Source organism: Piscinibacter gummiphilus (assembly GCF_032681285.1).
Lineage (GTDB): Bacteria > Pseudomonadota > Gammaproteobacteria > Burkholderiales > Burkholderiaceae_C > Rhizobacter > Rhizobacter gummiphilus_A.
The window spans coordinates 111,543-169,213 of the sequence record NZ_CP136337.1; the positions used below are offsets into that span (position 1 = coordinate 111,543).

Consider the following 57,671-nt stretch of genomic DNA (forward strand, 5'->3'; position numbering starts at 1 on the left):
GGAAACAGAGCTTCGGAACTCAGCTGGGTTGGCCAACGGGTCGTTTGCTCCGCCTCCGAGCGGTGCAGAGGGCATGGACGCCGAGCCAGGCGAACCGACAGAAGGTGCACGACCCGGTGAAGGAAGGGCTCCGTTTCTAACCGACGAATCGTTGCCGGCACCAATGCCACCGATGTTTGGATTGACCGCTGAGTCCGAGCGAGAAGACTCGAAGCGCTCTCTTGCCGCGCCGGCGGAGCCGAGGGTCGGTGACCCGTCCCGGAAAGTAGTGGGAGTGGTTGCAAGCGATCCGATCTTGGATGCCCAGAAGGCTTGGAGGGCCTGGGGGTTGTCCCTGTAGTTCGCAGCTTCGGCCTCGTTGGCCATGACCATCTCGAAGAATGCAGGGTCTTTGGAGATGTCTCGACTGATGGTCGTGCCATTGACGAGTGCCGATTGGACCTGTTGCGCCCAGCTTGAGGCCTCGGCGTACTTGCGCTCGGCGGTTTGGGAGCGCTGGGCCGTCTGGGTGAGAGCCGATGCAAGGCTCGAACCACTGCTACCGTCTTGGCTCAGGCGGTTCATGAAGGTCGTGTCGCGGCTGACTCGGTCTGAGAAGGCTCGTGCGGTCTTGAAGGAATCGGAATTGGCGCGATCCAAGATGGCTTTCTCGTCGTCGCTGAGTTTGACGCCATAACGCTTCTCGACAGCAGCACCACCACCCACACCGCCGGCGCCGGGCATGGCGCCAAACTTGAGAAGGACGCCAGCCACCTGGTCCTCGCTGTAGCCGGTTCCCTTCGTGATCCGCTTCACTTCCGAAGACAGCGACTCAGCAGCGCGGCTGAGGTCCTCACCGGCAGCGCGCGACTGCCCTGCGGCGCTAGAAGACGAGGTAGTGCTGGTGCGAACCTTATTGAAGGCTTGTGTCAGCGCGGAAGACTGAGCGCTTCCGGCAGACAACATGTCCGACGCCGCCGCAGAAGCGGTCTGATTCGCTTGCTCAACGTCGCTCTGTGTGGCCTGCGTTTGGATGATCGTGGAAGTGATGCCTTCGTTCTTGAGCAAGCTGACAGCCTTGCGGCCGACGCCGTCGGAAGTGATCCAGGCAGCTTGTGCGTTTTGGGCTTTGGAGACGAAGGGATTGGAGGTCGACGGGCTGACCATCCGTTGATCCATAGTCACGTTGCCCATACTGACGTTGCCAGAAGCAGCGGCCGCGCTTGCCGATGCAGCGGTGGACTGCATGGCAGACACGCCACCGATGAGCGTAGAACCGAAGTTCGAAAGCTTGTTGGCGAGCGACCATGCGAGATAGGGGATGGCCATGATCAAGTAAGACACAACGGCCTGACCGGAAATCGCATTCGAGTAGATAGGACCCGCCGTGGTTGCCGATAGGGTCGAGACTCCAGTTCCGAGGTCTGCAGCAGAAGCGGTCTGCATTTCGGAAAAGGACGTGGCCATGTAGTTCAAGATCGCGTAAAGAGGCGGCCACAACTGGATCGAGATGAGAACCGAAACGTAAGCCAAGAACATCGTGACGGTGTGTTTGCCGGTCGACAAGAAGAGCAGAAGGATGATGATCGGGAAGATGGCGTAGATCAGCGCTTCAGCAACGTTGCGGATGACAGGCAGAGCGTCGGCAGCAATCTTGGCGCCATTGATCCATGCTGAGTTTTGCTGGGCCACTGCATTGGCTCGGGCGGTAGCTCCCAGCATGCAGGTCGGGTCATTGATCTGTTGGCACGACATCTCGGCCGCGTCGCGTACGGCATTGATCATCGCGTTCTGCAAGATCAAAGTGGACGCAGTTGATGATGCGGTGGCGATCTGAGCTCTGGCGTAAGCGGTGTAGATCTGGTTGTCGACTCGCACACCAGCTGTAGCAGGAGAAAGAGTGGGATTGAGTGCTCGGGCAAGGGTCATGCGGAGAGCATTCACATTGGCCGGCACCCGCGTGCTCAGAATGTTGTAGGCGTCAACGCACGTGGCTGCTGTCAATCCGCCAGAGGTGGTCACTCGGGTGAACCGTGCGGGATTGGTGTTGGCGATGAGGGACCAGATGTCGTCGGTTTGAGCGAGTGCATTCGCGCTGATGCTGCCGTCCGCAACGTCGTAGGCCGTGCAGTTGGTCAGGAAGCTCATCAGGTCGGCCTTGAAGCCGGTCTCAGGAAAAGAGACAGATCTGGTCTGTTGAATGATGCGACTTCCGAACATCAGGCCCGTTTGCTGGTAGCTCAACTCGGCTGGAAGAGCAGCGGGACCAGGAATGATCTGAAAGGCCGTCTCAAAAAACTCGGTGACGGCGTTGCCAACCGTGCTCGTCAACGAGCCGAGAGATGCGATCCCGAGGGGAACGTTGTCGACGACTTGCACCGGCCCTGCGCCGGTCTTGTCGATGATTTGCACAGTCACCCGGGGAAGAAACAAGACGCAGTAGACGATCACCACGCTGCCTAGCCATTGCCAGCCTTGCAGCTTCTGTGGCGCCAAAGCGTAGGAAAAGAGGGCGGCGATGAAGCCAACGAAGAGGATCACCGCAAGCACGCCCATGTAGCCCGCGGACGCCATGACGGCCGCAATGGCATTGAAGATGCCGAACAGGCTTGCGCTGTTGTGATACGCGTAGATCTCCCACATGGCGTTCTAGCTCCCGAAATCAGTTGGTCCGGCGGTTCGAGTACGCGAGCATGTCGAGGACGTTGGGGGACATGTTGGAGCGGATGCTTCGCTCAAGGCGCTCCATGTCCGAGACGACATCGGCGACGGCGCCAAGCTTCTTGTACGCGTTCGTGGACTCGGCGGTGACCTCGTCGCGCATCCGGCGGAGGTCGGTTTGAAGGGTCGTCAGGTCTTGGAGTTGGTCAGCACCGAGACGATAGGAATTCTTCAATGCCGTCAGGGCGACCGTGCTGAACTGGAGCATGAAACCTGCGGTGTACTCGGCGGCGATAACGTCGCGATACTTGTCGATCAGCGTTTGAGGCAAGCCCGTGTTGGGAATGGTGGCCCCCACAGAGAGGATCCGGTAGATCGGCAACGTGGTGTTGTTGACCAACGCAATCTCGGGCGAGGGATTGGGCAGAGCGGTTCTCGTTGCAAGGTGGTTCGCGATGTTTGTGAGGGCGCGTTCGACCTTGGTGGTCATCGGCTCGATCGAAATGTCATCCCGCAGTGTCGGCTCGAGGCAGGTGTCGTAGTTGTTGCACACGAGGTACTGGACGTTGATGTTCGTCCCAGCCGGGTTCACGCCGTAGAGAAGATCCTTGAGTGTCTTGATGGTCGGAGCGAAGTTGGTCGGCTGCATGTTGGCGCTGGCAGGGTGATAGACGACCGTACCAACCATGTTCATGACGAGCTCACGGCTCTGGTCGTCGAGGGAGGGAACACGTTTGAGGAGTTCCCAGGTCAAATTGCCGGTGAATGGCACGAGTTCTGAGACAGCCGGATTTGGGTTGTTGCGGAACGAATCGAGCAACGACGAGAGGTTGCCTCCTGTGCACATGCGCTTGGCTTCCTCCGTGTCAGCAGCGTCACCGTTCTCGACTGCTGCGCGAGTGCACTTGCTTTCGTTGTTGAAGCCGCTGCTGTCCAGAGCCGATTGAACGAGGGCGGACGCGGTCTCGCACGAATTGATGCGAGCGTTGTTCACCATCGTCATCAGATTGGTCATCGTCTTCAGCGTGCTTCCGAAGAGAGGGCTGACCGCGTCGATGGCGAGCTGAAATGCAATGCCAGGCAACGCAGAGCGAATGCGGCGTAGCGCGTCACGGAACTCGGATGCGGCGATATGGGAGAACGATCCGCCGTAAACGTCGATGCCACCGCACGACCCCTTCGCAGATGGCCATGCGATCGACGCAAGCTGGTACGAGCGCTGGGGCACCCGCATGTACACGTTGCCGCCGGTGTACGTGTTCAACGCCTGGCTCTTGAAGGCGCCAGGCGCTGTGTAGTTGCCCATCCCACCGAGACTGTTGAACATGTTGTTCATCTCGGTGTTGAGGTCAGCTGCGCGAATCGGAGTGGTGGTGCTCAGAACGAGGGCAAAGGCAGCGATCGTGGAAACGACCTTGCGGACGAAGCGCATGAAGTTCATGTTGTGCTCCAGAGTTACTGCAGTGCCACTTTTCGAGTGACGGAAGGTGTGAGGGTCGAGGCGCCAGGGGCGGTCACCGTGGTGATCCGCTCAACGAGTTCAGATTCGGACATGACGCCGAATCCGATGGTGGTGATATTTCCGGTAAACGGCTCGGCAACGAAGGTGGCAGGCACGCTTTGAACCCCAAGGGTCTTCGAAATGCCGTTGTCGACCTTGAACTCAGCGAAGCCAGGAATGGGACCGCCATCGAGACTGATGGGCATCACCTTGATGCCGTGCTTTCGCGAGAACGCTTGGACGATGGGAGCAAACGCATGGCAATACTTGCAGTCCGACCTGAAGAAGAACATCAAGACGTGCGATTGACCAAGAGCGGCGAGCGACTCGGACCTGGTGGTGCGTCGTTCATCCTCGTAGACCTGGAGCGCTTTGACGTTAGTAGGACGTCCCTGCGAAGTGACATCGAGGTCGGGGTTGGCCCAGGCGACACGCTGAGCGACATCGGAGAAGTACGAGGCCTGTTTGACGACGAACGCTTCGAGCTCGAGATAGCGCTTCACGTTCTCCTCGGTCGGGCGGACGATGGCAACGTTTCGAGACTCTTCAAGGCGCTTTTGAAGAGCCTCGAACTCCACGATTTCGGGCCGCTTGCTCTCTGGCGCTTTGACCGGAGGCGCCGGCGGCGTTTGAGGTGGCAATGTCTCTTTGATTGGTGCCTTCGGCGGATCGAAGACCTCCGGGTCTTCGTAGAAGTGCCAGCCACGACGCGAGTCAATCCAGAACTTCTGCTTGATCGAAACGGATTCGGTGGAGTCCGAAGGAGTGGTCTGGGCAAAGAGCGATGAAGACGAGAAAGATGCGACCAGTGCGGCGAGGATGAAATAAGTGCGCATCGTGTTACTCCTTCGGAGAGGGCTTGGGTTGCTGTGAGACGCTCCGAACGTAGTCGGCTGGCTGTGTGCCGTCACGGCAGAGTCCGATTTCGATGACGGAGGTGGTGCTGCGACGCTTGTCACCTGGCCTTTTTCCCCTCACCTGCTCGAACTTCACGTTGAGCAGGCGACATCCTTCCTGAGGTAGACGCCGGACCGTTGAGACGTCGATGAGGATTGCGTCAGACGGACCGTATTTGGCAGCCACGTCTTGAGCAAGCTTGCCAACAAGGATGCCCTTCGCGCTTCCATCCGGTGTGTCGAATGCGGAAAGCATGAGAGAGATGCTGTCAGTTACAGGCGCACGGTCGGTGGCCTGGGGCCAGGCGAAGGCGTGCAGCGTGAGCAGCAGGACTGCGAGCGAGGAGCGTTTCATTCGCACTTCCCCTGTCCGTAGTAGCACTGTGCGATGCGGGAAAGGTTTCTCTGCTGAGCGGCCGCGAGGTCTGGCGGATTTGCGACGATGGATGCATAGAACTCGCTGAGGTCCATCGTTGCGAAGTTGAGTCGCTGAAGCTGGGCGACGGTGAAGCCGCTGCAGTCTGGCCCTTGGGCAGAACCCCAGCTCTTGCCGATCTGCACGCGGCCTTGCTCGTTGATGACACGTGCGAGGATCGAGTTGAAGCAGCACTTCATGGTGGTGGTGGTGATGCAACTCACGCAATGACCGAGCACGCGGACGCATGAAGAGCACCAGTCACCGATGGTGTGGCAGAGACGGGCGCCCTCCTTGAGAGAGGTCCGAACCTCATCGTCGGAGCACCCGGCAGTGCGCTGAAGGAGCAGGGACGTCAGGCCGTAAGACATGAACATGCCGAGGCCGTCGCCGGTCAACAGGGTGTACACGTAAGCAGACCCTTGGATGTAGACCGAATCCATGATTCCGGACCCGCGAGGATCACTCGAACAGCAATTGAAGGCGAGATTGTTGCGACACGTATTGGGTTCACCAGAGAAGACGGTGAGCGTGTTCGGGTCTAGGTGAGAGCCTGCCTGCCTGGCAGCTTCGAGTTGAGAAATTGCTCGCGCGAAGTCGGAGTCAGGAGTTTTGGTTGTGTCGAAGCATGCGTCACCAATGCAGGAAACATTGCGAGGGCAGTTGGTGAGGGTCGTGTTGGTACCGGCCGGGACTGGGCACGAATACTGGTCGCGATGCACCTGGCACAATCCTGTGGCTGCGCTGACCTGGGTGCATGTAGTGCCGACTTGAGTGCAACCCGATGAGGCGAGGGTTTCGCACTGGTTTGCGATGTTCGAACCAGAGCAGGACATGCTGCTCGCGTATTCCCAGCACTGACGAGTGACAGCAATGCCGTCAACCATCTTGGTAGATGGTCCGTCAACGCAGACAGGTGCGGTCTCGATGTTGCAGCGGCCGCCGGCGGTGAGGGTGGGGCATTGGTCTGCCCACGCGTCATGCTGTGTGACGGTGCTGTTCGCCTTCGTGTAGTTCAGGGTAATGGTGGGGATAGAGCCGAAGGCTGGGTTGAATTGCCAACCAACGATCGAGCGGGTGGCAACAACGTCAACGTAGAAGTATTCGAGGAACTCGGACCCTAGCGCGTAGACGTAGTACCCCGAAGGGCCGGAACGGGCATAACAGGTCCCGACATCGAGAGGAAGATTCTCGAATGTTCGAAACCCAGTCCCATCTGTAGAACCTGCCGGACAAGCGGAATAGATGTTGATGAAGGGAGTCTCTGTGGTGAACGATTCCCCAGAGCCGATGGTGCGTGTTGTAGGTGCCAGAGCGAGGCTAAGGGAGCAGTTGTCGCCGGTGCAGCTGCTCCCAGTCATGTAGACGTTGACAGGCACGTAGCCGATCCAGGGGTCAATCTCGTTGCCCGCGGTGGCAATCACGCTGGGAGGGCTCGTGGGCGGGAGGGTCATGTTCACGTCGAACTGGCTGACCTCCGTTGAGCCGCTGAGGATTCGGAAATGCTGATTTGTGTCGTTGGCTTCAGGCCTGCATTGAACTTGGAGGCCAGTGGAGCCGCTGGTGGCAGACGCGTACCAACTACGGATCTCGCAATTCGGCGTGCGCTCTATGCGCACCGAAAGCGTGTTCGAACAGGCATATGCGCCTATGCCTTCAAAGCGTGTGCACGTGCGCAACTCGTTGGTTGCGGGCGAGGGGGTGTCCGTCCGCGTGCAGCCGGGATAGAACTCAGACAGATCGCCAAGGATGGTGGCAGGTGAGGCTGCGATGTTCCGCGTGTTGACCACGTCGGGATCGCTCGGAGAAACGCCCTGGCGAGGAGTGTTTGCCGAGGTCGTAGCCGAGACGACTCCTTGGCAGCTGGGGTCGTTTTGGTTAGTGGTCTGGCAGGCCGCTAGTCTGGCTTGAGCATCTGATCGGACCGACCCACGCGAAGCCGTTTCAGGCGGGTTGTTGGTGTATCCCGGGGTGATGGTCCGGACCTCGGTATCGCTCAGATTTGGACGAACAGCTTGGTTTGCGGCGTTTCCCGCAGCGCGACCTTGAGCCGCGGCCTCCGAGCTACTTGATTGGGCGAAAGATGCCGAAGCAGCGATCGAGAGAAGGATCGCCAGAGAATGTCCTTTGAAGGATGTCATCGCGTCCTCCGGGTCTTGGAGAGCAAGGTAGCTGCGTCCTTAGCGAACGCAGGCGAGGACCGCTGGAAGAACTCCAACGCGTATTCAATGGACACGTCGCCGGAAGCCGATATGAAGTTGGCGGGCGGGACGCAGGTTCCAGTTGCGCAGGGGACAGGAAGAGCCCCCGGCTTCACCATGACGAAGGTGGGCGCCTTGGTGATGGCGAAGCGGTCGAAAGCCTGGGGGTCGATCTGGATCGAAACGTTCTTACGCTCACCGATCATGGCTTTGATGCGCCCCATGGTCTTCTTCAAAGAGCCTTCATGGAACCCACGGACGAGCAAGGTCGCGTCGGTGCGAGATGCCTGATCAACGAGCCGCTTGAGAGTTGCTTCCGGCATCGAGAAGCTGACGAATACCAACAAGGTGAGCCGGTCGTTGTACATCTGGGCCGGCTTCTTCTCCAGTTGCTCGAAGCCCTTCGCTATTTCGGCAAGATCGACGGACTTGGAAGAGCCCTTTGCGTTTGGCAGCGCGTCGACGTTCGGAGTGGAGAACTGGGCGCCAGAGATCTCGGCCTCAGTAGGCTGACGATTGACCTTTGCAGCGCGATCCATGTCACTTTGCGTGATGACAGGATCGGACTTGGCAGCGCGGTTCAACTCCGCGTCAGAGACAGTGTCCTTGACGGGTTGCGCAAGGGATGCGGCAGCAAATGAACAGGCCGCGACTGCGAATACAACTCGTTGAGGGAAGAGCTTCATGTTTACTCGTCCTCGCTCTCGCAGCAGTTTCTCTTCCTGAACAGCTTGAAGGCGAAGTCCTCGCCCCGTGCAGGGAACTCCTTACCTGAAGCCCAGAAGATCGTTGTGCGACCGAAGGGCTGGCAGCAGCGGCCATCGGGTGAGTCGGTGTAGCCGGTCTGGGGAATCGGGTATGAAAGCGAGGTCTTGTAGCCGGTCTTGTCCATCAGAGGCTCAAGATATGGAGCACACAAGCCGGCAGCCCCGTGCCCAGCCATGGCAAGGTGCTGTCGGTGCAGCTTGGCCGTGAAACGATGAAGGATCAGCTCAGCGGTTCTGACGCCGCCCATGTGATACGGGACATTCCCGTTGAACGGGTAGATGGTCCCTTGACAGCCGTCGCACCAAAAGAGCTGTGGAAGGCCGAAGCTAAGTGAGGCGGCCAGACAATCGGCCACGCAAGCAGCGATGGTGATGGGGTTCGAGAAAAGAATGGCTTCCGGGTCAAGAATCAAAGTCAACTCGTCGTCAGACCACAGCGGATCAACCTCAGTGATGTAGAGGAGGTCAAACCCGCCCTCCTCAAGGCAGCGGTCGCTGGCAAACGACTCAAGGATGGACATGACCGGGTCCTTGAAGAAGTGAGCCTGGTAAAAGGAACGGCCCACGGGATCGGCTTGGTTTTGGGTGTGCCGCCCTGCCTCTGGTGGCGACGTGCTTCCGCCCATCGTTGTGCCACCTAGCGTTGGAAAGCAGTAGGGAGAACGCACCACTTCAACGGTGCGAACGGGTTCCCAGAAGCCAATGACCAGTCCGAAGTAGGGCTCGGAGGGATAGCAGGAGCAGAACGGCGTCGGAGGGTTGTCCATGCTGTCCTCCTGCGCGCCAATGTTGCCGACAGGAGCATTGCCGATGGTGATGGGCAAGATGCAGGACCAGCAGACGTCGGTGATGGGATTTGCGAACTCGCCGAGGCAGGTCGTGGGCACAACAGCGCCGGCGAGACCCGTCCAGCTGAGTGCAATGGCGACAAGGAACCGAATGAAGGATTTCATTGAAGCACCAGCTCATCGATGCGAAGGCGTCTGCCTTCTTGAGAAACGAGGGCAGGGACTCGGGTGATGCCAAGCTTCTTCACAAGTGAGCCCTGCTGGTCGAAGTAGACGGGCCGGCCCCAGGTCTTCATCAGATCCATGTAGCTGCCGCCGACGAGGATGGGCTTAACCTTTCCTTGGTAAAGGGCGGTCAGCTCTTGAGCTTTGGCCACCTGCTTGGCATCTCGTGCATCGAAGAACAGCAGGTGCTTAGACATCGTCACCACCTCCAAGGGGTTCTTTCGAGTTCCCGCTGGGAAAAGGATCGTCCCGTTGTGGTCGGTGATGTTTCGATCGAGCACAAGGGTCGGGTCGTAGTAGAAGGTGCGGGACTGCGTAGCCTTGGAGAGGCCGGCCAGGGGCTTGGGATTGAACACGTAGTCCTTCGCCTTGGCTGTCGCTGCCTCTTGACGCTTCTTCAACTCGCCGGAAGCCTCCATACGTCGGAGGTTGCTCATGATCTCGTCGAGCAGGTTCTTCTCTGCGATGGGATAAGTGGGGCCGAGCGAGCCCAAATCCTTGGCGGTGGAAGTGAGGGTGAAAGCGAGCAGGAGACTGCACACGACGATGGTGGATGACGGTCGCATGGAATCAACCCCTACGGCAGGCGACGTTGGCGCTCAGGCGCTGAATCTGCGCTGCGTCCCGGTAGTAAGACGCGCGGATCATTTCGAGCAGCACCGGATCGCCGGACTCTTCGGCGACGGCCTTTCGAAGTTCGATGGTGCGCATGGTGCGACCACAGCGCTGCGCGAATGCAGCCATGTAGGCTTCAGCACCTGAGCGCGCAGCAGGTGAGATCACCTCGAGCATTCGAAGGTAGTCATCCAGCTCGACGTTGTCGACTTGGATTGACGAGCGCTCGGATTGGGCGATGGTGCCGGTCATGGTCAGCGACAAGAGCACGGCAACGGCGATTCGACGCATGAGATGACTCAGAAAAGGGGGTGGACCTTGGCGGCAACGTCCGAAGCAGAGACAAGCCCGCTGTTCGCATAGCGAGAGTCGAAGCTATCGGGGCTGGTGCCCTGAACGTAGAAGTGACCCGGTGGAATCAGCACAGACCCAATGGGTTGGAGCTGAAGCTTCTTGTCTTTCGTGTGCGTCTTGGCCCTCCCGACGAATGTGCCGTTGACGAACACGTCACGGTCCTTCGTCGTGACCTGGTCACCCGGTACTCCGACGATCCTCTTGAAGAACGGCTGATGAAGCAGGCCTGGATAGTCTCGTTGTGCCGCTTCTCCAGAGAACGCATACACGATGAAGTCGCCGCGGGAGAGCGACTTCGAGGTGTAGTCGACGTATGCCACCGAGTAGGGAAGGCTGTCAGTCCAGTTGAACAGGATGGGCAGCAGGGGCGCGTGGCCCACCAACAACCGCCAGCCGGCCAGCATCCAGATCACTGCGAGGAGGACGAACAGGTACCACCGACGTCGTGCATCCGAGAGGAGGAGACGCGCGCCGCTGGTAAGGGAAAAGCGACGCTTCTGATGGAGTACCGAATGGTTCATCGCTGATCCAGCTTCGAGCGAAGCGTCGGTGTGAGGTCCACCACATTGGGTGTGCGGCCGACGACGGCGGTCTTGAGCATCACCAGGCAACGGCAATCGCGGGGCAACTCCTCCAGAGCCGTCGTGAGATCTCGAGCGAAACTCGTTGCAGCCTCATGGGCGGTCTTACGGTCAGCATCTGTTTTGCTGGACGACAAGAGCTGTGCGAACTGCGCTTCTTTGGACCGATAGACCTCTGCCAGATCGACGACTCCGATCTGCTGTGAGGGCCGAGCGACGACTCGGTCATATGCAAGCAGGACACAAGCGCTGCACAGGATGGAGATGAGAGCTTGCAAGGCAATTTGGGACTTCATACGGCGTGGCCTCGCTGACGCAAGAGTTCTTCAATCGCCTCTTCGATGGAGTAGCCCGCGTTGCGAAGCTTGTCGAGCGGCGCGTTGTCGTCGATCTTGTTGCTGAAGAGCAAGTGGCAAAAGGGATCGAGGATGTTGCGTGCGACTCCCTCCCCTACAGGGGAAGAGACGTAGAACTCTGAAAACACGCCGGGCTCGGTGCGGAGGGACTGAAGCAACCGCTTCTTCGCTTCGTCCATAGAAATCTTCCCGTGGCGGTCCAACAGTTCAATGGACTCTGGCTTCTGGCGCAGGAGGAACGTCCAGTCCGAGCACTTGAGCGCCGCCTGCATCTGAGGGGAACTGAAGTAGTCATCAGCATCTTGAGTGGCCGTGCCGAGCGCACCACCGTACTTCCGGGCGCGGCGCGCTGCTTCTTCGACCACAGCAGCCTTCACCGGGTCATCGGCACCTGAGTCTCCCAACTGCTGCTTCAGCTCGTCGATGAAGAGAACCTTTTTGCGATCGCGGGTGAGGTACATCTCGCCCGTGATCTGGTACATCAAAAGGATGTTCACGACACCCTGGAGTTCTGGCTTGCGCTTCAACTCTTCGTTCTCGATGACCATGAAATCATTCGAGAAGTCGATGTTGTTGCGACCTTCGAAGAACCTCTCGTACTCGCCTCCCCTGGAGTAAGGGTTGAGCATCACGGCCAGGTCTTTGACCCGCTGGTCGTTGATCAGGCCGAGGTCTCGAATGGTGCCGTCGACAAAAGCGTCTCGCAGTGCAGTGATGGTCAGGTCGCGGCCGTACTGCTTGAACAGGCGAAGGGTCATCGCGCCCAGCGCCTTCATCTGGACTTCTTCCAGCGGAGAAGCCATCGAGCACATCTTTGCGAGCGCAGGCTTCAACATGTCGATGTCTTCGTTGATCCCACCCCGCTCCATACCGTCAGGGCCAATGGTGACTTCCGAGACAACGGAGAACGGATTGATGTTGATGCGGGAGTCCGGACGGAATTCGAGGTGGGTACCGCCAGCTTTGATGCACAACTTCTCGAATGACCGGCCGAGGTCGAGCATCCAAACACGAGCACCAATCGACCGATAGGACCAGGCCATCTCGTTCATCAGGACCGACTTGCCGGATCCGGGCGCTCCGATGATCGAGAAGTTGTAGTTGCCGAGGTCGTTGTCGTAGACGTCGAGCGTCATGATCTGGCCCCGGCGGCCGCCAAACAGCATGGTCGGCGTTTTGGTGCCTCGCCATTCGGCAATGAGCGGTGCCATGTGAATGGCATTGCCCATCGTCTTGCGCGTCACGCGGCGCATCTTCTTGAGATCACCGTGGAACTTGGGCGAGAGTGTCATCGGAAGGCTGGCCAGGAGCGCTTGACGATGCATGTACACGTCCGCGTTCAGCTCGAACCCACGAGCTCGCCAAATGGCCTTTGCTGTCTCTTGCGCAGAGGTCGCTCGCTTGGGAGAGGTGAAGATGGCCAGCTGGTGGTACATCGAGACCAGCATGCCGCCAGCGTCGATGACGTCGTGGGCAACCGTCCAGTCCTTCGCCTTCTTGCCCACGTCGGGCATGATCACTGCCATCTTGCTGCCGGCGTTCTGGGTGGCTCGAACGTGGTTGGCTTGCACGGAGGTGCGTGTCGCGTTGGTGTCCAGGATGTGAACGCCCATCGTGAGCAGGAAGGGTGCATTGAACTGGAGAGCGGGCTGCATCAGGTCTCCGATCAGGGAGCCCATCTGCCAGAGGCCGAACCGCTCAGGAAACGACTTGATCGAGAAAAAGCGAACGTCCAGGCCTTCGCCGCCACCTTCCTTCCACAGGTGGAGGCGATTCGAGTCCGCGTCCTGAATGGTGTCGTGGTCGACAATCTGGTCGCGAATTTCTCGACCGTCGTCGTAGTGAAGGTCCGGCGCATGGGTGGAGGTGATCCGGTCCGGATTGACGAAGAGGGAGCACCAGTTGATCAGGTCAGCGGCGTCGCATACACGATTGGGGAACGAGGCCGAGCGCAGCGTGGTCGAGATGCCGCTGCGCAGTTGGAGCAGCTCCTCGCGAAGGGCTGGCGTGTTCTCCCCATCGATCGTCACGCTCATGATCAGACGGAAGTCACGAATGGTGTAGTGAAAGCCCTCCGTGAGCGACTTTTGGGTGCCGTCGGTGAGATGCTTGAAGCGACGACGTGCAAGCGACCGGAACAGATTGCTGTTGCGCGCAGGCCGCCCCCACTTTTGCGAATTGACGCCTTGGTCCCCGTCCTCCATGCGCATGTTCGCGTAGGCACGAACCTGGCGACGAATGTGCGGAGAGGCAAAGAGGTGAAACTGGATGCCGGTCTTCGCCGGGCAGTTGGCATACAGCGAAATGAGCACCTCGACCATGCGGTCATCGGCACCCGACTGAGGCATCAGCTCGAGCATGAAGCCGAGAGAGTCGCCGTTGATGAAGAGATCGTCTTCAGACACGTAGGCGACGTAGGGGAGCCAGCTCGCAAACTGGTCGGCGGGAGACTCGTCCTTCTTGAACCACCCGGCGCCATCTTCGGCCGCACCGCCGACAAGGCTCTTCAGCATCTCGAGCATTTGGATTCCTTATTTCGAGAAGATGTGGACTCAGTTCTGATTCGCGGCTTGACGTGCGCGAAGTGCCTGAGCAACGCTCGCGGCATCACCGGAAGCAGCGTTCGGAGAAGAGGCCCCGGCAGCAGCTGCAGGGAGTTGGCGCTTCGGCGCCTTGACCGGCGCATAGGGCTCGCGTGCGAGACGCTGAGCGCGGTCGACGAGCCACTGACCGTTGTCGACTTGGACAAACACCAAACTCTCGCCGTTGAGGTCCCGGTCGGCGTCTTCCCAGGGCTTGATCCACAGGCGAAGGATCCGCGGCTGAGAGCGAAGCGGGGCAGCAGCCACTGACGCACCAGGCGAGGAGGGTGACGTAGCGGTCGACATTGAGACGGGGCGATACGAAGGCGCGGTGTCGACCGGAGCAGTCTGAGAGGAGGGCGTGGAGCTGCGGCGTTGCGATGGCAAGTTGTTGGCCATCGAGTTGTAGTACGTGCCAGACACCGAATCACACTTCACGCCTTCAGGGGCCTTGCACCCATAGCTGGAACTTCCGTCAAGGCCTGAAAAGCTGGTGCAGCCGGCAAGTGCGAGAGAAGAGGAGATGACGAAGACCGAGAGTCCAGAGCGAACTGGAGATGTGAAGATGGCGCTCATTGAGCAGACTCCTTCTGAGGCTGGGCTGCCACTTGTGGATTGGCAGTGGGCTTTGCGGCTGCGATACGCCGGTTGATCTCTTCGAGACGGACGAAGCCGGTAGAACGGGTCCCGTCCGCGAAGAAGACGGTGGGGGTGCCGGCCACGCCATAAGAGCGAGCAGCTTCGAGGTTTCGATCGAGCGGGGTTGGGCACTCCGAGGTAGGTGATTCAGGGCGCTGGCCAGAGACCATGAGCGTTGACCAGGCCTTTGATCGATCTGAAGAGCACCAGACTGCTGCCGGGAGGGCGCGGCCCTGGTAGGGCACAAGGAAGGTGTGGATGGTCACGTCCTTCACCTCTGCGAGCTCGTGCTCCAGACGCTGGCAGTACGGGCACGATGGATCGCTGAACACGTAGAGCACCCGCTCTCCTGTCCCACGGACGGTGGTGATTGCGTCCTTGAGCTGAAGTTGGCCAACCTGGATCGGAGCACCGGCGCTGGCCTCTTCTTTCTGCTGGATCACCGGCTTGGCAGCGCGAGTCAGCTTGGGTCCGGTGATATCGGTAAGCGTCTGGGTGTCAAGAACACGGCCAAAGATGAAGTAGCGAGGGTTGCGGGCGGAGACGAATGCGACGTTCTCCCCCATCCAGACTTCATAGATGCCAGGGATCGCGCTTTCGTTGACCGATGTGAAGGTCGTTTGGGGATGAGACTTCTTCAGCGCGGCCAAGAGCTTCGCTTCCCCGGCGTTCGCAGCCACAGCCAAATTCGAGGCAAGCAACGCAGCGGACAGTGAGGCGAGGGCAAAAAATCGTTCAATCTTCTTCATCGCGGACTGCCTTCATATAGCGATCGGCGGGGTCGCCGTACCGCTGGTTGGTTTGGGACGCGTTCGCCTTGGCGGTGTCGCCGCCGTCCAGCTGGACGCCCTTGGTGATGACGACGTCAATCTCCCGACCGGCGTCGATTTCGATCACAGGGAAGGTCTGTTCAGCGAGCTTGATGTAGTACTGCGCCAACCGATCGAGCGCACGACCGACGCCAACGCCGACACCTGCCTTGAAGTTGTCGCTGCCAGTCGCCGTTGTGATCTGACCCAGAGCCGACGTCGCAGTGGTGGTGCTGCTCGTCGAGATGCCCTGCCCAATCCCGCTCACGACACCGGCGAGTAGGGCGTTGGCAAGCATGGTCCCTTGCTTGGTGACAAGTCGGCCACGCATGCCCACCTTGCCGTCCTCACCGTAGACGCTGCCTTGGATACGGACCTCAAGGGCGGTGCCATCGTGTCGTACGCAGGAAAGACTCTCGGTGCGAAGGTATGCGCGCTCAGAGCTGATGTCGCCATAGCCGGCGGCGACGACGAAGCACTCGCGATACTCAGCACGGAAGCGGTTTGGCAGGACGGAGTTGTCTGACAGCTGAATGAGGACGGGGTGTGGGTTGGTTTGTGATTGACCACCGGTTGGTGCGTCCAAGCCGCCCAAAAGGCGCCCGCGCGTAAAGCTCACCGGCAGAAAGTTGTCGATGGTCTGCACCGTGGACGAGCCCTTTCCTTGGCCGCCGGCCGAAGGCACCGGGTCCCCTTCCTTCTTGCTAGCGAGAGTCACTCGCACAAGGCTCGGAACGGCCTGCTGCAGGGGTGCGGCTACCGGTCCTTGGTCCATGGGGCCAGGCACACCGGATGGCATTCCGGTACGCGCAGGAAGCGATCCAGGAGCGGGGGGCAACGAGCCAGGGAACGCAGGGGATGACTGCGGGGGGGCCGCTCCTTGAGCGGTCCGTTCTGGTACGGGAAGGGGTGCCGACGGGAGCGCCGGCGCCGGTTTCGGAGCGTCCGGGGAAGTAGGCGTTGACCGGATCTTCTGTTCGAGTTCGGCGAAGCGGCGCATGAGATCCGCTTCGGTTTCCTTCCGCTCGCGGTTGATGCGCTTCTGCTCTTCGCGGTCGTTCTTGTACTGCTCGAGTTCGCGTCCAGCCTTGCCGATCCAGACTTCCTTCTCGCTCAGTTGCTGGCCTGGGGCCATGAGCTCGACGTTGGTGGCTTTCAGGTCACCCGGGGCCGGGCCGGTCTGCTTCTTTGGTGAGTCCGAGGTGCCGCTGGACATCGCGAGCCAAAGAATGCAAACGCAGGCGGCACCGATGCCACCGAAGGTCAGCCACTGCTTCGAGCGTGGCGACAGGGAAGCCAACGACCCTTCAATTCGTTCACGAAGCTTCATGGCTCAGGTCCCCTGGCGAATGACGTAGACCGTCGTGGATTCACCCGGCCGGAGGTTGTGTGTCTCGATCGAGACGCCCAGAACACCGCCGGTCTCCCGATCGAATTCCTGTTCGGCGAGGACCATTGGCTGATCGCTCACGTTGGTGAGGAGGTAGCGCTCGCCGATGAGGCCACGACCTTCGAACAGGCGGACCAGAGAAAAGCGCGCTTCTGCCCAAAGCTGGATCGGGCGGTTCACCTCTTCGACTCGAATGTCGGAGGGAACTCGATCGGAAGACATCGCGACGAGCATGGCCTTGATAGAGCGGACATGGCTCGTTTGACGAGCGTCGGGCGAAGAAGGCTGCTGCGTCTTACGGGGCGATTTGTCGCGGATAACGATCGTGTCAGCCGGTGTGTCCGAGCGGCGCAGCACGAGGGTGTAGGTCGCGTGCTGGGACGACACGAAGAGATTGACCGGCTTGCCAATGCCGCCAACAGGACGAACGTAGATCTCGCCTCGGTCAGCATCGCATTCCAGTACAACCTCACCCGTGGGATTCACGGAGGGGGTCGCCGGCGCACCACTTGGGCTTGTGACGCCGGCGGCGGCCTGGCTGCCGCAGTTGCTGGAATAGATGTTGCCGAAGACGTTGGTGATTGAGGCGCCGTCGATGCGAATCCGCGTCGGCTCCTTGACCGACAGGACGGCCTCGACGGAGACGCCGTCACTGGCCTCGACGACTTGCAGCGCAAATGCGCCCTTGCTACTGAGCAGCAGCAGGGGCGTCAGCAGTGCCGGCAGCAGGCTTTTGACCGTTTTGACCAATTGGAATCTCCTTGAAGGCTTTGAGATGGACACGACCACCCAAGAACTTGAACTGGACTTGGTATGAGCGCGGTTCTGGGTCGCCGACGTTCAAGCCGTTGATGAGACGGCGCATCAAACCGACGAGAACGACGGATTGCTGCTTCTCATTGACGACGAGTTGCTTGATGTCGAACGCAGTGGTGGCGTTGTTCTGCCGAAGGCGATCGGCCTCGAGTTCGGTGCGCGTCTTCATCTCGTGGTAGTCGTCGGGCGCGACATACGAGAGGAGAAGCTTTCGCTTCCAATCGATGTTGGCGGGTGACACGTCGAGGTTGAGATAGCTCATGAATGCGGCCATCTGCTCGAGGTATTCGGCGCTGACGTTGTCCTTTGACACCCAGAACGTCTTCTCAACGTTGGGTGGAATGACAATGGTCTTTTCGCTGCCAGCGATGCTCAGGATGGTGATCAAGGAGAAGAGCAACGCGACGCTCAGCACGACAAGGGCCAATCCCAGCGTGCGGTTCGACCTACGCAAAGCGCGAAGGTCGTTTTGGTGAACGGTGTGTTCCATGGCGTGACGCGTGGATTAGCCGACCATGCGGCGGATGTGCGATGGGGGCGTGCAGCGCATCGCGGTGATGGGATTCGTGGGGAGAGCCCAGTACGCCCAATGCATGGCGAACGAGGGGTGCTTGTCCGCCTTCACGCGGGCGAGGGTTCGGCTGAGCCAGAAGCCGATGCCAGCACAAACCATGAACCCCAGCTTCGTGCCGGCAGTGAAGCCGACGAAGAGGGCGAACATGAAGGGGGCCGCAACGTCAGCGTCCCATAGACCAATCTTCCATTGGTCATCAAGACGACGCGGGATGAAGGTATCTGCCTGCATTGCGACCCCCTATTGCTTCAGCTGAGCGGGCCGATCAGAGCGGCATGCCCATGATGGCGCCAGCGATCGTCAGGCCGACGGCGCCGAAGATCGCCATGCCCAGGTAGAACAGCACCGGGCCGAAGTTGCGCAGAGCCGCCAGGCTGATGAAGGCGACCACGAAGCCGACGAAGCCCACCAGCGCCTTGACGCCCGGAGCGAGCGAGCCGAGCTGGGTCAGCGCGGAGGTCAGGGGGCCAGTGATGCCGGTGAAGGCGACCAGGTCGAGGGCGTAGCTGGGAACGGCGGCCATCAGGCTGATGACGACGGCCAGGGCGAACACGAGCGCCGAGGTCACCATCTGCTTGCGGGTCGGCAGGGCCAGTTGAGGAAAGGTTGCGAACATTTGCTTTGCTCCAAAAAAAGTTGATTCGTTCAGACGGACTTCTGCACCGGACGAAGGTCGTCAAGCGCTCGGCTCACGATCTGCTCCCTGCCCATCTCAAGCGCCAGTCGGACGCAGGCGTCCGTCAGGTAGCTCAAGTCGAGACGTGGATCGACTGTGGATTTCTGGACCTTCCGGAGCTCGTTGAAGGTGGTCTGGCGCAGGATGGTTGGTTTCCATCCGGGCCGGACCCTCTTCGGCTTCGGGGATGTCGATGCGGCGTCAGCGAGACCGGTGTTGCCGGTATCCGCTGACGCCGCGCCATGAAGCTTGGAGAGAGGACGAAGTTCAGCGCCGCTCATCAGATGTCTCCCTTGGTGAGGAAAGCGACCTCGACACGCCGGTTCTTGGCCCGGCCGTCTTTGGTGTCGTTCGAGGCAATGAAGCAGCAGCGGCCGCGAGCGTCGATCGAAATGATGTTCGGCAGATCAGGGAGCTGATCGCGAAGGTATTCGCGTACAGCAAGCGCCCGGGAGAGCGCGAGCGCCTCGTTGGCCTTCTGGTCGCCTACGCTGTCTGTCCGCCCGGAGATCACGATGCGATCTGCCTCCTTGGCATGTCCAAGGGAGCGGCGCAGTGCAGCCTTGGAAGGCTCGCTAAGAACGGCGGAACCGAATGGGAAGGTGACGAAGGCGCGAGGGGAGCCCTCCCTCGAAGGCACCTTGTCCTTGGAAACAGGAACCGAGGGCTCTGGGGCCTGTTCGGTCACGACAGGTGCAGGTGCAACCGGTGTCGCTTCATTCGCTGGCAGTTCTTTGAGGACCACCTTTGTGGGCTCCGGCGAGTCGAGCGATGCCGGAGGAAGCGCCTTAGGAGAAGGGTCAACGACAGCAGCCACAGATCGGGGAGCTGAGGGGTCGCCGGGCAGAGTCTTCTTGGTCACGGACGGGCATGCCGGCTCCGAGCAGAACGCAAAGGTCGCCTCACGACCGAAGTTGACCTGGGCGAGTCGTTGGTGCGCCCGAGAAGCGTTGATCTCGTCTCGAGTAGGCAGAGAAGGCTCGCGGGTTGCGCACGAAGACGTGGCGAGGAGGATGGACGTACTGAAAGCAGCTGCTCCCAGCAGGCGGGCGGGCTTGGCATTCATCGTGGGGACACCCTTGCGGCGAGGATGAAGGTTTGAGGGGCCGGAGCCGCGGGCTGCTGCTGCGCTTGCGGTCGAACCCTGCGCTTATGAGCAGGTTCTGGCTGGCCAGGAAGGCGTTGGTAGACGCGCCACGCGTACTTGCTGCGGGCTGCCTGGCAATCGGCACCTTTGAGGGTTGAACAAGCGGCGTTGTAGGCGCCGACTGCGTTCCACGAAACGCCATGCTTGGCGAACAGCCCGGCGAGAAGCCACGCACCTACCTTGATATTGGTGCAGGCATCCAGAAGGTCCTTCTCGCTGATGCCATGCTTTGAGAGCCTGGGAAGGTGCCCGCTGTTGATCTGCATGAGGCCGATGTCGTAGGTACCTGTGCGGGCCTTGTGCGAAAGATTCATCGCGGCAGGGTTGAGATTGGATTCGGCGCGTGCGATGGCGTAGAGAAGCTCGGCCGACACGCCATAAGCGCGCTCGGCGTCGTACCAGCACGACGAGTCAGCTGCGGCAACAGGGCCCGCAAACAGACAAGCAACCAGGACGAATGCGAGCCTCATGGGTCAGCTCAAAAGAACGCGGCGTCCTTCAACAGGCCTGCGTGCGATGAAGTTGTTGCGAGCTTGGCTGAGCAGTTCGTTGAGCGCGTCGGGCTGTCGGCGCGCGATCACCACGCATGCAGTCGCGAGGTGGTCCAGGTCGAACATCGGATTGGGAGCGGCATTCCAAGAGGCTCGGTGTGCGGTCTGAAGCAGGTCGAACTGGGCCTGCCAAACGTGGACCGTGCGGCGCTCGGTTCGCTGGTCACGTGTGGAAAATTCTTCGTCGAGGTAGCTGACGAGTGATTTCTGACGCTCGGCGTCGCGCAACGCAATGGTGATGCTGGCGCTCAGCAGGTCACCCAGTCGAAACCGGGGAGCGGTGTTGCGTGGCGAGCGGAACACGGAATGCAGCCAGTCGTGTTCATCGACCCAGACGCGGATTTGAACCGTCGATTCATGGGTGTCTCGGTCGATCAGTGCTGGCATCGACAGTCCTCGCGGGAGACATTCGGTCGTTTGCATCGGGGAGCCTTGTCGAGGCGACAACCGTTTGTCGACCTCTGACGAGAGCGTATTGATCGATGCGAAACAACGCCGTCAAAAAAGGGCTGCAGATGAAGGTCCGGAGGCGACAGATTCCCCCGTGACCCAGAGCTGGGTGGAAATGCTGAAGGGTGACGAGCAGGTGCCGCTGCGCGTGGTTGCAGCTACTCGAAGGGCAGGGGTAGGGTGCGACTAGCGACCGATGAGGTGGTAGTTCGCTACTGCTCGGCTGAGAACGAAAAGCATGAAGCCGACTGACGCGGCGACGAGCGTGGGAGGGAAGCTGAACGGCACGACAAGCGAAAGTGTCAATGCGGCGGCGATGAGGATGGCGCCCACAGCGGAAATGCTGAACGCCTCCGCACTGTGTGGAAGGAATTCCTTAGAGCGCACTTTTCGCACCACTAGTCCATCAACGAGTACGACGATTAGCACGACGAGAGCAAAGGGTGCAAGTTCAAGAAGGGCGCAGGCCCGATAGGTCGCCAATGCAAATAGCCCATCGATCGACTTGAAATAGGCATTGGCAAAGAGGCGAGCACCCATGTCGTTGACCTGCCTCGCCATCGCAGCTTGCGGATCTCCGGGCTTAGATGATTCGACGACGACGGGAGTTTGCTGCGGGGTAGGTACAGCCTGCTGAGCGTCGAGGAGGCGGGTCAAGATGCGGTCCGCTGCCTCGTCACCCCACACGGATCGATGAGCCGCGTTTTCACGCTTGATGGTTTCTACAAAGCGATCTGGCGGAATGACAGAAGGCGTGTAGAGGACCACGCAAAGCAAGATCGTCATCACAGCAATCAGTACACCTCGGATCATGCTCATGCCTCCATCTCTTCCTCAGTCTGGTCGAAGGACGGGTCCAGGATTGGAAACCTGCCTTTGAGCAAGCGGCCACCGGAAACAGATGCGAAGTACTGGAGGTTGGGCAACTTGCCTAGGATGTCTGCCGGAATGAGCTCCTCCATAGACTCGGAGATCTGCGCGGAACTGCCAGCGCTGAAGTCGCCAAGGTGAGTATCGGCACCTTGGTTGAGGCCGATACGCATGGTGTGAATGCCAGTTTTGCCGAACGTCTCGACAATGAAGTCTTGGGTGAGTCGGTCTTTCGAGCGCAACGCGATCAGGTTGTTGAGGTTGCCGAGGGCTTTGCGCGCGGCGGCTTCCGACTTCAAGCGGTCGGCGAGGTCTGCGAGTGTCTGCATAGCGCAGACGGAATAGATGCCACCTTCAGCGCCCTTGTTCAAGATTTCGATGAGGGGCAGGTTGATGACGTTGGACACCTCGTCGACGACGAGCGTGATGCGGCCCTTCGTGCCGAGGTTGTATCGCATGCCGGCGCGTGCAGACAGGTCAGCGAGTGCAAGCGCCCCGATGGCGGAAGCGACCGACGGGTCGGGCATGGAGTCGAGACACATGTAGAGGACGTGGCCACCGCGCTCGATCTTCTCGAAGTTCATGATGGGCCGGTGATCGTCGGCATCGAATGGATCCGGCGAAAGGCTCTTGCCCAAGTCACCCGAGGTGAGCATCGAAAGGATGGGAAGTAAGTTGGCGGTGATCTTCTGGTAGTGCTCACGGTTGTGCCTGAAGGTTCGCACCATCGAGTCGATCACCTTGTCGTGCTGGGCAAGAGGAATGTGCTTCTCGTAATACTCCACAAAGGCGAGAAGCTGTTCAGTCGCTGCCTCCGATGGCTTCTTGATCGTTCCACGCTTAGCAGCCGCGACAAGAGCTCGCATCTGATCGGTCTCTCTCCAACCCTTTCCAAGCTTGGTGTCGAAGAACCTCTCCAGGGATGCCTCGAGAACAGGCTCGATGCCACCTTCGATGTACTTGGTGAGCTTGAGGAGGTTAGGGCGGTCTTCTAGGTTGACCAGACCTTGCACGACCACGTTGACGGCGTCCCAACCGAAAGCGCTGAATGCGCCCGCGGTGTCGGCCGGCATGATGGATTGCAGCCGGCTGGCGATTTCAGTTGGCTTCTGCCAGTTGAAGGTGAAGTCAAGTCGAACACCGACTTCAGGAAACGCAGGGTGGAATTCGAGAAAGGTGTCCTTCTCTCGGTAGTCACGACAAGCGCGCTTGACCACGCGCTTGAGACGCTTGCTGTTTTTGGGATCAATGAAGATGACGACATCCCCGCGGCGAATGGCCTGAGTCAGGATGGTGGCCAGGGCCACACCTTTGCCGGCCTGGGTTGTGCCCACGAGAAGCGTCCCGCCTTCGAAATTCTGCAGAGGGCGATAAAGAGGAACTTCCCTTGGTTCGACACCATGGATGTAGGGAAGACCAGCTTCTTTGTCAGGTTGGGGATCTACGGTGTAGCCAAGGAAGCTCAGTAGCTTTGGAGAGACGGCGAAGTCCTTGTAGTTGACCTTCGATAGCTCGTAGAGGCGCTGCGAGTGCACGGGCTGCCACTCGAAGCCAAAGCCCAGGAACATCTGGTCGAGATCTCGCGTGTACTTCTCGAACTTCTTGGTGGTCATCACCTGCATCGCTCTGCCAGAGAGTGACGCACGGACGGTGAGAACCTTCAGAGCCTGGCGTGTTCGCATCCAGGTCATGCAGGCGGAAGCGCCAACGAACAACGGGCCCACTGGAGCAGCAATGGTTCCGCTCGCCCAGAATGCAACCATGGCGACGACACCTGCCGCCCACCCGGCGCTCGCATAGGCCTCATACGCGGGGCGCCAGGGCATCTCATAAGGTCTGGTGAGCGACATGTGAACTCCTATTGATCCGACGCGAAGTGCTGTGGGTCAAGACCAAGGACGAAAGTTGGCTTCAAGACGATCCCGAGCTCATCCTTGCCGCGGAATTCGTGCTGCGGCGTTTTCGCGCGGCCCCGCGTGTCAACGAGAACCATCGAGCAATCGGACAGGGATCGAAGCGCGATGGGGATGTCGACCTGCTGAGACTTGAAGAAATCTAGAGGGATGAAGATGCCGGTGGCGATGGTGATCGCTTGGGCGTCCTTTGCTGAGCCGTTCAAGGATTGGATGGCAATGTCCAGTGCCGCTCTCACTTGGGGAACAAGCCGCATGGGCGCAGCAAGTCGGAAGGGTTCCGGGGCTGGCGCAGCCGTATCAGCAGTTGACGCCGCCGGCACTGCCTCTTGTTGTGAGGGGGGTTGGATCGGATCAGACGCGGCGGACGCGTACGGAGTCACGATTTCGCCGTCGCTTGTGCAAAGGGGCTGTGGCGTTGCGCCTTGCGGAAGCGACGGAGGAGATGTGGAAGGAGGAGCCTGCGGGGATCCAACGGATGCCGCGGCGGCGGCCGTCGGTTCTTGGCGAGGGGTGGCCTTCGATGGGGTGTGGGCGATTGAGGCTTCGATGGGCTTGAGTCCATCGTCGGTGGAAAGAAGAATGCCGGGCGACGTCAGTTTGATGGCTTCCAGAACGGTCTTGCCGGGTGGCGGGCAAATCTGCCACAAGGGCTGGTCAGCTGCCCTCGCGGAGAGGACCCCGGCACTGAGGAGAATCTCAGCGATCGTCTCGGGCGACTTCGGGATACCGGGAAGCTCGTCCTCTTCAAGAAGCTGACGGATCTCGGCGGCTGCGTTCGGCCAGACGATGTAAAGGCCGTCCTGCCCAAGCCAGACGCGAGAACGCTCCTGATTCGGAGCCCACCGATCATCGGTCGCAACCAGTCGTCGCATGGCGTCGATGAGGTAGCGCTCAAGGTGGGCGCCAAGAATCGGCCTTCCGTAGCGATGTGAGCTGGCGATCAGGTCGCGATCAATGACCAACGCAGTCGATCGATTCACGAGCTCAACGAGAACGTTCTGATCGCGGTAGAGAGTAGAACCTGCCAGACACGACAAGAGATGAGGGACCGCAATGTTGTTGCCCTTTGCAAGGTGCTGCATGATCTCCGCAGGGACGACGTGCGGTAGTGCAAAGAGGCCAAGAGCGCGACTTTCCTGCACCGTGCTCAACCATCGGATGAAGAAGCGCCTCGACTTTTTCGATTGAAGCCACGCGGTGAGCGGCTGCAGAAAAGATGGCCAAGCCTCGCCTTTCTCATCGGTGACGACGATGTGGCTGAGCGTTCGATGCAGTTCGGCGCACAAGCCAGCGAGGAAAGTGGCTTGCCTCCAGCGAGGCTCCAGGTGACGGCGAGTCGAAATGGTGGCCCTGCCCGACACGATGTGACCGTCGGTGCCTTGGAGAGCGTAGAAAGCCGCTTCGAGACCCAGACGGAAGAGTCCGCCTGCGTTGCAAAAGAAATTGTCGGCAGTGGCCGGAAGGAGGTTGACGAAATTCGCATAGTTGCGAATCGGGACGAGCAGGTCCTTCTCGAAGGTCGCTCTGTCTGAGCCGTAGCACAACTTGATGCGATCGATGAACTCTTGGTTTGCAGCCAAGATGGCGTCAACCGAAAGTGCCTCGATGCCGGGATCGGCCGCAGGATAGGGGCTTGATTGTTGAGGCGCTGGTGGCTCGCTGAGAGATGGGTCGGAGCGTGCGGCCAGCTGTGGCGCTTCTTTGGGAATGCGTCCCGTCAGAAGGGCGAGAAGTGACATGGTTGGATCCAGTCTTTGAAAACTAGGACCCGATGCTCGTAGGCTGTGGCCAGGGCGACTAGCAAAAAACCGGGTGCTACACGCTCACGGAGGCGGCAACTTCGTTTGGATCGTCCCTTGGGATGCGGTGGCCGACTTGGCACATGTCCTGGCCAACAAACGACATGAGCTGAGCGGTGTCGCGCCTCGCGTCGACAAAGATGTCCGGACGGCGAAGCAGGTGACAGAAGGGGCAAGAGGGGCGACGCGCACGATCCTCCGTGCTGATCAGATGCAAAGAACCGCAGCTCCCGCAGCGTTCCAGCTTCAAACCTTGACGGTCGACTCCCCAAAGACCTTCGGACTTCGAGATCACTTCGAAGGCGCGATCGAACACGATCGAGTCTGCAGGTAGGTATCCGTCACGAGCATGCTTGAAGGCGGTCTCAAGAGACTCTTCAGGGGAGAAGCCTGCAAATCGGAGGCGTCGAAACGTGATTGCGAGGATCGAATACTGAACCCGAGCTAGCGGCTTGACGCGTCTGCACCACGCGTAGAGGGGAAGTGGCTTGCCACGCCAGTCCTTCCAGTAGGCCCGGGAGGTCACGGTGGTGAACTCTCCTTTGACTGGCGCGGAGATCGCGCTCAAAACATGGACGAGACGAGGATGAGCTCCGAGATCTTGGAGGCGACGTTCGTACTTCGCCCGAGCGATGACCTGGTCCAATTCCTCGGTGCTTGCGGGCACAGACAGACGCGGTATACGCGCTCTGCCATTGATTGACACGGGCTGGGACGTCGCGAGACGAAGCTCGGCCTTGCAAGTGGAGCAGAGCTCATTCAATGAAAAGCCGGAAGGAACGACGTGAGGTGAAGAGCAAGTTGGGCAGGTCGCAAGGTCCAACGTGGCCTCTGTCGAGATCCAGCGCCCGTCGAGATGAGATGCGAGATAGAAGGCTTGGTCGAAACAAAACGACGCGCCAGTTGTCGATCTGCTGCGCTCGTGTCGATATGCCTCAATGAGTGAACGGGTGGGCTCGAAAGAAGAGCGGAGGCGGAGGTAGTTCGAAGCGAACACGCCGACGTCTGCACGAACCCTCAACGACCCCCGGAATAGCAACTCTTCACTGTATGCAGGCCTGCCACGCGGAGGACGCAACCCGACAAAGATCTCCCGTCGGATGTAGGTCTCTGGAAGCCCGGTGATGTAGCCGAGGGTGCGCGGTGACGCCCCTAATGCGAGGCCCTCTCGCGCGGCCTCGAGGGACCTGATGCGTGTGTCAGGCAAGGCCACGGCACGCTCCCAGCGGATCTTAGATTAGCAGCTGACGCGGGCGGGAGTGGCCTGCTTGATCCTGGGCTGGGCGGCAGCAACGAGGGCTGCGATCGGTGACTGGTGCTTGAGAAGCGATGTGACACCAGCGTTGAGGGAGAAGAGAGCTTGTTCACCGGCTTGGGTCACACCCGAGAGGATCTCTTCGGGGGTAAGCGACTGGAACATCTGCAGTTGCTCAGCACTGAGGCCGAACTTGCAGCACGCGGCGCCAGGGTTCTCGAGTACGGCCTCACGAATGAGCAAGGTCAAAGTGAGATTTGCGCGCTGCACATCGCTGATCTGAATCATGGCGGACATCCTGTTATGCCTTTCGGCTGCATGACGACGTCGACTTGAGGTCGTCGGGTCAGGACTCCGGGATCGGTTCCAGACTTGCCGAAAGAATACGAACCCGCAAACGGCTCGTCAAGTAAATGACGAATCCGTAAATTTTCCGCACTTATTCGAGGGGAGGCCTACGCGCACTTATTGCGTTTTTTTCAGCCTTACGGTTGAGCCGATCAGCACAAGGGCTGAGGCGAAAGCGCAACGACGCCCTTCAGCTCCGGCCCAACGCGCTAGAAATGGCGTTGAAGAGTGTGGACGCTTTGACGGGAAGGATGAAGAACAAGGCTTGCGCCTTTGAAAGCGCCTTCTGGACCTCTTCGGCGCCTGGGCCGCCGAAGTCGTGGACGTCAAGTAATACGATCAAAGGGAGCTTGTCAGAACGCTTTCGAACGGCATCCAGAAGGGTCGGACCAACGACGTCGCCGCTGACACGCCAGGGCAGGACAACAGCTGAAAGGTTCTTGCTCTCAAGCGCTGTCTTGAAGCGCGCCACCGAGTTGCAAGAAATGACATCCAAGCCTTCGGATCGAAGGAAAGGGACGATGTCCTCATCATTGCCGCTGGAAAGAAGTGCCACTCGTGCCGGGGCAGCAGGTTCGAATAGCAGCCGCTTGACGCGTGACCAATGTCCGGATGGTTGCCTTTGGTACGAATGCACAACGGTCCAGCGCTGTTCTCCTTCGTCACCTGGTCGTGCCCAAAGAGGCCCGAGGACCTGGTTGTTGCTTTCGAGATCAAGCCAAATCAGACAAGGAACCTTTCGACCTGCAAGATCGAATTCGGCTTTTGTTGCGGCTGGTTCTATGAGCAGCAGGGACGGCTCATCAAATGAGGCGGCGATGTTTCGCAGATCTTCTGGAAGCCAGTCGGCCTCGCCAAGCAAACGGCGTCTTACCTGCTGATAGGTCAGATTCGCCGCGAACTCCAAGGTGCCAATTCGTTTTCGGACGTCGACGCCCTGTCGATCCAGCAACGCAAGGATCGCCTGCGTGTAGCGCTGATTGGAGCGGTCGTCTCCGTTGCTCGTGTCGTCCATTGAGATGGTTCTTATTCAGAAACGTCCGCGAGTTTATTTGAGCAATGTGGAAACTTGACGGTTGGGCGACGCGCGGAAAGCTTTTTTTCTATCGAAGCCCGCACTGGAACGCGAGCACGGCAGAGGGTTGGTAACCGCATGAAATTGGCACAGAAAACAATTGCCGCTGCACCCATCGCACAGAAAAGAATTAACACGCCGACAGGGCAAAAAAAAACACCCTCGACCGATGGTCAAAGGGTGTTCAAAGTTCAGACTGCCGAAACGAGTTCGGACCATTCCTTGTTGCTCTGTTCGAGCATGCGGCCGCCGATCATCTCGAGCTCCGTTGCCTCCTCGTAAGAGATGCTCGGATCCTGGGCAAAGTGCGTGACGGCCTGGACCATCCCGAATGCACTGAGGTCGCCCTCTGCGATCAGATCCCGAAGCACGCCGACACGAACGTTCTCGTTCATGACGAACTTGACCGCCAGCTTCTCGACTGCTCGAAGTGGATCGCCGAGGAGCGGAATGCCCATGGTCTTCCTCATCTTCTCAGCGAGCAGGACGAAGGTGGACTCGCTCACAGCAGCCGAGACCAGGTCACGGAGCATGAGAAAGAACGCATCATCGTCTGCCTTCAAGGTGTCGGCCTTGAAGATGGTCACTTCGTCGAAGGACGCTTCGATTCTGCGGCCGACGTGAGCGCGCTTGATGGAAGCATCGGCAGCGATGAGGCCATTGCGGCACTTGAGCCGGTGCACCAGCGGGTAGACAGCAGTCATGCCGTGGCCGGTCTCACTGTTGGCCACGACAACGCCGGCTTCAACGACGTCGCCAGGTGCAAGTTCGTAGCGAACTTTCGGCGAAAGTGCCTTGATGAACATGCGCGTTTCAGTGAGTTCCATCGACGCGAATTGCACGTCGGGGATCTTGCGCAGTTCCGGAAGGATGTGGACCAGCAGGTCATAGTTGTCCCGCATCCGATATCGATCCGACAGGAAGGCTCGCGCGCGGCCATCCAGAGTTCGGACCATACGCTGTTCGGGAGCATGCCGCAACCACGAATTGACGTTGCGATCCAGCAGCTCCGGCATCTCGCTGCGCATGCGCTCAAAGTAGGCGAAGGGGATCTTCAGGCGTTCAGCCAGCTGCCGCCGGCAGTTCTCGGTAATACCGAACTGACGGAGGCCATCGCCGGTCTCGACCTGGAGTGTGCTGTGTCCTTCCGAGCTTGTCGAATGGTGCAGCAACTGCGTGGGAACAACCATGTCCACCTTGGTGGACATCTGGCGCTCGAGTTCGTCGACGAGGTTGGAAAGAGTACGTCCAGTCTTCATTGGGATTCTCCAAAGAAAACGGGGACGCAATTCCCCAACGGGGACGCGTCCCCGTGGGGTTTGCTCGCGAAGCGAGCGTGGATGAGGCAGTCGGTGAGACTGCACGTGGATTCGAGGGCTACCTTTGCCGAGTGATCGGCCAGGCCTGGCAGCTGCCTGTGGGTGAAACCTTCTTCGCTGCGCCCGTTGGACGCACTGAAGAAGGGAGGTGGCGCTTTCGCACCACCTCCAAATTATGCAGCCTTCTGTTCCTTCATGAGACGGGTGAACAGGACATCTGCCCAGTCCATTCCGTCGACTCTGGGAACGAAGACCTTCACGGAGAGATGACGACCCTTTTTGTGGGCGTCATGCCGGGCCCGGCGCGCCAGCGCGTACGCTGAAGCTTGACCGTCGAACTCCGAGTCGGCGTCGTTGTCGCCGTAGATCACGAGCTCTTTGACAGAGTCGGGGATCCACAGCTTCTCCATGTTGCCGCAGCTGATGCCAGCCCAAACGGGCGTGCCCGTCTTGAGCAGGACAGCCAGGCCGGTTTCAATGCCTTCGGTGACGGCAAGCCGCTCCGAAGCCTCTCCGAGGCGGATGGATGCTCCGTTGATGCCCGAGGACAGCACCTTCTTGGAGTCGCTGCCTTTGGCCTTCTGCCCGTCCTTCAGGTAAGTGCGATGGAGCGTGACGGCATGACCGTCAGACCCTTGCACGCAGGCGAGCATCGCGGGGAACTCTGCAACTTTCTTGGAGCGCAGGTCACCGACCTTCTTCTCGTAGTAGCCGAGAGCTGGATGGCAGCGGAGGCTCTTGGGAAAGCGCTCGAGCTGGATGCCGCGGTTTCTCAGGTATCGGTCGACGTCATCGCCTGCAGTGACAGGCTTTGCTTCGTCCCAGATCTTCTGACACAGCTTCTTCATGTTCTCAGCTGAGGGCGCCCCACCGGTGGTAGGCTTCGGCAACGTGTGAACGTTACCTAGCCTTGCCTCGAGACGATCCAAGAGTTCCGGGAACGGAATGCCGAGCACAGCCTTGGCAAGTTTCAGCCCTCCTCCGGGTCGGCAGTGGCGGCAGTGGTAGTCGCCATTGCCGTACTTGTCGGTGTAGGAGAACCGATCCGTTCCGCCGCAACCGTCTATGGGGCACGGCATGTTCTTCCCGCTGAGAATCTTCTCGTCGACGCCAAGACTCGCGAGGAGTTGCGTCCAATGTCCATGCGCACGAGCTTTGATTTGCTCGACGCGTTGGTCTTGAATGTGGTTCATGTGAACCCTTTCGAATCAGGATTGAGTAAAGGAGCAGGCGGCTATGCAGAGTCAGAGAGGCGATGTGTGACCACTGGTCGCCGTCTCGTAACCCCACTTTTTGCCGTCTGAAAACCCGACTTTTCTCAGCCGCAGCTGCCCACGTAGTGGCAGTTTTCGCAGTGTTGGCATCCATCGACTTTGTGCAGTGCATGCGCACCGCAGTCCGGACACTTCTTCCCAGCACCGAGCTTTGGTTTTGCATTCGCCAGAAGCGTCCGCTGCACCTCCACCGACCTCGCGGTCTGACGCGACGCTAGCTTCTCGACAGGCACTTGCTGACCATCTGCATCCAGGAAGCCACGGTTCGCAAGCACGAACTGAAGTGCGTATGCGATGGCAGCGACTTCCGAGTCATGGAACCTCGGCACCTCCGTCCCATCTGCGCGCCGAAGCGAGCCATAGCGAACAGGGCCCTTGTCCCACACGGTCTCTCTGAGTGACGCCAGCGCTTTCGCGATGGAACCACCCGATCGAGCGACCATCGACAGAAGACGCATGTTGGCCGTGATCCACTGCTGACCCTCGTCACCTTGCCCTGCAGGGCAAAAGAACTCGATGGGCCGTTCGATGGCGACTGCCTTGCCGCCCACCACGCCTTCGACAACCATGTAGTTGACGACGAGGTAGACCTTCTTTGGTCCTTGGCTGGTGTGCAGTTCGACGCTTACCGTCGTGCCGTTCAACTCGCCTTTCGGACGATGCTCGATCTGCTTGCGCAGCGGATCGTCATCCACGGGAGTGGGGACGGCCGAGGCGTTCGCCGATTCGAGCGAAAGCACGGAGCCGGTCACCGAGTTGGGCCGGTATGTCGCGAGGCCTTTGAGCCCTGCTTTCCATGCATCCTTGTAGAGAGACTGGAAGTCCTCGTACGGATAGTCGGCAGGTACGTTGACCGTCTTCGAGATGGCCGAGTCGATGAAGGGCTGCACGGCCGTGAGCATCTGGAGGTGGTCATTGGCTGACATCTCCAGGGCCGACACAAAGTAGCTCGGAAGTTGCTTCACGTCGCCGCCGCTGGCGCGATAGAGACGGAAGGCGTGGTCTTCAACCACGTACTCCACGGTGCTGTCGTCTGCCATGCGCTTCTTTCGCGTGTAGGTCCACGAAAAGGCTGGCTCGATGCCATTCGATGCGTTGTCTGCAGCCGCCAGCGTGATGGTGCCGGTTGGAGCAACTGTCAGCAGGTGGCTGTTCCGGAGACCGCGGCTTCGGATCGCATCTTGGATGTGACCAGGCAGGCGCTGTGCATAGCCCCCTTGCAGCAGACGTTCAGCGTCGAGCAACGGGAATGAGCCGCGCTCTTCTGCCAACGCGATGGAAGCCATGTAGGCAGCATCGCGCAAGGTCTCGCTGATGGTCGCCGCGGTCGCCCGACCCTCGGGGGAGTCATAGCGTTGTCGCAGCATGATCAGCGCATCACCAAGGCCCAAAAAGCCCAGGCCGATGCGACGCTTGCTCATTGCCTCGGCCCGCTGCTCCGGCAAAGGCCAGAACGTCAGATCAAGGACGTTGTCGAGCATTCGCACCGCTCTGCTCACCACCTTGCGGAACGCTTCGCTGTCGAATGAAGCGCCCGGCTTGAACGGGTCGATGATGAACTTCGTGAGATCGATGGCTCCGAGACAGCAGCAGCCGTAGGGCGGCAGGGGTTGCTCGCTACACGGGTTACTGGCCTCGATGACTTCGGCGTAGTGCAGGTTGTTTTCCTCGTTCATGCGATCGAGAAACACGACGCCTGGCTCAGCGTGGTCATACGTCGAGCGAGTGATGCGATCCATCAGTTCAGCGGCTCGCACCTTGCGGTACACCCACACGCCATCGGGCCGCTGGTAGGCACCCTTGGCGACGACATCATCGATCGGCCGCGCTGTATGCACGAGTTCGAACTCGTGGTCTGCTTCGACGGCGCGCATGAAGGCGTCGGTGATTCCAACGGAGATGTTGAAATTCTTCAGGCCACCATCGTCCTTCGAGCTGATGAACTGCTCGATGTCCGGATGGTCGCAGCGGAGGATGCCCATCTGGGCGCCGCGGCGAGAGCCTGCCGACTCGACGGTCTCGCAGGACCGATCGAACACCTTCATGTAGCTCACAGGGCCAGACGCGGTGGAGTGCGTGCCCTTGACGAGCGCGCCACGCGGGCGGATGCGGCTGAAGTCGTAGCCGACACCGCCACCACGTCGCATCGTTGCCGCCGCTTGGGAAAGCGCGGTGTAGATGCTCGGCAGGCCGGGCAGGTCTTCTTCGACCGCGTCACCGACCGGCTGCACGAAGCAGTTGATCAGCGTGGCACGAATGTCGGTGCCAGCGGCCGACAAGATGCGGCCGGCAGGGATGAAGCCGAGCTGCATCGTCTGCAGGAACTCATTGGCCCAGGAGTCGCGAGTCCCTTCGGCTTCAACGGAAGCCAGGGCGCGTGCGACGCGCTGTTGAACATCGCCGAGGGATGCCTCCGAGCCCTTGGCGTACTTCTCGAGAAGTACGTCGAGGGAAATCGGTTGGGGCTCAAGCAGGGCGACGGGGGAAGGCAGGTCATTCAGGTTCATGAGGAAATCTCCAAACAAGAAGTACCCACGCGGCAAGGCACAACCAGGCAGACGCGATGACGCGACAGCCTGGAAGGGCTCGGATGCGCTTTGTGGGCGGGAAAGGCGGGGTCAGGCGCTGTGAGCGCGTGAGAGGTCCGCCCGGAGGCTTGTCAAGCGAAGCGCGCGGCGTGGCCGGGCATCGAAGACGATTTGCTGCAGGACGCAGCGGGGATTCTTGGGCTGACTTTGCACCGTGACCGGTGTTCAGGTGTGTCAGCTACCCTGGGTGATCTGGTTCTTTCCGGAGCGCAAACCACAGGGGTTACGCTCTGGAAAGAACCGCCGAAGCGGTTCTCTCGCGTGGTGATCAGGAGACCTGCTCCACGACACATTGGCCACGGTCACTTGGGAGGGTGACCATAAACCTCTTACCAAGAAGAGTAGGGTATTCAGGCAAATCCCGCAAGAGGGCTGCGAGCATGCTGGCTGGATCCGGACAGCGCCACAGGAGTGCTTGTTTCGCAAGATTGGCGAAGTCCTCTTCACACGCGGTCTCGTCAAATCGATCGTGCTCGTCGCAATAGTTGCTGACTTGCTCGACCACCTGGCCGTCAGTGCAACCCTTCGGGTAGAGGATGCGCCCCTCCCAAAAGAGGGCGTCATCGGACAGGAGGACCGTGTCGGTTCCGTGATCGATCCGAATGGAGTCGCACAAAACGACTTCACAGCTGACGTGGTGGCCTGAAAACCAGAAAGTCTTCAGCTCACCGGTCGGTGTCGCCGTGGCCGGCTCGTCTTCCAGCTGTCGCAAGCCCTGCAGCGCCCAGTGGCCTGGGGCAACACGAGAAGGGTCGACCAGTGTGAGACCGGCCGCGCGGGCGTACATCGCCGAAATCGAGCTTTCCTCGTCGCGGCGATGGAACCACACGAGGCAGGCAAGGCGCGAAGCTCCTGAGGTGACAGCTTCTTGCGACAAGTGCGAGGGCGTGTCGAGGTACACCTCCATCTCGTTGACCAAGGTGGGGTAACGGGAGATGACCGAGCATGCCTGCTTGGGAAGCAGAGCCAGATCATTGAACACGTCGAGCAGGCCGTGCCGGTGCGCCACGTCGAAGAACCGATCGATGAACGCCCCTGGATCGAGCTTCGCCTTCATTGCCAGCAAGTGCGAGCGCCATTCATCCCTGATGGCCCCGGTGATCTTCACCAGCTGTTCGTTGGCGTCGATCAATTCGGCTCGATCGGGCATTCGAGCTTGAAACTTGGATGAATCGAGGTGAACAACATCCAACCCGTCATGCATGCAGTAATAGTCCTTGCTGCTGCGGGAAAGAAGCTGACCCTGGATGTACAGGGCGACACCTGATGAGGGCTGGCCACTGTCACGCCCGGCGAGATGGACGCGACCGATCGAGGTGTCCACGAAATCCATCTGGTCCTCAGCGTGCTCTCTGGGCAGAGGTACGCCATTCAGCGCAACTTCGATGGGGAAACCTCTGACGTACCTCGCGATGGCGACCTTGATGTCGGGTATGTCGACGCCTTCGAGGCGGAGGACAGTCAGTCCATCATCAGGGACATCGGAGTCGGTTACCTCCATCTCGGCCTGGCTGAGCGCCTCCTCGCAGTTGAACGAAAGCTGCTTGCCTCTCGAGGTGATGTGGACGTGCCTCGACGAGTAGAGGACCTTGCTGAAACCGAGTCCGAATGGCTGGTCCTTCGCCATGACTGCTTCGTCCCACCCAGAGGCGTTGAGGTGAAGCAACGCCTGAAAGTCGCTTATGCCACAGCCGTTGTCTGTGACGACAAGGCGGCCATGTTCAGCGTCGAAGTCGACGTTTATGAAAGTCGCTCCAGCACGCCGAGCATTTTGCAAGAGCTCACCGAGCAATGCGAGTTTGTCAGTGAATGCGAAGCGCCCGTTGCGGATAGCGCCTGCTTCGTTGACCATGAGTTTGATCTTCATGCGAGTCCTTGTCTACAGCGACGCCCATGTTTGGGCGTCCGGTAAAAACAGCGAAGCCCTGCTGAGAGGAGCGCCACAGGGGCGCCGACTCAGGCAGGGCTTCAATGAAGGGATGTCTTACTGAATTGCTTCGGTGTAGAGCATCCCGCACAGCATGGCGTTGCCGAGCGTGTGCTGAGTCAGCTCACGTGCAGAAACGCTGGTCCGCTCGTCGACGTTGGCGTCGAGGCGGACGAACTGGAAGCCGACGGCGTCGAGCTCCACGTGGAATGCAGGGCGGTCGGCACCGACCACGACGAAGTCGCGGCCCGGCTTGCCCGTCAGCATTTCGCTTTCCTTGACCATGTAGCCAAGGTCCTCCAGAGAACGGACCGGGACGAGGTTTTTGAACTCGGCCTGGCGGACTGCTGCGGAAACTTGTTGCATGTCATTCTCCTTGTGAGTTTTTGAGTCGGCAGATCAACGACATGTCGTTGCCGCCTTCGTATTGCTGATCCTGGCCGTCGACCAGGTGGTTGATGTAGAAGCCGCTTCCTCGATGTGCGTGGCGAGGAAGACGCGTCAGAGGTGATGTCGAAGGCCGGCATGTGAGCGTGACTTCACCAGGTGGTGAGGTCTGGGCATCACTTGCCAGCACGAGGGGCGACGAATGCACAGTCGGTGGGTCTGAATCGAATGACTCGGGGCCCGCGACGTACCCGGCCAGGCCCCAGAGGAGGACCAATGCGACGGCCACCCAAGCGAATCGTGCTTCGGACGTGCTCATTGCTGAACCTCCATCGCAAACAGATCGGCCTGGGTCGAGCTGGTCTTCAGCTTGATCTGTTCGTTGATCCACTGAGGGTTCTTCGACAGTTGACGAATCATCCAGTCGAAGTTCGTAGAGACCTCCCGCCGAACCCACTCGGGGTACTGCGCAAGCGTCTCGCGGACCCAACCCTTGGCCTTTGCCTTGATCCAGTCACGGATGGACTGGACGTCGAGCTTGCCGAAGAAGGGGGTGGGTGACAGCGGACTCGAACCAACGACACGAAGGCAGTTGGAGAACGAGAACGGCTCGCTCTCGAGGTGAGGTTCGGAGAACACCCAGGCGAGGGTGTCGAACTTCTCTTCGAGAGGCGTCAACGGGTCAGCCAGGCGATCGAGATCGCTGAGCAGTCGCCAGTGGAGATAGACGATGTCTTCCTCAGTCCACTCAGGCTGTTCGTCACCATCGAGGTAGGCGTTGACAGCTTTGAGTGCTTGAGGAGGGAGGTCGTGGAGCTGCACGGTGTGTTGCGCACTGGCAGCAGATGGGAGATCGCGAAACGCAGACATGCCCGCGGAAAACGGGATGTCGTTGCCTTGCGGATGGAAAGAGACACTCGGGGTGAGCATTTGCTGGCTCCATAGAGGGTGCAAAGGCGAATGCGCAGCCCGGGCGGGGTGCGAAAGCGCCCCGCGGGGGTTGAGTGTTGAACCGGTCGTGAACCGGGATGTTGGGCTGGCTAGAGCACGGTCGAGACGACCATGAAGATCGGTGTGCCAGCTACCGATCAGGGGAGAACCTTTCGGCGACTGACTTGGACGTCAGGCCTCGAAAGGTGAACCGCAACGATCGGATTGGGGATGTGCCCGGGAGGGCGTGCGCAGCTCATGCGCTTTGAAGGGCTTGCCGATTTGGAGGTGCGAGGCCAGCTATCGCACGGCGCGACCTTATGCCGGCAGGACGCAAAAGTCAATGCGTCAGAGGCTTGGCTGATTGGCGGGAGGGAACGTCAGAACTTCCCACAATCAATGTCAAAAAGTTTCCATAACTAATGTCATCGGCGCGCCGTGAAGTGCGCCATGCCGTCGCTTTCTTACCCGGATTTTTGCTAGTGGAGTTGGCGGCCCCTCCAGAAGATTCCCGAGGCGATTCACTCGGAAATCTCACGGAGGTCAAGAATGGTGGAAAACAAACTTGCACGGATGGATGCCGGCGAGGCAAACCGGCGCATCCTGTCGAAGGAAGAGAACCGTGCCGACTTCCGAAGGGTGGAAGCGGCGAGCGTGAAGCGGAAGACCAACCTGCGCAGTGCTGAAGGCAAGCGCCTGTTCGCCAGATGCTTCTATTCGTTCCAGGCCTCGATGTATTTCATCAGCCAAATGGGGCGCACCAAGCTCCCTCACGAAGCCGTGGAAGAGATCGAAGCGGCGGTGCGAAAAAAGCTGGAGGAAGCAACGGCCGAAATGAACAAGGCCATCGATGGCGCGGACGCCCTGCTGAAGACGAACAACATCGACACCGTGGCCACTTACGACACGGTACCGTTCGAAGAGGAGGTCGGGATCACCTCTGCGTTGGGCCGGCGCTACTTCGAGCTGATTCACAAACTGGACCAGATGATGCCCCTGCTTCAAACGCTGCAGATCGAGGAGGTCATCAACGAGAGGAACGAAGAGAAGCAGCGCTCGCTGTTGAAGCGATCGGTTCTTTCGATCTCCTCCAGCGCGCGGAACTTGAGTGCGGGGGTGCGGCGCCGGATGAACGAAATGGACCGCGAGCCAGACGCTGGAGCTCAGCCGAAGCAGGCGGCCAAGCAGCAGGCGAAGCAAGCCACGGTCGTGGAGGCAGCGGAGGTCGTTGCGATCGAGCCAGCAGCGGTCGCCACAGACTCTCAGAAGATGGAGCCGACCGAACAAGCTTCAGCGATTCCCGCGGCTGCATAGAAGACGTTTCTCTCTTGTAGACGGCGAATGGGCTTGTTTTTCGCAGTGCAACAAGCCTGAACTCCCTTTGACGCCTGTGAGCGTCAAGCAAATGGCACCCGAGCTCGCGTACTCGGGTGCCATTTTTCTTTATGCTGGCCGCACAAACGGGAGGGACGGATGGGTGACAGCAGTGAGGCAGAACAACTCATAGGGCAGCGCCAAGAGCAGTCCTTCAAGCCGAGGCACGGACGAGTGCTCCCGAGCTTTCTTGTCCGCGTGCTCAAGCGGCCGTTTGTGACCTGGTTGGGCGACATCGAGGTCGGGGAACTGCTTCATTGGACGCGCTCTGCGGGCCCACCATCGAGCGTCGCTGATGACATACGCCTCAATGCCCTGGGTCGACTTCAGCCACACCACCCTGAAGTCTTTCGGGAGCCGTGCGGTGTTCGGCTCGACTCTGCATGGGAATCAAACTTGGATCGCGAAGAGGTCCTGAAGCTGAGGAAGGCGCTTCGCCACCTGGAACACGAGGAAAGGTTTGAGGACTTCACCCTGAACGTCCTGAGACGCTACATGGGGGTGCCCTATCCAGAGGTGTTCAAGATCTTGGCCAAGCTTGAGGCGGTCTACTGGTCACCATCCGAGGTGCCACCGCTCAGGATCAATGCGTGGTCCGACCAACCGTTGCAGTTGCGACGCATCGAGCTCGACGATGACCTCCGAAAGAGGGTCCAAGAAGCGTTGGCGCTGCCCTGGATCGATCGCGTCCAGAAGTTTGACATGAGACTGGCTGGACCCTTCGGGATTCCTCCCGCAGCGTGGATGCGAGAACAACTCGAGTCCAAGCACGGCATTGGAAAGGAGTTGGGAGAGACGACCGACAGGATCCTTGCGGCGGCAGCGATGACCTACGCGCAGGAGGTCGAATCACTGGTTCGCCTGGCAGTGATGAACTCAAGACAGAAGCCGCGGCCGGAGAAATTCGTTCGATGGCTGGACATCTTCATGGGTCGTTATGTGGCCAAGGGCAAGCCACCTACCTTGCAGCAGCTAGGGGATGCGCGGGGTATCACGCGGGAGCGCGTTCGGCAGGTGTGTGATGGGGTCATCCAAGTGCTCAGGGCGGCACCGCTGTGCAAACATGCGCTGGAGAGAGTCATCAGGATGGCCGCACACGCTGTTCCATGCAGCGTCGCGGAGGCTGACGAGCAGCTGGCCCACGAGTTAGGGGAGGGCGCAGGGATCCTGGGAGCGATCGAACTGGCGGCCGAGCTCGGAGACGTCGACATTGGCGTTCAGATGTCGAAGGTACGAGTGCGCATGTCGGGGAAGTACGAACATGCGCCGGTACTTGAGTCGGCCACCACCGAGACGCGCTGGAGCCAGGCTGCGCTGCGGTACGCGGCCGCCGAGTGCTCAGTGGTCGGCGCCACCAACATCCTGAGGTTGGCAGGGCACATGGCCATGAAGGAAGGAATTGCACTTGGGCGAGACGACCTGGTCAGCGTCGTGACACAGGCACCAGGCTTCGCATGGCTCGATGAAGGCAACGGTTGGTTCACCGTGGGCACGACAGAGAGATGCGGCCTGGCGATGCGACTGAGGAAGGTCCTGTCGATCGCGAAGGAGCCGGTCACCGTCGACGAGATGGCAGAGGCTTACGCATGCGACACCAGGCTTTTCAAAGAAGACGAGGGCGCCAGAGCCCTGGCAATTCCGCCAACGCACATCATTCAGGGGATGGCGAGACAGTGGCCGTTCGTCCTGCTGCGGCAGCACACCAAACTGGTGGCGACGACACCGATCGATCCCTCGGAGGAACTGACGGAGCTTGAGCAACTGGCGGTTCGAATCATCGAAGACGCGCATGGAGTCGCGCCGGCGTTCCAGTTCTACGAGACCGCAGAAGCCCAAGGAGTCGCCAAGATCACCACCGCGCTGATGCTCAGTGCGTCGCCTATCCTCGTGCGACTCGAGCATGGCCTCTACGCCTTGAGGGGACGCCGGCAGCGAGATGACGCACTGGCAAACGCTCGGCACCAGCTGGCGAGAAAGCTGTCGCAGCAGCCAGTGGGATTGGACCCAGATGTGTTCCGCGTGACCATCACCGAAGCGGCCCTGAACCGGAACGAGCAATACACCGTACCGTCACGGTTCCATGAGCGGCTGGCCGGCAAGTCTTTCCGCATCGAAGGGACGGAGCACGTGGCTCGCATCAGCATGTCAGGTTCCCTGCGGGGCATCAATCGCGCACTGCCGCAGCTTCGAGTGGGAGATGAGGTCGAAGTGCGCTGCCTGGGCGAATCCGTGCGGCTCACGATCAAAAGGGCGTGAGCCGGGATAAAGCCAGAAATCACACATAAGCGATTCGTGCATTACACGGCATATGTCCACAGGTGGTGAGCATGCGAGCCTGTAGTCAAATACGGCGCATGCACCAATGCGCCGGAGGGCATGGATGACTTCGAAGAAAAAGCGAAATGCAGGTCACCTGCATCCGCCCGAGCAACGCGCGGCCACTGAGATTCCATGCGGCTTGGAACTTCCCGAAGGGATCACTGTAGAGCGAGGACCGTCGTCGGGCGGACCCGCCTACTATTTCCGACATTCGAAACTCGGCGAGCTTGGTCGCGTGCGCGTGCTCGACCTGGGCGGTGGACAAGGTCGGCTCATCGGCGAAGTGGCGGGCGAGCCTAACGACCCAAGCACTGAGCAGAGAGCCGCGCTGATGGCGCCCCTCATCCATCAGGTTCACCACTTGTTCGATCAATCGGCAGGCATTCCGCATCAACCTGGCGAGGTGAAGCCACTCGGCCCGCTCACACAAGAAGATCGCGGCGGCCTGGAGTTCAAGGTGCTTGAATGCGACACGTGTGGCGCGCCGGTGGCACGACTGATTTTTGCGCCGCCAGGTACAGCAGACGATGCGGATTTCGCGGACGTTGAACGCCTTGCCTTCAGAATCTTTTCTGACTTGCCTCTGCCTACCTGGATTGTTGGACCAGGGGTCTCCTCGTTTTCAGTGCAATAAGTGACGGTACGCAAAGCTAGCACTGGCGCGGGGGTGGTCTGGGTAGACCGTTGATTTCATTGACTTTCCTGTTCGCTTTGTAAACGGGTATGGTGGCCTCCCACTTTTGAGGTTCACGATGCAGGGTTGGCACACAACGTTTTTGGGGATGCGTGGGCTCCCCCGCGATATCAGCGACTTCGAGATGAAGGCATTTTTCACCTTCGATGGTGCCGAGCGCGACGCAATCAATGCACGCCGAGGTGATTCCCACAAGCTTGGTCTGGCGCTCCATATTGGTTTCCTGCGCATGAGTGGGCGTTTGCTCGGTGCCTTTCGGGTAATTCCAGTAGCCTTGTGGCGCCACCTTGGCAACGAGCTTGGCATTGCAGCACCAGAAGTCGCCTCGCTGAGAGCCATGTATGAACGCGGGCGCACGCTATTCGATCACCAACAAGTAGCCTGCACGGTCCTTGGATTCCAGTGGATGAGCGAGCACCAGCGCCGCTCACTGGTACGTGAACTGCGCGACGAAGTGGCGCGCTGCGCCGACCGCGATCAGCTACTCGTGCGGGCGCGTCAATGGCTGTACAAGAACAAGCTGGTGATCGTGCACGAGCGGGCAATTCGGACACTGATTGCGGCGGCACTTGCCCAGCTTGAAGTTGAAACAGGCACCGCCATCGCCGCCAGCGTTGATCCAGCAACACTTGATCGCTGGCGAGCCTCAGTTTCAGAGCTGCGCCCAGATGGACAAACCCAGCAGAGTTGGCTATGGGCTGCACCGGCGAAACACTCAACCCGCCAAATCAGCGAGGTACTGGAGCGCATCGACCTGCTTTACACGCTGGACGTTCATAAGCACCTGGCAGACATCCCCGATCTCATCTTGCGCCGCTACGCGCGCCGACTTGTCTCCAGGCCGCCCTCAGCCGGAGCCAAGATCAAAGAGCCAGCGCGCACCGTGGAGGTCGCATGCTTTCTTCGGTATTGCCTGTTCACCACCACAGACCAGTTGATCCTTATGGTGCAGCGCCGGATCGCCGATCTGTGGCGTCAGGCTGCCGCCGATGTCCCCGCTACCGTCAATTGGGCCGCAATGTACAAAACGCTGCTCGGCGAACTTGTTGCCTTGAGCGCGCAAGGTGCGGTGCCAGATGCTGAGTTGCGTGCCCGTCTTGAAGCCTTGATCACCGAAACCCAGAAACGCAAACCACCGAGCAGGGCCTCCCTGGTCCGCGAGGGATTGATTGATGGAATTCGCCCCGTGCGGTCGTTGCTCGTCGCCATTGCAAAGCTGCCCTGGCAGGCCACCGGCGAGCATCCTGCCATCGAGTACCTTGCCAAGCTGCAAGCTTTATATCTCAAAGGATCCAGAAAGCTGCCAGTTGAAGTGGTGGCACCAAGTCTGGGAATGATCTGGCAGGTTTCGATCTCCAGCCCAGACCGGGAACGGGCGTTTCAGGCGTTGGAGGTGGCCACCCTGTTTGCCCTGCGCCGCGCGGTGCGCAATGGCTCGGTCTGGATTGAGCACAGCCTGAGCTTTCGGGGTCGTGCGCGCTTGTTCTTCACGGACGAGCGTTGGCAGGCAGAGTCCAAGAAACACTATGCCCGTCTATCGTTACCCAGCAAGGCTGCCACTTTCTTGAAGCCTTTGCTGGCCAGAGTAACTGCCGGTGTCGATGCGGTGGCCGCTGCAGCCCGCAGTGGCGTACTGCGCGTGGATGATGAACTCCATTTGTCGCCATTGCCCGCAGAGGACGAAGACCCAGAAGTGACCAAGCTGCGCGCGGCTTTGGATCACCGCATCGGTGAGGTTCAATTGCCGGAAGTGATTCTGGCCGTTGACGCCCAGGTGCGCTTTAGCTGGATCATGCTCGGACGTGAGCCGCGCTCTACCGACGAGCTGCTGATGGTCTATGCCGGCATCATGGCCCACGGCACCAGTCTGACTGCGGTCGAATGCGCGCGCATGATTCCGCAATTGTCTGCCACCAGCATTCGCCAGGCCATGCGCTGGGCGCGGGACGAACGGCGTCTGAGCCAGGCCTGCCAGGCTGTGCTGGAATTCATGCAGCGACACCCGATTGCCGCCACCTGGGGGCGGTCCGATTTGGCATCTTCTGACATGATGAGCATGGAGACCACCAAACGGGTGTGGCAAGCCCGGCTTGATCCTCGGCGCAACACACCTTCCATTGGAATCTACTCCCATGTAAAAGACCGGTGGGGCATCTTCCATGCGCAGCCCTTTGTGCTCAATGAGCGCCAGGCGGGCGTGGCCATTGAAGGTGTCATCCGCCAAGAAAAGCTGGAGACCAGCCAGCTTGCTGTGGATACCCATGGCTACACCGACTTTGCCATGTCACATGCCCGTTTGCTTGGTTTTGATCTTTGCCCGCGGTTGAAGGAACTCAAACAGCGCCACCTCTTTGTGCCACGCGGCACCAAAGTGCCCGCAGAAATCGCTGCGGTGTGCGAAGCCAATGTCGACGTCGCTTTGATCGAAAAGCATTGGGATAGTCTGGTGCACCTGGCAGCCTCGGTCATGAGCGGACATGCCAGTGCGGTGGCAGCTCTTGCGCGGTTCGGTTCTGCCGCCCAGGGCGATCCAATCTATGAGGCTGGCGTGCAATTGGGGCGGTTGCTGCGTACGGCGTTTTTGGCTGACTACTTTGTCAAGGACGCTTTCAGGAACGAGTTGCGCCGGGTGCTCAATCGGGGCGAGGCTGTTAACGCCCTCAAGCGCGCCATTTATACCGGCCGGATCAGCCCGGCGCAGGCCAAACGTGTCGATGAAATGCAGGCTGTGGCCGATGCGTTGAGCCTGATGGCCAACATCGTGATGGCGTGGAATACCTCACAGATGCAGGCGGTCCTGGATCGCTGGTCGAACCGCCGCCAGGTCATTCCACCGGAACTGATCGGGAAGATTGCGCCCACCAGGCTGGAGAGCATCAACTTGCGGGGTGTGTTTCGCTTCCCGGTTGACCGCTATGCTGACCAAATCCTGCCTTCGCGGCCAAATGCATCGATAACTGGCACCAATGGATGAAACCGACCACGGTTTGACGCCACGAATCGCAGATTTGAAAGTGAACAGGAAAGTCAATGAAATCAACGATCTACCAACACCACCTCCGCGCCAGTGCTAGCTTTTCGTACCGTCACTTATTGCACTGAAAACGAGGAGACCCCTTGTAGCCCAGCATGTCTTTGGCGTCACAGTTCTCCAGCAGGCCCCGAGCAACGAAGGCGCGCAGGATGCGTTTTTGCAGTGTGGTCTGCACTGGGGCCACGGTAGCCGCATCGATGCCGGTGGCCGCGTGAAAGATGACACCCGGCGATGAGATTCGAGGGGTCGCATCAGCATCGCCCTCGCCCTCCACTTCCTCAAACACCCCGTCCACCACACAAACGTGGAAGTGGACGTGTTCATTGAGGCTGGAGCCGAATCGGTGAATGAAGGCGATGGCACCGATGTGCAGGCCTGCCTTGTCCATATGGGCCGCACCGGGGCTGTGGGTCTGCAGAGTTTGTGCGATCACCCGCAGAAAGATGCGCAGCACCATGCTCAGCACCGCTCCGTCGCGTTGCATGAAGTACCGCAACCTCTTGGGCACGGAGAGCACCCACTGGCGCACCGGCAGGCGGGGGAAAACGTGGTCGCTCAGGTGTGCCGCCGTCTCCACCATCCGCCGCGTGGTGCACGAGGGGCAGACTCCCCGGCCTTTGCAGGAGAAGGCTACAAAGTAGTCGTGCCCACAGTCGCCGCAGCGAGCGCGGGCAAAGCCATGGGCAAAGATGCCGCACTCAAGATACTTGGCAAACGCTTTGCGCACGAAGGGCTTGGGGGTGTGGTGGTCGCCCTGGCCGTCGAACTGACCCGCGCTGGCCAACTCTAGCCAGGTCTCGTAGTGCTCGGCTACCATTTGGTAGAGCAGCGTGCGTTCGGGGTGGCGTGGGTTGTAGAGCTTGGGCTTGGAAGTGGCTGACATGAATACTGTACAAATGCACAGTATTCTGCGGCGATTGTTTGGGTACGCAAAGCACAAGGCCCGAACCGTCGCCAGTTCGGGCCTTGTCAGGGTAGCTTGGCTGCGGACTTACTTGCGCGCAGGCGGCACATCCGTGCAGCTGCCATGCGCCACTTCCGCCGCCATGCCGATGCTCTCGCCCAGCGTCGGATGCGGGTGGATGGTCTTGCCGATGTCGACAGCGTCCGCACCCATCTCGATGGCCAGGGCGATCTCGCCGATCATGTCGCCCGCATGCGTGCCGACCATGCCGCCGCCCAGGATCTTGCCGTGGCCCCGGCCAGCATGGCCGTCTCCTGATCCTGCTTCGGGGCTGTCGTCGAACAGCAGCTTGGTGACGCCTTCGTCGCGGCCGTTGGCAATGGCGCGGCCCGAGGCCGCCCAGGGGAACAGGCCCTTCTTGACCTTGATGCCCTGCTGCTTGGCCTGGTCTTCGGTCAGGCCCACCCAGGCCACTTCGGGGTCGGTGTAGGCCACGCTGGGGATCACGCGGGCGTTGAAGGCGGCGCTGGCCAGTTCCTTGTTGCCCTGCAATTCGCCGGCGATCACTTCCGCCGCCACATGCGCCTCGTGCACCGCCTTGTGCGCCAGCATGGGCTGGCCCACGATGTCGCCGATGGCGAAGATGTGCGGCACATTGGTGCGCATCTGGATGTCCACGTTGGGGTCTCCTCGTTTTCAGTGCAATAAGTGACGGTACGAAAAGCTAGCACTGGCGCGGAGGTGGTGTTGGTAGATCGTTGATTTCATTGACTTTCCTGTTCACTTTCAAATCTGCGATTCGTGGCGTCAAACCGTGGTCGGTTTCATCCATTGGTGCCAGTTATCGATGCATTTGGCCGCGAAGGCAGGATTTGGTCAGCATAGCGGTCAACCGGGAAGCGAAACACACCCCGCAAGTTGATGCTCTCCAGCCTGGTGGGCGCAATCTTCCCGATCAGTTCCGGTGGAATGACCTGGCGGCGGTTCGACCAGCGATCCAGGACCGCCTGCATCTGTGAGGTATTCCACGCCATCACGATGTTGGCCATCAGGCTCAACGCATCGGCCACAGCCTGCATTTCATCGACACGTTTGGCCTGCGCCGGGCTGATCCGGCCGGTATAAATGGCGCGCTTGAGGGCGTTAACAGCCTCGCCCCGATTGAGCACCCGGCGCAACTCGTTCCTGAAAGCGTCCTTGACAAAGTAGTCAGCCAAAAACGCCGTACGCAGCAACCGCCCCAATTGCACGCCAGCCTCATAGATTGGATCGCCCTGGGCGGCAGAACCGAACCGCGCAAGAGCTGCCACCGCACTGGCATGTCCGCTCATGACCGAGGCTGCCAGGTGCACCAGACTATCCCAATGCTTTTCGATCAAAGCGACGTCGACATTGGCTTCGCACACCGCAGCGATTTCTGCGGGCACTTTGGTGCCGCGTGGCACAAAGAGGTGGCGCTGTTTGAGTTCCTTCAACCGCGGGCAAAGATCAAAACCAAGCAAACGGGCATGTGACATGGCAAAGTCGGTGTAGCCATGGGTATCCACAGCAAGCTGGCTGGTCTCCAGCTTTTCTTGGCGGATGACACCTTCAATGGCCACGCCCGCCTGGCGCTCATTGAGCACAAAGGGCTGCGCATGGAAGATGCCCCACCGGTCTTTTACATGGGAGTAGATTCCAATGGAAGGTGTGTTGCGCCGAGGATCAAGCCGGGCTTGCCACACCCGTTTGGTGGTCTCCATGCTCATCATGTCAGAAGATGCCAAATCGGACCGCCCCCAGGTGGCGGCAATCGGGTGTCGCTGCATGAATTCCAGCACAGCCTGGCAGGCCTGGCTCAGACGCCGTTCGTCCCGCGCCCAGCGCATGGCCTGGCGAATGCTGGTGGCAGACAATTGCGGAATCATGCGCGCGCATTCGACCGCAGTCAGACTGGTGCCGTGGGCCATGATGCCGGCATAGACCATCAGCAGCTCGTCGGTAGAGCGCGGCTCACGTCCGAGCATGATCCAGCTAAAGCGCACCTGGGCGTCAACGGCCAGAATCACTTCCGGCAATTGAACCTCACCGATGCGGTGATCCAAAGCCGCGCGCAGCTTGGTCACTTCTGGGTCTTCGTCCTCTGCGGGCAATGGCGACAAATGGAGTTCATCATCCACGCGCAGTACGCCACTGCGGGCTGCAGCGGCCACCGCATCGACACCGGCAGTTACTCTGGCCAGCAAAGGCTTCAAGAAAGTGGCAGCCTTGCTGGGTAACGATAGACGGGCATAGTGTTTCTTGGACTCTGCCTGCCAACGCTCGTCCGTGAAGAACAAGCGCGCACGACCCCGAAAGCTCAGGCTGTGCTCAATCCAGACCGAGCCATTGCGCACCGCGCGGCGCAGGGCAAACAGGGTGGCCACCTCCAACGCCTGAAACGCCCGTTCCCGGTCTGGGCTGGAGATCGAAACCTGCCAGATCATTCCCAGACTTGGTGCCACCACTTCAACTGGCAGCTTTCTGGATCCTTTGAGATATAAAGCTTGCAGCTTGGCAAGGTACTCGATGGCAGGATGCTCGCCGGTGGCCTGCCAGGGCAGCTTTGCAATGGCGACGAGCAACGACCGCACGGGGCGAATTCCATCAATCAATCCCTCGCGGACCAGGGAGGCCCTGCTCGGTGGTTTGCGTTTCTGGGTTTCGGTGATCAAGGCTTCAAGACGGGCACGCAACTCAGCATCTGGCACCGCACCTTGCGCGCTCAAGGCAACAAGTTCGCCGAGCAGCGTTTTGTACATTGCGGCCCAATTGACGGTAGCGGGGACATCGGCGGCAGCCTGACGCCACAGATCGGCGATCCGGCGCTGCACCATAAGGATCAACTGGTCTGTGGTGGTGAACAGGCAATACCGAAGAAAGCATGCGACCTCCACGGTGCGCGCTGGCTCTTTGATCTTGGCTCCGGCTGAGGGCGGCCTGGAGACAAGTCGGCGCGCGTAGCGGCGCAAGATGAGATCGGGGATGTCTGCCAGGTGCTTATGAACGTCCAGCGTGTAAAGCAGGTCGATGCGCTCCAGTACCTCGCTGATTTGGCGGGTTGAGTGTTTCGCCGGTGCAGCCCATAGCCAACTCTGCTGGGTTTGTCCATCTGGGCGCAGCTCTGAAACTGAGGCTCGCCAGCGATCAAGTGTTGCTGGATCAACGCTGGCGGCGATGGCGGTGCCTGTTTCAACTTCAAGCTGGGCAAGTGCCGCCGCAATCAGTGTCCGAATTGCCCGCTCGTGCACGATCACCAGCTTGTTCTTGTACAGCCATTGACGCGCCCGCACGAGTAGCTGATCGCGGTCGGCGCAGCGCGCCACTTCGTCGCGCAGTTCACGTACCAGTGAGCGGCGCTGGTGCTCGCTCATCCACTGGAATCCAAGGACCGTGCAGGCTACTTGTTGGTGATCGAATAGCGTGCGCCCGCGTTCATACATGGCTCTCAGCGAGGCGACTTCTGGTGCTGCAATGCCAAGCTCGTTGCCAAGGTGGCGCCACAAGGCTACTGGAATTACCCGAAAGGCACCGAGCAAACGCCCACTCATGCGCAGGAAACCAATATGGAGCGCCAGACCAAGCTTGTGGGAATCACCTCGGCGTGCATTGATTGCGTCGCGCTCGGCACCATCGAAGGTGAAAAATGCCTTCATCTCGAAGTCGCTGATATCGCGGGGGAGCCCACGCATCCCCAAAAACGTTGTGTGCCAACCCTGCATCGTGAACCTCAAAAGTGGGAGGCCACCATACCCGTTTACAAAGCGAACAGGAAAGTCAATGAAATCAACGGTCTACCCAGACCACCCCCGCGCCAGTGCTAGCTTTGCGTACCGTCACTTATTGCACTGAAAACGAGGAGACCCCGCGCGTCCACCGTTTTCCATGGAGCGCCTACGCAAAGAGGGAAGCAAACTGGTGTACCGCTGTGCCAAACAGCGCAGCGAGCCCACCAGTGACAAGCGTGGTGCCAAGGCAGATGAGCTGCACCTCACACCGCTGGAACTGATCGACCGCATCGCCGCGCTGGTGCCACCGCCACGCACCCACCGGCACCGCTACTTTGGTGTGCTGGCACCAAACTCGCCGCTGAGAGCGGCGGTAACGGCGCTGGCTCAGCCTGCTGCGTCGCAACCAGCCACGGTGGAGACTGCACAACCTGGCGCGGGCGTACCTGGGGTGGCGGCGCCGGGCAACGCGGCCACACCCACACCCGAACCTGAAGCACGCCCGAAGCGAGCGGCGCATTACTTGTGGGCGGTGCTGATTGCCCGCATCTACGAGGCATTTCCGCTGCTGTGCCCCATGTGCGGTGGGCAGATGCGCATCATTGCCTTCATCACCCACAGCGCCGAAATCCGCCACATCCTGAACCACATCGGGGTGGAGTCTGCCCCCCCGCACATCACCCCGGCACGCGGGCCACCGCTGTGGGAGGGCTGCGACGCGCCGGTGGATGATGGTGCGCAAGGCGAGCCGGATTGGGATCTGGCAGCTCAACCCGACGAGGTAGACCAGCGCGTCAATTGGTGACCCAGTGAAGCGGCGGTATCCATCGCTGCGGGGAAGCAGCTGCGCGCGCGCCAGGCCCAAATGCATACTGCCTCCCAAGCTCTTGCCATTGAGCGGCAAGCGAGCGCTCAACCTTCCTTGGCCGAACGTGTTTCGAGGCCCAAAACTCGTGCCATACTTGGCCTCATGCGGTTGAATTTCCTATCCGTGATCACGCAGGTGGCCTACCTCGCGGGCTTTGCCGATTCACCCCAGTTCACGCGCACCTTCCAGCGCTGGTACGGGCAGACGCCCTCGACCGCGCGCGACCCGAAGCACGTGCGGGTGTTCATCCACGGCGGCAGCAACCAGCCGCCGGCCGCCCCCGGCGCGCCTCAAGACGCCGGCTGAGACGGCTCGGGGATCAGCGAGCGCTGATCGGGGGGCAGCTTGGCGCGCAGCTCGTCGAGCCGCTGCTTCTTCTGCTCGAGCGTGAGCGACGGGTCCTGGTCGACGAACATCGCCTCCATCGACACCCGCGCATGCATGTCGGCCGGGCCGAAGAGCGCCTGGGCGGTGGCGGCGTCGAAATGGCGCTGCTTGATCGCCTCCATCTGGTCGAAGAAGGCGTTCATCTCCTGCAGGTTGCGCGGCACGCCGAGCGGCTCCATCTGCCGGCGCACGTCGGCGGTGTAGTCGCGGTAGGAGCCGAAGAGCTTGAGCGCACGCTCGGCGTCTTCGCGCGGCAGGCCCTCGCGCAGGGTGCGCTCCAGGCGCTGCAGGTCGTCGGCCGAGGGCTGCTCGGGCATGGAGTTGAGCACCGCCTCGATCACCGCGCGGGTGTCGCGGTCGATCACCAGGCCGCCGGCAAAGCCGAGTTCGAAGAGGCGCGCGGCGTCGAGGTTGGCGCCCGAGGCGTCGGCCACCATCACCGACGACGAGGCGGCGGCTGCGGACGCGCCGGTGGGCTCGTTGGCCGGGCCGCGCAAGGCGCCGCCGGCATGGGGGGCCGTGGCGGCCAGAGGGGCAACGTCAAGCGGCTCGGGCGTCCACACGCGATAGCCCACAGCCACCGCCACGAAAGCGACTGCCAACACCAGAAATACGGGAAGGGGCTTGAAGCGCGGCATGGGGCTTGGCTGCACGGTCATCCAAAACAGGCCAGCAGCATAACCACCCGACAGGCCCGGTCAAAGCCCGGGATTCCCCACCGGACATGGCCTTCCCAGGGGCACCACGCCCCGACGCGCGCGTACCACAAAAGTGATGGTTCTGGTAGCTCGCATGTTCGGATGAAAAAAGGCAGTCGTGCACCCAAGATGCGACAGCCCCCAAGGCTCGTGACACCTACACCAACAGGAGACAACATGAACTTTCCCCGCGCTTCCCGCCTGATGCAGGCCGCCGTTCTCGGCGGGCTGATGGCCGTGTCGGCCGCCGCCACCGCCCAGACCAACCCCTACGCCCGCGGCCCGAACCCGACAGCCGCCTCACTCGAAGCCAGCGCCGGCCCGTTCACCGTGCGCTCGTTCACCGTGAGCCGCCCGAGCGGCTACGGCGCCGGCACCGTGTACTACCCCACCAACGCAGGCGGCACCGTGGGCGCCATCGCCATCGTGCCGGGCTACACCGCACGCCAGTCGAGCATCAACTGGTGGGGTCCGCGCCTGGCCTCGCACGGCTTCGTGGTGATCACGATCGACACCAACTCCACGCTCGACCAGCCGGCCAGCCGCTCGTCGCAGCAGATGGCCGCGCTGCGCCAGGTCGCCACCCTCAACGGCACCAGCAGCAGCCCGATCTACGGCAAGGTCGACACCTCGCGCATGGGCGTGATGGGCTGGTCGATGGGCGGCGGCGGCTCGCTGATCTCGGCACGCGACAACCCGTCGCTCAAGGCCGCGGCACCGCAAGCCCCGTGGAACAGCTCGACCAACTTCTCGTCGGTCACCGTGCCCACGCTGATCTTCGCCTGCGAGGACGACAGCATCGCCCCGGTCAACTCGTCCGCCCTGCCGATCTACGACAGCATGTCGCGCAATGCGAAGCAGTTCCTCGAGATCAACGGTGGCTCGCACTCCTGCGCCAACAGCGGCAACAGCAACCAGGCGCTGATCGGCAAGAAGGGCGTGGCCTGGATGAAGCGCTTCATGGACAACGACACGCGCTACTCCACCTTCGCCTGCGAGAACCCGAACAGCACCCGCGTGTCGGACTTCCGCACCGCGAACTGCAGCTGAGTCTCACCGTTTCCAATCAGGCGTGATGCCTTTGGTGGCCGCGGCTCGCAAGAGCCGCGGTCTTTTTGCCATTCAGCCGGGGCACTCCGGGTGGCCCCCTCCGCGGCGGTCAGGCGAGCTTCCAGGCGAGGCTCTCCCCGCCGCGCAGGGGCTTGAGTTCGGCGTCGCCGAAGGGCAGCGCTTCGGGCAGCGTCCAGCCCTCCTTCTTGAGCGTGACCGTGCCGCGGTTGCGCGGCAGGCCATAGAACGCCGGGCCGTGGAAGCTGGCGAAGGCTTCGAGCTTGTCGAGCGCACCCACCGACTCGAAGGCCTCGGCGTACAGCTCGAGCGCCGAGAGCGCGGTGTAGCAGCCTGCGCAGCCGGTCGCGTGCTCCTTCAGGTGCGCCGGGTGCGGCGCGCTGTCGGTGCCGAGGAAGAAACGGTCGCTGCCCGACGTGGCGGCAGCCACCAGCGCGCGGCGGTGCTCCTCGCGCTTCAACACCGGGAGACAGTAGTAGTGCGGACGCACGCCCCCCAGGAAGATCGCATTGCGGTTGTAGAGCAGGTGATGCGCGGTGATCGTGGCCGCGGTGTACGGGCCGGCTTCGGGCACGTATTGCGCGGCTTCGCGGGTGGTGATGTGCTCGAACACGATCTTGAGTTCGGGGAAGTCGCGGCGCAGCGGGATGAGCTGCGTGTCGATGAAGGCCTTCTCGCGGTCGAAGAGGTCGATGTCGGGGCTGGTCACTTCGCCGTGCACGAGCAGCTTCAAGCCTTCGCGCTGCATCGCTTCGAGCGTGGCGTAGGTCTTGCGGAGGTCGGTCACGCCCGCATCGCTGTTGGTGGTGGCACCGGCCGGGTAGAGCTTCAAGGCGACGACGCCGGCCTCTTTCGCGCGGCGGATCTCCTCGGGCGGCAGGTTGTCGGTGAGGTAGAGCGTCATCAGGGGCTCGAAGCTGAGACCCTGCTCCTTCAGCGATGCGGGCACGGCAGCGAGGATGCGCTCGCGGTAGGCCACCGCCTGCGCCGCGGTGGTCACCGGCGGCTTGAGGTTGGGCATGATGATCGCGCGGCCGAACTGACGCGCGGTGTCGGGCACCACGGCATGGAGCGCCGCGCCGTCGCGAACGTGCAGGTGCCAGTCGTCGGGGCGGGTGAAGGTGAGAGTGGTCGGGGTGGAAGTCATGCGCCCGATTTTCGCAGGCGGCCATGCCCATGAGCGCAACGCCAAGGAACACGACCGCGCCGCCCCCCGCGCTGAGCTACCTGCTCGGCCACGATGGCTTCATCTACGCCACCCGCCACTTCGCGAGCGGCATGACGGTGCGCCCACCGGCCGTGCTGCTGCTGAGCGCCGACTACAAGCCCTTCACGCTCACGCTGAAGAACGGCCACAGCGTGACCACCAGCGCCGCCATCGTGGCCCCGCGCGTGGAGCGCCGCCTCGATGCGCAAGAGGCGGCGCTCTTGAGCTTCAACGTGATGCCCTCGCACGAGTCCTTCCACGTCTTCGGCACCTTGCAGCGCGCGCAGGTGCTGCCGCTCGACCGGCATGCCTTCGCGCCGCTCGACGCGAGCCTGTGCGCGCTGATCGACGGGAGCGCCGGCCTCTCGGTGGCCGAGGCGGTGTTCGACGCCGCCACGCAGGAGGCGATGCGCCAGCTGCCGCCCACCGCGCCGCCCGACACGATGGCGCTCACCTGCATCCGCGAACTCGAGGCCGACCCCGGCATCAGCCTGGAAACGCTGGCCAAGCGCTGCGGGCGCTCGCAGCAGATGATGTCGCGGCAGTTCTCGGCCGCGGTCGGCATCTCGCTGCGCGACTACCAGACCTGGCTCAAGCAGCGCAGCGTGCTCGACCTGCTGCCCACCGGCCGCTCGTTGACCGAGGTGGCACACGCGGCCGGCTTCGGCGACTCGCCGCAGTTCTCGCGCACCTTCCTGCGCTGGTACGGGCTCAGCCCGTCGAACAGCCGCAACGCGAAGTTCATGCGCGTCGTGAGGCGCAGCCGCTACAACGCGGGCAAGGACGCCGACGGTTCCACCGGCTCCGGCGCCACGTAAGGCGGGATCAGCTCGCGCCGCTCGGGCGGCAGCTTGGCGCGCAATGCTTCGATCGCCTGCACCTTCTGCTCGGCGCTGAGGGTGGCGTCTTGGTGGATGAAGCCGGCCTCCATCGTGAGGCGGGCGTAGCGCTCGTCGGCGCCGAAGAGTGCGTTGGCGGTCGGCTCATCGAAGTAGCGGCGCTTCATCGCGTCCATGCGGTCGTAGAGCTGGCGCGCCTCGTCCTGGTTTTTCGGGATGCCCATCGGCAGCATCTCCCGCTGCACGTCGCGGCTGTAGGAGCGGTAGTTGGAGATGAGCTTGTAGGCCTTCTCGGCTTCCTCGTAGGGCAGGCCGGCGCGCAGCGCGCGCTGCAGGCGGTCCATGTCCTGCGCCGACGGCTCCAGGGGCATGGTGTTGATGAGGGCCTCGATCGAGGCGCGCGTGTCGCGGTCGAGCAGCAGCCCGCCGCCAAACCCCAGCTCGAAGAGGCGCGCGGCGTCGAGCGTCAGACCACTCGCGTCGGACAGGCTGACCTGGGCCGACGGCCCGTTGCCCACCGCGCCGGGCGTCATGCGCCCGGCAGCGGCACCGGCCGGTGCCGGCCCTCCGGCCGCTTCGGCGGGGGCGGAGTCCACCGGAACGGAGGCGCCCCACCAGCAGGCCGCGCCCACCAGGGCGGCTCCGGCGAGAAGCAATATTGCACGCATGGTGATTTTTAGAGCTGAGAACGCTGGCCGCGAGTAAAGCACAGCACCCTGCCCGCACCGCTAGCGCAGACCCGAAGGCTCGGGCAAACCCCAGGAAAACCGACGCAACACGTTGAAACAAAAGGACTATCTCGAAATTCACCCCGGAACCGACGCCTAACACAAAACAGCCCACCGAGCTTGAGTCGAGTCGTATCAGGAAAGCGAGAACGGCCTGGATTGCACGTCGGTTCAATAATTGACCCGCCAGCGAGCAGGCCATGTTGACCCAGAGCTTGTGTCCGCCGGCATCACCCCGAAAAACCTCTGGAGACGAAATGAAGAGCGCATAGGAATTTCAAACGGTCTGGTCTGTGAAAAGCCTGGAAAGCCCGACTCAGCCCTGGGTGGGCAGCCGATGCCTGCCTGGATGGCTTGGAACTGGCGCCTGAGCCGTTGCCTTGTCTGGATTCGGCCCGCCCTGACGGCTCGCCTCGCGCTCGTTGGGCCTTGATCTCGGGGTTGACCCTGTGTTTTCCGCCATCCAGTCCGCACGCGGGCGCAGCGCCACCGGCCACTGGCGCCAGGCTGCGCAGCCCTTTGTGATGTGTACGGTGTCCGGGACGGTCGACGCGGCTCAGGCGGCTTCAGTCTTGCCGCGCCTCGCGCGCTCGGCCTCTGGGCGGCGGCTGCGGATCCAGTCCCAGGTGGGTCAGGATCTTCTCGATCACCGGTCGCTCCAGGATGGCCGCGATGATCTTGAGCTCCCCGGCGCCGCAGTTGGGGCAGTGCTGCATGTCGATGTCGAACACGCGCTTGAGTAGCTGATCTTTGCCCGCGGTTGAAGGAACTCAAACAGCGCCACCTCTTTGTGCCACGCGGCACCAAAGTGCCCGCAGAAATCGCTGCGGTGTGCGAAGCCAATGTCGACGTCGCTTTGATCGAAAAGCATTGGGATAGTCTGGTGCACCTGGCAGCCTCGGTCATGAGCGGACATGCCAGTGCGGTGGCAGCTCTTGCGCGGTTCGGTTCTGCCGCCCAGGGCGATCCAATCTATGAGGCTGGCGTGCAATTGGGGCGGTTGCTGCGTACGGCGTTTTTGGCTGACTACTTTGTCAAGGACGCTTTCAGGAACGAGTTGCGCCGGGTGCTCAATCGGGGCGAGGCTGTTAACGCCCTCAAGCGCGCCATTTATACCGGCCGGATCAGCCCGGCGCAGGCCAAACGTGTCGATGAAATGCAGGCTGTGGCCGATGCGTTGAGCCTGATGGCCAACATCGTGATGGCGTGGAATACCTCACAGATGCAGGCGGTCCTGGATCGCTGGTCGAACCGCCGCCAGGTCATTCCACCGGAACTGATCGGGAAGATTGCGCCCACCAGGCTGGAGAGCATCAACTTGCGGGGTGTGTTTCGCTTCCCGGTTGACCGCTATGCTGACCAAATCCTGCCTTCGCGGCCAAATGCATCGATAACTGGCACCAATGGATGAAACCGACCACGGTTTGACGCCACGAATCGCAGATTTGAAAGTGAACAGGAAAGTCAATGAAATCAACGATCTACCAACACCACCTCCGCGCCAGTGCTAGCTTTTCGTACCGTCACTTATTGCACTGAAAACGAGGAGACCCCAACGTGGACATCCAGATGCGCACCAATGTGCCGCACATCTTCGCCATCGGCGACATCGTGGGCCAGCCCATGCTGGCGCACAAGGCGGTGCACGAGGCGCATGTGGCGGCGGAAGTGATCGCCGGCGAATTGCAGGGCAACAAGGAACTGGCCAGCGCCGCCTTCAACGCCCGCGTGATCCCCAGCGTGGCCTACACCGACCCCGAAGTGGCCTGGGTGGGCCTGACCGAAGACCAGGCCAAGCAGCAGGGCATCAAGGTCAAGAAGGGCCTGTTCCCCTGGGCGGCCTCGGGCCGCGCCATTGCCAACGGCCGCGACGAAGGCGTCACCAAGCTGCTGTTCGACGACAGCCCCGAAGCAGGATCAGGAGACGGCCATGCTGGCCGGGGCCACGGCAAGATCCTGGGCGGCGGCATGGTCGGCACGCATGCGGGCGACATGATCGGCGAGATCGCCCTGGCCATCGAGATGGGTGCGGACGCTGTCGACATCGGCAAGACCATCCACCCGCATCCGACGCTGGGCGAGAGCATCGGCATGGCGGCGGAAGTGGCGCATGGCAGCTGCACGGATGTGCCGCCTGCGCGCAAGTAAGTCCGCAGCCAAGCTACCCTGACAAGGCCCGAACTGGCGACGGTTCGGGCCTTGTGCTTTGCGTACCCAAACAATCGCCGCAGAATACTGTGCATTTGTACAGTATTCATGTCAGCCACTTCCAAGCCCAAGCTCTACAACCCACGCCACCCCGAACGCACGCTGCTCTACCAAATGGTAGCCGAGCACTACGAGACCTGGCTAGAGTTGGCCAGCGCGGGTCAGTTCGACGGCCAGGGCGACCACCACACCCCCAAGCCCTTCGTGCGCAAAGCGTTTGCCAAGTATCTTGAGTGCGGCATCTTTGCCCATGGCTTTGCCCGCGCTCGCTGCGGCGACTGTGGGCACGACTACTTTGTAGCCTTCTCCTGCAAAGGCCGGGGAGTCTGCCCCTCGTGCACCACGCGGCGGATGGTGGAGACGGCGGCACACCTGAGCGACCACGTTTTCCCCCGCCTGCCGGTGCGCCAGTGGGTGCTCTCCGTGCCCAAGAGGTTGCGGTACTTCATGCAACGCGACGGAGCGGTGCTGAGCATGGTGCTGCGCATCTTTCTGCGGGTGATCGCACAAACTCTGCAGACCCACAGCCCCGGTGCGGCCCATATGGACAAGGCAGGCCTGCACATCGGTGCCATCGCCTTCATTCACCGATTCGGCTCCAGCCTCAATGAACACGTCCACTTCCACGTTTGTGTGGTGGACGGGGTGTTTGAGGAAGTGGAGGGCGAGGGCGATGCTGATGCGACCCCTCGAATCTCATCGCCGGGTGTCATCTTTCACGCGGCCACCGGCATCGATGCGGCTACCGTGGCCCCAGTGCAGACCACACTGCAAAAACGCATCCTGCGCGCCTTCGTTGCTCGGGGCCTGCTGGAGAACTGTGACGCCAAAGACATGCTGGGCTACAAACACAGCGGCTTCTCGGTGGACGCCGGTGTCTGCATCGAAGCCCACGACCGCGCTGCGCTGGAGCGGCTGCTGCGCTATTGCGCGCGT

The 57,671-nt window shown here is 60.8% G+C and carries 49 protein-coding genes and 5 pseudogenes (2 of these 54 cut by a window edge); 11 read left to right on the forward strand and 43 right to left on the reverse strand.

Annotation, left to right across the window (positions count from 1 at the left end):
• The 36 genes from RXV79_RS27170 to RXV79_RS27345 form a co-directional block, all read right to left on the reverse strand.
• Window positions 1-2,622 carry the 5' portion of a conjugal transfer protein TraG N-terminal domain-containing protein gene (locus RXV79_RS27170; protein WP_316704265.1) on the reverse strand. The gene continues 291 nt to the left of window position 1, outside the view, so 2,622 of the gene's 2,913 nt are visible here — the first part of the coding sequence; its start codon is at window positions 2,620-2,622; the stop codon falls past the left edge of the window.
• Between the two features lie 19 nt (window positions 2,623-2,641).
• Window positions 2,642-4,081, reverse strand: coding sequence for a conjugal transfer protein TraH (locus tag RXV79_RS27175; RefSeq protein WP_316704267.1), 1,440 nt, complete (start codon window positions 4,079-4,081; stop codon window positions 2,642-2,644).
• A 14-nt stretch (window positions 4,082-4,095) separates the two neighbouring features.
• Window positions 4,096-4,977 carry a conjugal transfer protein TraF gene (traF, locus tag RXV79_RS27180; RefSeq protein ID WP_316704268.1) on the reverse strand — a complete coding sequence of 294 codons (882 nt, stop codon included), beginning with the start codon at window positions 4,975-4,977 and terminating at the stop codon, window positions 4,096-4,098.
• Between the two features lie 4 nt (window positions 4,978-4,981).
• Entirely contained in the window at window positions 4,982-5,392 is a 411-nt protein-coding gene (locus tag RXV79_RS27185; RefSeq protein ID WP_316704270.1) for a hypothetical protein, read from the reverse strand.
• The gene (locus RXV79_RS27190) at window positions 5,389-7,593 is read right to left on the reverse strand and encodes a conjugal transfer protein TraN (RefSeq protein WP_316704271.1); all 2,205 of its coding nucleotides are present in this window, start codon (window positions 7,591-7,593) and stop codon (window positions 5,389-5,391) included. Before RXV79_RS27190 ends, RXV79_RS27185 begins: the two co-directional genes overlap by 4 nt.
• On the reverse strand, window positions 7,590-8,339 hold the full coding sequence (gene trbC, locus RXV79_RS27195) for a type-F conjugative transfer system pilin assembly protein TrbC (protein WP_316704272.1): 750 nt from the start codon (window positions 8,337-8,339) through the stop codon (window positions 7,590-7,592). Before trbC ends, RXV79_RS27190 begins: the two co-directional genes overlap by 4 nt.
• A gap of 2 nt (window positions 8,340-8,341) precedes the next feature.
• Window positions 8,342-9,373, reverse strand: coding sequence for a TraU family protein (locus RXV79_RS27200; protein ID WP_316704273.1), 1,032 nt, complete (start codon window positions 9,371-9,373; stop codon window positions 8,342-8,344).
• Window positions 9,370-9,999 carry a type-F conjugative transfer system protein TraW gene (gene traW / locus RXV79_RS27205; protein WP_316704274.1) on the reverse strand — a complete coding sequence of 210 codons (630 nt, stop codon included), beginning with the start codon at window positions 9,997-9,999 and terminating at the stop codon, window positions 9,370-9,372. The genes RXV79_RS27200 and traW overlap by 4 nt, the downstream gene beginning before the upstream one ends.
• A 4-nt stretch (window positions 10,000-10,003) precedes the next feature.
• Complete coding sequence (locus RXV79_RS27210) at window positions 10,004-10,339, reverse strand: hypothetical protein (protein ID WP_316704275.1); 336 nt, start codon at window positions 10,337-10,339, stop codon at window positions 10,004-10,006.
• 8 nt (window positions 10,340-10,347) lie between these two features.
• Entirely contained in the window at window positions 10,348-10,923 is a 576-nt protein-coding gene (gene traF / locus RXV79_RS27215; RefSeq protein ID WP_316704276.1) for a conjugative transfer signal peptidase TraF, read from the reverse strand.
• A complete protein-coding gene (locus RXV79_RS27220) occupies window positions 10,920-11,279 on the reverse strand; it encodes a hypothetical protein (RefSeq protein ID WP_316704278.1) in 360 nt (119 codons plus the stop codon). The genes traF (RXV79_RS27215) and RXV79_RS27220 overlap by 4 nt, the downstream gene beginning before the upstream one ends.
• Entirely contained in the window at window positions 11,276-13,852 is a 2,577-nt protein-coding gene (gene traC, locus RXV79_RS27225) for a type IV secretion system protein TraC (protein WP_316704537.1), read from the reverse strand. Before traC ends, RXV79_RS27220 begins: the two co-directional genes overlap by 4 nt.
• Window positions 13,853-13,891: 39 nt before the next feature.
• A complete protein-coding gene (locus tag RXV79_RS27230; protein ID WP_316704279.1) occupies window positions 13,892-14,497 on the reverse strand; it encodes a TraV family lipoprotein in 606 nt (201 codons plus the stop codon).
• Window positions 14,494-15,309, reverse strand: a complete 816-nt coding sequence (locus tag RXV79_RS27235; RefSeq protein WP_316704281.1) for a DsbC family protein — start codon at window positions 15,307-15,309, stop codon at window positions 14,494-14,496. Before RXV79_RS27235 ends, RXV79_RS27230 begins: the two co-directional genes overlap by 4 nt.
• Window positions 15,296-16,699, reverse strand: coding sequence for a TraB/TrbI/VirB10 family type IV secretion system protein (locus tag RXV79_RS27240; RefSeq protein ID WP_316704283.1), 1,404 nt, complete (start codon window positions 16,697-16,699; stop codon window positions 15,296-15,298). Before RXV79_RS27240 ends, RXV79_RS27235 begins: the two co-directional genes overlap by 14 nt.
• A 3-nt stretch (window positions 16,700-16,702) precedes the next feature.
• Window positions 16,703-17,509, reverse strand: coding sequence for a type-F conjugative transfer system secretin TraK (locus RXV79_RS27245; RefSeq protein ID WP_413816718.1), 807 nt, complete (start codon window positions 17,507-17,509; stop codon window positions 16,703-16,705).
• On the reverse strand, window positions 17,448-18,065 hold the full coding sequence (gene traE / locus RXV79_RS27250) for a type IV conjugative transfer system protein TraE (RefSeq protein ID WP_316704285.1): 618 nt from the start codon (window positions 18,063-18,065) through the stop codon (window positions 17,448-17,450). Before traE ends, RXV79_RS27245 begins: the two co-directional genes overlap by 62 nt.
• 15 nt (window positions 18,066-18,080) lie before the next feature.
• Window positions 18,081-18,380 (reverse strand): type IV conjugative transfer system protein TraL, encoded by a 300-nt coding sequence (traL, locus tag RXV79_RS27255; protein WP_316704286.1) that lies wholly within the window; start codon window positions 18,378-18,380, stop codon window positions 18,081-18,083.
• A 34-nt stretch (window positions 18,381-18,414) separates the two neighbouring features.
• A complete protein-coding gene (locus tag RXV79_RS27260; protein WP_413816719.1) occupies window positions 18,415-18,720 on the reverse strand; it encodes a hypothetical protein in 306 nt (101 codons plus the stop codon).
• Between the two features lie 74 nt (window positions 18,721-18,794).
• Window positions 18,795-19,106 (reverse strand): hypothetical protein, encoded by a 312-nt coding sequence (locus tag RXV79_RS27265; RefSeq protein WP_316704289.1) that lies wholly within the window; start codon window positions 19,104-19,106, stop codon window positions 18,795-18,797.
• Entirely contained in the window at window positions 19,106-19,570 is a 465-nt protein-coding gene (locus RXV79_RS27270; protein WP_316704291.1) for an OmpA family protein, read from the reverse strand. The genes RXV79_RS27265 and RXV79_RS27270 overlap by 1 nt, the downstream gene beginning before the upstream one ends.
• Before the next feature lie 317 nt (window positions 19,571-19,887).
• On the reverse strand, window positions 19,888-20,442 hold the full coding sequence (locus RXV79_RS27275) for a lytic transglycosylase domain-containing protein (RefSeq protein WP_316704293.1): 555 nt from the start codon (window positions 20,440-20,442) through the stop codon (window positions 19,888-19,890).
• Window positions 20,443-20,445: 3 nt separating this feature from the next.
• Window positions 20,446-20,910, reverse strand: coding sequence for a hypothetical protein (locus RXV79_RS27280; protein WP_316704294.1), 465 nt, complete (start codon window positions 20,908-20,910; stop codon window positions 20,446-20,448).
• Between the two features lie 249 nt (window positions 20,911-21,159).
• Entirely contained in the window at window positions 21,160-21,792 is a 633-nt protein-coding gene (locus RXV79_RS27285) for an IncC plasmid conjugative DNA transfer DtrJ family protein (RefSeq protein ID WP_316704296.1), read from the reverse strand.
• Window positions 21,789-23,693 (reverse strand): conjugative transfer system coupling protein TraD, encoded by a 1,905-nt coding sequence (traD, locus tag RXV79_RS27290; RefSeq protein WP_316704298.1) that lies wholly within the window; start codon window positions 23,691-23,693, stop codon window positions 21,789-21,791. Before traD ends, RXV79_RS27285 begins: the two co-directional genes overlap by 4 nt.
• A gap of 8 nt (window positions 23,694-23,701) precedes the next feature.
• The gene (mobH, locus tag RXV79_RS27295) at window positions 23,702-25,498 is read right to left on the reverse strand and encodes a MobH family relaxase (protein WP_316704300.1); all 1,797 of its coding nucleotides are present in this window, start codon (window positions 25,496-25,498) and stop codon (window positions 23,702-23,704) included.
• A 76-nt stretch (window positions 25,499-25,574) separates the two neighbouring features.
• The gene (locus RXV79_RS27300; protein WP_316704303.1) at window positions 25,575-26,204 is read right to left on the reverse strand and encodes a hypothetical protein; all 630 of its coding nucleotides are present in this window, start codon (window positions 26,202-26,204) and stop codon (window positions 25,575-25,577) included.
• Window positions 26,205-26,795: 591 nt separating this feature from the next.
• Window positions 26,796-27,101 (reverse strand): hypothetical protein, encoded by a 306-nt coding sequence (locus tag RXV79_RS27305; RefSeq protein WP_316704304.1) that lies wholly within the window; start codon window positions 27,099-27,101, stop codon window positions 26,796-26,798.
• A gap of 250 nt (window positions 27,102-27,351) precedes the next feature.
• A complete protein-coding gene (locus RXV79_RS27310) occupies window positions 27,352-28,176 on the reverse strand; it encodes a DNA-binding transcriptional response regulator (RefSeq protein WP_316704307.1) in 825 nt (274 codons plus the stop codon).
• Between the two features lie 251 nt (window positions 28,177-28,427).
• Window positions 28,428-29,495 carry a DUF932 domain-containing protein gene (locus RXV79_RS27315; protein WP_316704309.1) on the reverse strand — a complete coding sequence of 356 codons (1,068 nt, stop codon included), beginning with the start codon at window positions 29,493-29,495 and terminating at the stop codon, window positions 28,428-28,430.
• A gap of 233 nt (window positions 29,496-29,728) precedes the next feature.
• A complete protein-coding gene (locus tag RXV79_RS27320; RefSeq protein WP_316704310.1) occupies window positions 29,729-30,748 on the reverse strand; it encodes a DUF7146 domain-containing protein in 1,020 nt (339 codons plus the stop codon).
• Between the two features lie 125 nt (window positions 30,749-30,873).
• Window positions 30,874-33,336 carry an adenosylcobalamin-dependent ribonucleoside-diphosphate reductase gene (locus RXV79_RS27325; protein ID WP_316704313.1) on the reverse strand — a complete coding sequence of 821 codons (2,463 nt, stop codon included), beginning with the start codon at window positions 33,334-33,336 and terminating at the stop codon, window positions 30,874-30,876.
• A gap of 349 nt (window positions 33,337-33,685) precedes the next feature.
• Window positions 33,686-35,284 carry an ATP-binding protein gene (locus RXV79_RS27330; RefSeq protein WP_316704315.1) on the reverse strand — a complete coding sequence of 533 codons (1,599 nt, stop codon included), beginning with the start codon at window positions 35,282-35,284 and terminating at the stop codon, window positions 33,686-33,688.
• Between the two features lie 117 nt (window positions 35,285-35,401).
• Window positions 35,402-35,710 (reverse strand): hypothetical protein, encoded by a 309-nt coding sequence (locus tag RXV79_RS27335; protein ID WP_316704317.1) that lies wholly within the window; start codon window positions 35,708-35,710, stop codon window positions 35,402-35,404.
• Window position 35,711: 1 nt separating this feature from the next.
• The gene (locus RXV79_RS27340) at window positions 35,712-36,050 is read right to left on the reverse strand and encodes a hypothetical protein (protein WP_316704318.1); all 339 of its coding nucleotides are present in this window, start codon (window positions 36,048-36,050) and stop codon (window positions 35,712-35,714) included.
• Window positions 36,047-36,661 carry a hypothetical protein gene (locus RXV79_RS27345; RefSeq protein ID WP_316704320.1) on the reverse strand — a complete coding sequence of 205 codons (615 nt, stop codon included), beginning with the start codon at window positions 36,659-36,661 and terminating at the stop codon, window positions 36,047-36,049. The genes RXV79_RS27340 and RXV79_RS27345 overlap by 4 nt, the downstream gene beginning before the upstream one ends.
• A 549-nt stretch (window positions 36,662-37,210) precedes the next feature.
• Between RXV79_RS27345 and RXV79_RS27350 the strand changes: the two genes are divergently transcribed.
• The 4 genes from RXV79_RS27350 (at window position 37,211) to RXV79_RS27365 (ending at window position 44,022) form a co-directional block, all read left to right on the forward strand.
• A complete protein-coding gene (locus RXV79_RS27350; RefSeq protein ID WP_316704321.1) occupies window positions 37,211-37,975 on the forward strand; it encodes a DUF1845 domain-containing protein in 765 nt (254 codons plus the stop codon).
• A gap of 456 nt (window positions 37,976-38,431) precedes the next feature.
• Window positions 38,432-40,291 (forward strand): hypothetical protein, encoded by a 1,860-nt coding sequence (locus tag RXV79_RS27355; RefSeq protein ID WP_316704323.1) that lies wholly within the window; start codon window positions 38,432-38,434, stop codon window positions 40,289-40,291.
• Between the two features lie 124 nt (window positions 40,292-40,415).
• Window positions 40,416-40,988 (forward strand): hypothetical protein, encoded by a 573-nt coding sequence (locus RXV79_RS27360; protein ID WP_316704324.1) that lies wholly within the window; start codon window positions 40,416-40,418, stop codon window positions 40,986-40,988.
• Between the two features lie 118 nt (window positions 40,989-41,106).
• Window positions 41,107-44,022 carry a Tn3-like element IS1071 family transposase gene (locus tag RXV79_RS27365; RefSeq protein WP_003049965.1) on the forward strand — a complete coding sequence of 972 codons (2,916 nt, stop codon included), beginning with the start codon at window positions 41,107-41,109 and terminating at the stop codon, window positions 44,020-44,022.
• 136 nt (window positions 44,023-44,158) lie between these two features.
• Here RXV79_RS27365 and RXV79_RS27370 read toward each other — a convergent pair.
• The 3 genes and pseudogenes from RXV79_RS27370 to RXV79_RS27380 all read right to left on the reverse strand — a co-directional run.
• Window positions 44,159-44,965, reverse strand: a pseudogene (locus tag RXV79_RS27370) (IS91-like element ISPps1 family transposase); the annotation flags it as partial.
• A 108-nt stretch (window positions 44,966-45,073) separates the two neighbouring features.
• A pseudogene (locus tag RXV79_RS27375) lies at window positions 45,074-45,679 on the reverse strand (FAD-dependent oxidoreductase); the annotation flags it as partial.
• 131 nt (window positions 45,680-45,810) lie between these two features.
• On the reverse strand, window positions 45,811-48,726 hold the full coding sequence (locus RXV79_RS27380; RefSeq protein ID WP_003049965.1) for a Tn3-like element IS1071 family transposase: 2,916 nt from the start codon (window positions 48,724-48,726) through the stop codon (window positions 45,811-45,813).
• A 145-nt stretch (window positions 48,727-48,871) separates the two neighbouring features.
• On the opposite strand from RXV79_RS27380, the pseudogene RXV79_RS27385 reads away from it, so the two are divergent.
• Window positions 48,872-49,537, forward strand: a pseudogene (locus RXV79_RS27385) (IS91-like element ISPps1 family transposase); the annotation flags it as partial.
• 165 nt (window positions 49,538-49,702) lie between these two features.
• Window positions 49,703-49,906, forward strand: coding sequence for an AraC family transcriptional regulator (locus tag RXV79_RS27390; protein ID WP_316704335.1), 204 nt, complete (start codon window positions 49,703-49,705; stop codon window positions 49,904-49,906).
• Here the strand turns inward: RXV79_RS27390 and RXV79_RS27395 are convergent.
• Window positions 49,891-50,646 carry a lipase secretion chaperone gene (locus RXV79_RS27395; RefSeq protein ID WP_082368613.1) on the reverse strand — a complete coding sequence of 252 codons (756 nt, stop codon included), beginning with the start codon at window positions 50,644-50,646 and terminating at the stop codon, window positions 49,891-49,893. The genes RXV79_RS27390 and RXV79_RS27395 overlap by 16 nt on opposite strands.
• Window positions 50,647-50,862: 216 nt before the next feature.
• On the opposite strand from RXV79_RS27395, the gene RXV79_RS27400 reads away from it, so the two are divergent.
• Window positions 50,863-51,735, forward strand: coding sequence for a poly(ethylene terephthalate) hydrolase (locus tag RXV79_RS27400; protein ID WP_316704339.1), 873 nt, complete (start codon window positions 50,863-50,865; stop codon window positions 51,733-51,735).
• 109 nt (window positions 51,736-51,844) lie between these two features.
• Here RXV79_RS27400 and pyrC read toward each other — a convergent pair whose 3' ends face one another.
• Window positions 51,845-52,900 carry a dihydroorotase gene (pyrC, locus tag RXV79_RS27405; RefSeq protein WP_054022243.1) on the reverse strand — a complete coding sequence of 352 codons (1,056 nt, stop codon included), beginning with the start codon at window positions 52,898-52,900 and terminating at the stop codon, window positions 51,845-51,847.
• Window positions 52,901-52,929: 29 nt separating this feature from the next.
• Here pyrC and RXV79_RS27410 point away from each other — a divergent pair, with 29 nt between their 5' ends.
• Window positions 52,930-53,778: a helix-turn-helix transcriptional regulator gene (locus tag RXV79_RS27410; protein ID WP_316704342.1), complete on the forward strand. Its 849-nt coding sequence runs from the start codon at window positions 52,930-52,932 to the stop codon at window positions 53,776-53,778.
• Here the strand turns inward: RXV79_RS27410 and RXV79_RS27415 are convergent.
• Together RXV79_RS27415 and RXV79_RS27420 are read right to left on the reverse strand one after the other, a co-directional pair.
• Entirely contained in the window at window positions 53,727-54,467 is a 741-nt protein-coding gene (locus RXV79_RS27415; protein ID WP_316704343.1) for a lipase secretion chaperone, read from the reverse strand. The two genes, RXV79_RS27410 and RXV79_RS27415, sit on opposite strands and share 52 nt — an antisense overlap.
• Window positions 54,468-55,093: 626 nt before the next feature.
• Entirely contained in the window at window positions 55,094-55,258 is a 165-nt protein-coding gene (locus RXV79_RS27420) for a hypothetical protein (RefSeq protein ID WP_158101060.1), read from the reverse strand.
• Window positions 55,259-55,272: 14 nt separating this feature from the next.
• On the opposite strand from RXV79_RS27420, the pseudogene RXV79_RS27425 reads away from it, so the two are divergent.
• From RXV79_RS27425 to RXV79_RS27435, 3 genes and pseudogenes are all read left to right on the forward strand, one after another.
• A pseudogene (locus RXV79_RS27425) lies at window positions 55,273-55,938 on the forward strand (Tn3 family transposase); the annotation flags it as partial.
• 131 nt (window positions 55,939-56,069) lie between these two features.
• A pseudogene (locus tag RXV79_RS27430) lies at window positions 56,070-56,675 on the forward strand (FAD-dependent oxidoreductase); the annotation flags it as partial.
• A gap of 108 nt (window positions 56,676-56,783) precedes the next feature.
• Window positions 56,784-57,671 carry the 5' portion of an IS91-like element ISCR8/ISPps1 family transposase gene (locus RXV79_RS27435; protein WP_011117152.1) on the forward strand. 660 nt of this gene lie beyond the right edge of the window, so the window shows 888 of its 1,548 coding nt (coding positions 1-888); its start codon is at window positions 56,784-56,786; its stop codon lies beyond the right edge, outside the window.

Coding starts and splice junctions, on each gene's coding strand:
- RXV79_RS27175 (WP_316704267.1), bottom strand. CDS start 4,081: ATGAACTTCATGCGCTTCGTCCGCAAGGTCGTTTCCACGATCGCTGCC.
- traF (WP_316704268.1), bottom strand. CDS start 4,977: ATGCGCACTTATTTCATCCTCGCCGCACTGGTCGCATCTTTCTCGTCT.
- RXV79_RS27185 (WP_316704270.1), bottom strand. CDS start 5,392: ATGAAACGCTCCTCGCTCGCAGTCCTGCTGCTCACGCTGCACGCCTTC.
- RXV79_RS27190 (WP_316704271.1), bottom strand. CDS start 7,593: ATGACATCCTTCAAAGGACATTCTCTGGCGATCCTTCTCTCGATCGCT.
- trbC (WP_316704272.1), bottom strand. CDS start 8,339: ATGAAGCTCTTCCCTCAACGAGTTGTATTCGCAGTCGCGGCCTGTTCA.
- RXV79_RS27200 (WP_316704273.1), bottom strand. CDS start 9,373: ATGAAATCCTTCATTCGGTTCCTTGTCGCCATTGCACTCAGCTGGACG.
- traW (WP_316704274.1), bottom strand. CDS start 9,999: ATGCGACCGTCATCCACCATCGTCGTGTGCAGTCTCCTGCTCGCTTTC.
- RXV79_RS27210 (WP_316704275.1), bottom strand. CDS start 10,339: ATGCGTCGAATCGCCGTTGCCGTGCTCTTGTCGCTGACCATGACCGGC.
- traF (WP_316704276.1), bottom strand. CDS start 10,923: ATGAACCATTCGGTACTCCATCAGAAGCGTCGCTTTTCCCTTACCAGC.
- RXV79_RS27220 (WP_316704278.1), bottom strand. CDS start 11,279: ATGAAGTCCCAAATTGCCTTGCAAGCTCTCATCTCCATCCTGTGCAGC.
- traC (WP_316704537.1), bottom strand. CDS start 13,852: ATGCTGAAGAGCCTTGTCGGCGGTGCGGCCGAAGATGGCGCCGGGTGG.
- RXV79_RS27230 (WP_316704279.1), bottom strand. CDS start 14,497: ATGAGCGCCATCTTCACATCTCCAGTTCGCTCTGGACTCTCGGTCTTC.
- RXV79_RS27235 (WP_316704281.1), bottom strand. CDS start 15,309: ATGAAGAAGATTGAACGATTTTTTGCCCTCGCCTCACTGTCCGCTGCG.
- RXV79_RS27240 (WP_316704283.1), bottom strand. CDS start 16,699: ATGAAGCTTCGTGAACGAATTGAAGGGTCGTTGGCTTCCCTGTCGCCA.
- traE (WP_316704285.1), bottom strand. CDS start 18,065: ATGGAACACACCGTTCACCAAAACGACCTTCGCGCTTTGCGTAGGTCG.
- traL (WP_316704286.1), bottom strand. CDS start 18,380: ATGCAGGCAGATACCTTCATCCCGCGTCGTCTTGATGACCAATGGAAG.
- RXV79_RS27260 (WP_413816719.1), bottom strand. CDS start 18,720: ATGGTGACCTCGGCGCTCGTGTTCGCCCTGGCCGTCGTCATCAGCCTG.
- RXV79_RS27265 (WP_316704289.1), bottom strand. CDS start 19,106: ATGAGCGGCGCTGAACTTCGTCCTCTCTCCAAGCTTCATGGCGCGGCG.
- RXV79_RS27275 (WP_316704293.1), bottom strand. CDS start 20,442: ATGAGGCTCGCATTCGTCCTGGTTGCTTGTCTGTTTGCGGGCCCTGTT.
- RXV79_RS27280 (WP_316704294.1), bottom strand. CDS start 20,910: ATGCCAGCACTGATCGACCGAGACACCCATGAATCGACGGTTCAAATC.
- RXV79_RS27285 (WP_316704296.1), bottom strand. CDS start 21,792: ATGAGCATGATCCGAGGTGTACTGATTGCTGTGATGACGATCTTGCTT.
- traD (WP_316704298.1), bottom strand. CDS start 23,693: ATGTCGCTCACCAGACCTTATGAGATGCCCTGGCGCCCCGCGTATGAG.
- mobH (WP_316704300.1), bottom strand. CDS start 25,498: ATGTCACTTCTCGCCCTTCTGACGGGACGCATTCCCAAAGAAGCGCCA.
- RXV79_RS27305 (WP_316704304.1), bottom strand. CDS start 27,101: ATGATTCAGATCAGCGATGTGCAGCGCGCAAATCTCACTTTGACCTTG.
- RXV79_RS27310 (WP_316704307.1), bottom strand. CDS start 28,176: ATGGACGACACGAGCAACGGAGACGACCGCTCCAATCAGCGCTACACG.
- RXV79_RS27315 (WP_316704309.1), bottom strand. CDS start 29,495: ATGAAGACTGGACGTACTCTTTCCAACCTCGTCGACGAACTCGAGCGC.
- RXV79_RS27320 (WP_316704310.1), bottom strand. CDS start 30,748: ATGAACCACATTCAAGACCAACGCGTCGAGCAAATCAAAGCTCGTGCG.
- RXV79_RS27325 (WP_316704313.1), bottom strand. CDS start 33,336: ATGAACCTGAATGACCTGCCTTCCCCCGTCGCCCTGCTTGAGCCCCAA.
- RXV79_RS27330 (WP_316704315.1), bottom strand. CDS start 35,284: ATGAAGATCAAACTCATGGTCAACGAAGCAGGCGCTATCCGCAACGGG.
- RXV79_RS27335 (WP_316704317.1), bottom strand. CDS start 35,710: ATGCAACAAGTTTCCGCAGCAGTCCGCCAGGCCGAGTTCAAAAACCTC.
- RXV79_RS27340 (WP_316704318.1), bottom strand. CDS start 36,050: ATGAGCACGTCCGAAGCACGATTCGCTTGGGTGGCCGTCGCATTGGTC.
- RXV79_RS27345 (WP_316704320.1), bottom strand. CDS start 36,661: ATGCTCACCCCGAGTGTCTCTTTCCATCCGCAAGGCAACGACATCCCG.
- RXV79_RS27350 (WP_316704321.1), top strand. CDS start 37,211: ATGGTGGAAAACAAACTTGCACGGATGGATGCCGGCGAGGCAAACCGG.
- RXV79_RS27360 (WP_316704324.1), top strand. CDS start 40,416: ATGACTTCGAAGAAAAAGCGAAATGCAGGTCACCTGCATCCGCCCGAG.
- RXV79_RS27365 (WP_003049965.1), top strand. CDS start 41,107: ATGCAGGGTTGGCACACAACGTTTTTGGGGATGCGTGGGCTCCCCCGC.
- RXV79_RS27380 (WP_003049965.1), bottom strand. CDS start 48,726: ATGCAGGGTTGGCACACAACGTTTTTGGGGATGCGTGGGCTCCCCCGC.
- RXV79_RS27390 (WP_316704335.1), top strand. CDS start 49,703: ATGCGGTTGAATTTCCTATCCGTGATCACGCAGGTGGCCTACCTCGCG.
- RXV79_RS27395 (WP_082368613.1), bottom strand. CDS start 50,646: ATGACCGTGCAGCCAAGCCCCATGCCGCGCTTCAAGCCCCTTCCCGTA.
- RXV79_RS27400 (WP_316704339.1), top strand. CDS start 50,863: ATGAACTTTCCCCGCGCTTCCCGCCTGATGCAGGCCGCCGTTCTCGGC.
- pyrC (WP_054022243.1), bottom strand. CDS start 52,900: ATGACTTCCACCCCGACCACTCTCACCTTCACCCGCCCCGACGACTGG.
- RXV79_RS27410 (WP_316704342.1), top strand. CDS start 52,930: ATGAGCGCAACGCCAAGGAACACGACCGCGCCGCCCCCCGCGCTGAGC.
- RXV79_RS27415 (WP_316704343.1), bottom strand. CDS start 54,467: ATGCGTGCAATATTGCTTCTCGCCGGAGCCGCCCTGGTGGGCGCGGCC.